We start from the raw sequence: 55,506 nt of genomic DNA on the forward strand, positions 1-55,506 counted from the left end.
TGACGCGAGTTACGCTCAGTGCGAACGGAAGTTGGCTCAATTGCACTGCCAATCAGGAACAACGATGAACAACGATTCCAGTACCGATGTCAGCCGCCTCGACTGGGCCAAGGGCGACGGCCTGCTGCCGGCGATCGTGCAGCACTGGCTGAGCGGCGAGGTGCTGATGCTCGGCTACATGAACGCCGAGGCGCTGGCGCAGACCCAGGCCAGCGGTCGCGTGACGTTCTATAGCCGCAGCAAGCAGCGGTTGTGGACCAAGGGCGAGAGCTCCGGCCACGTGCTGGCGCTGAAGTCGGTCCGCATCGACTGCGACGCCGATACCTTGCTGGTCCAGGCCGAGCCGCATGGCCCGACTTGCCACCTCGGCACGTCCAGCTGTTTCGGCGAGACCGTGCGGCCACCGCTGGGTTTCCTCGCCGAGCTCGACGCGCTGGTTGCGCAGCGCCATGCCGAGCGGCCGGCAGGCAGTTACACCACCAGACTGTTCGAAGGCGGCATGCGCCGGATCGCGCAGAAAGTGGGCGAAGAAGGTGTCGAGACGGCGTTGGCCGCGGTAGTGCAGGACGATGCCGAACTGCTCGGCGAGGCGGCGGACCTGGTCTTCCATCTCACCGTGGCGCTGCGCGCGCGTAGGCTCGGCTTGGCCGATGTTGCCCGCGTGCTGGCCGACAGGCATGCGGGGCGTGGCTGAGTCGATTTACTGTGGGGTGGCGACGGAGGCGCTGCCGGCCGGTGTCGCTGGTTTGAATGGCAGCGTCGGCCCTGGGGTGACCCCCCTGCGCCACAAGGCGAGCTGCGCGGCGATGCCGCTGCCGATGTCGATCTGCGGTTCCGATGGCGTCAGCTTGTCCCGTTTCTCCCACTGGCTGATCTCGCCGCTGGCTTGCCTGAAGGCGTCGATGAAATTGTCGGTATGGTTCAGTGCATCGACCAGCCAGGCTTTGCCGAAATAGGTGATGTCCGAATCGCTGCCGCAGCCGAATGAACTGCGGTCGGCGCGGGCGGCGGTGAGCACCAGGGTGCCGGGGCCGCGCAGCGGCGGCACGAAGCCGCCGGAATAGCAGGCGTTGACCACCACCACCTTCCACTTGAACGGGTGCATCGCCAGGATGCCGGCCAGGTCGCTGGCGCCGAGCTGATCCAGCGGCAGCGGGTCCATGTCGACCAGCAGGCTGTGGTCCTCGCTGCCGTGGCTGGTGAGGTACAGCAGCAGGATGTCCTGGTCCGGCTGCATCACCTTGCCCAGGCCTTCGAGCGCGGTTTCCAGGTTGCTCCAGCTGGCCAGCGGCCGGCTGGTCAGGCTGGCCGGGTTGTTCTCCAGCACCAGGCTGTGGGTGGTGGCGCCGAAGCGCTGCGCGAACAGCTGCGCGGCGTATGCGGCTTCATTGCGGAACACGTCCTCGCTGCCGTCACCGGCGAAGACGAGCAGGTACAGGTTGGGTTTGCCGGGTATGCGCGGACTGAGCTCCGCTAGTGCGTCGCGCATCATCCGCGGCTGCGCGTACAACACCTGTTCCGGGGTTGGTGCGTGGCCAGGCCAGCTGTCGACATCGGCATCGCTGTCCAGCGCGGCGTCCGGGTCTACGCTGGCGGATGCCGCAGGCGCGGGATGACCGACGAGCGATGGCATCACCGGCGGGCCAGGCCACCACGTCGCCAGCAGCACCCCGGCGGCGAACGCAAGCAGGACGGTCAGGGCGTTACGCATGGCGGGCTCGCGCGGCGGGTTCAGGGCGTGATCGCGTCGAAGTCGCGATAGACAGGGTGGCGCGGCGATTCGGGCAGGTCCTGCGGCGCACGCACCAGCCAGCCGGTGTGGAAGCCAGCGGCCCGCGCGGCGTCGAGTTCCTCCACGATGTCGGAGAGGAACAGCAGGTGCCGGGGTTCCTCGCCGATCGCTTCGGCGATGCGCCGGTAGGATTCGGTTTCGCGCTTCGGGCCGGTTTCGGTATCGAAGTAGCCGGCAAACAGCGCACTCAGGTCGCCTGCCTCGCTATGGTGGAAGAACAGCTGCTGCGCCGGCACCGAGCCGGAAGAGTAGACGTACAGCCGCAACCCGTCGGCGCGCCAGTCGCGCAGTCGCGCGGCGACTTCCGGATAGATGTGGGCGCGGTAGTCGCCGGCCTCGTAGCCATCCTTCCAGATCATGCCCTGCAGCGCCTTCAGCGCGGTGGACTTGCGATCCTGGTCGATCCACTGCAGCAGCAGTTCGATGATGTCCTGCCGGCGGGCTTCCGCCAGCCCGGCTTCCATGGCTGCCTCGTGCAGCCAGTGCTGCACCTCGGGCTTGGTGCTGTGGGTTTCGACGAAGGCCGGCAGCCGCTTGCGCGCGTACGGAAACAGCACGTCGCGGACGAAGTCGATCGAACTGGTGGTGCCTTCGATGTCGGTGACGATGGCGCGGATTTCGATCATGGCAGCGGCGGCGTAGGTGGGCAGGCCAGCATAAACGAACGGTGCGTCGGCGGCCGTTATCAGCCCGGCTGGTGCGGCTGCATCCGCGGGAACTGCTGCGAGATGTCGTCGCCGGTGAAGTTGGCCACCCAGCCTTCCTTGTTGGTGAACAGCCGGATCGCCACGAAATAGGGTGATTCGCTCATGTCGAACCAGTGGCGGGTACCGTCCGGCACGCCGATCAGGTCGCCCTGTTCGCACAGCACGTCGTAGACCTTGCCGCCGATGTGCAGGGTGAACTGGCCGGCGCCGGCGACGAAGAAACGCACTTCGTCCTCGCTGTGGGTGTGTTCGCTGAGGAATTTCTGGCGCAGCACGGCGCGGTCGGGGTGATCGGGGGCGAGGCTGATCACGTCGACAGCCTGGTAACCCTTTTCGCCCATCAGCCGGTCGATGTCGCCGCGATAGGCCGCGATCACCTCGTCCTGGCTGGCGCCCGGCGCGATCGGCTGGCTGGCATCCCACTGTTCGAAGCGGACGCCGACCTTGCCCAGCTCGGCGGCAATCGTGGCGTGCTCGTCGATCACCGCCAGCGGCGATTGCGGCCGGGTTTCGTCGAAGATGCGCAATCGGCTCATGATGCCCTCAGCTTTTTCAGGTCAAGTTCGCAGTCGAGCAGGAACTCCAGCGCTTCCAGATGGCGCTGGGTTTCGGCCATGTCGCGGCCCCAGGTGTAGATGCCGTGGCCATCGATCAGGTAGGCGTGCAGCGGCTTGCCCGCGTCCAGCCAGGCATCGACCCGGGCCACCAGTTCGGGCATGTGCTGGGTGTTCGGGAACACCGGGATCTCCAGCACGCTCTCGTGGGTGTGGTAGCCGGTGATTGCCTTCTGCAGCTCCCAGCCCTGCAGGCGCACGGCACCATCGGCGGCAAACAGCCGCGACGCCACGCTTTGCGTGCGCGAGTGGGTGTGCAATACCGCATTCATCTCCGGCCAGCGCCGGTAGACCTGGGTGTGCAGTGCCGTCTCGGCGCTGGGGCGGGCATCGGTGCCGACGGCATTCCCGTCCAGGTCGATCAGCATGATGTCGTCACGGCCGAGCCTCCCCTTGTGCCGGCCGGAGATGGTGATTGCCGCGTGGTCGGCATCGACCCGCATCGAGAAGTTGCTGCTGGTCGCCGGTGTCCAGCCGAGCACGGACAGCTCGCGGGCGGCGTCGGCAATGGCGTCGGCGCGCTGCTCGAACAGACTGGCGGGGATCGTGGCTGGAAGGGCCTGGCTCATGCGGTTTGGACGTCCAAATGAGCACAGACTATAACATGCACCCGGCGCTTTCCTGGCTGGAATGAGAGCCATTCTCGCAAGTCAGGAAAAGTTCGGGCGGTGGGCGTAGCATCGGCATGAGTCCGACGCGGGGTGCGCCGGACAGATCCCGACGGAGGCTTGCCCATGTCGAAAGAACAAGATATCGAATCGCGTCGCCGATTCCTCAAAGTGGCTGCCGGCACCACGGCGGCAGCGGTGGTATTCGGTGGCTTGCCGCGCTTTGCGCGTGCGGCGGACCTGCCGCCGGTGAGCGAGTCGGACCCGACCGCGAAGGCATTGGGCTACGTGGAAGATGCCAGCAAGACCACCAACGCCAAGTACAAGGCCGGCGACGACTGCACGAACTGCCAGTTCTATACCGGCGGTGCTACCGGTCGCGGGTCGTGTCAGCTGTTCCCCGGCAAATCGGTGAACGCGAAAGGCTGGTGCGTGTCGCACACGCCGAAGAAGGCCTGATCGCCTCCCGATCACACTGAGAATTCCGCCATGCAAAAGGCCGGCTGATCGCCGGCCTTTTTGTTTTCGCTGACTGGGAGCGGGGCGGAAAGGGCGGTGCGCGGACAAAAGTGCGGCCCGGACACATCAGGTTGAGGAGCTTACCCACCTGACACGCCGAGCCGCGATCCGGGGCCCACTGCCAAGTGATCAACCCGCGGACTGAGGATGATACTCCCGAGTTCGGCGAAAGGGCGACCGGCCCCTCGATTTCTCTTGAAAAGTTCTCGTTAAATAGTGTAAAAACAATAACTTGTCGTCAAATTTGTAAGATTTACCGCGAATTTTACCATTTTACGACGATAGGCGTAGTTCGCCGACAAAAAGCGAAAATGGCTGGTTTTTACCGACATTCACCGAAATTGATGGATCAGGGTTTCGGGGTGTCGGCCATGGTGCGGCGCAGGTGGCTATGGCGGTTGCCGTAACCGAAATAGATCACCAGCCCGAGGATGGTCCAGGCGACCATCAGCGACCAGTTGTACCAGGCCATCGTGGACAGCAGGGCAAGACAGCTGAGGATGCCGAGCGTGCAGATCACCGGTGCGAACGGCACGCGGAAGGTGCGTGGCAGCTCCGGCCGGGTATGCCGAAGGATCCACACGCCGGCGCATACCGCCATGAATGCGATCAGCGTCCCCATCGACACCAGGTCGCCCAGCACGTCCAGCGGGAAGATTGCCGCGAGCAGCGCGATGCCGGCGCCGGTGATCAACGTGTTCAGGTGCGGTGTGCGGTAGCGCGGGTGGATTCGCGTGAATACCTTCGGCAGCATGCCGTCGCGGCCCATGATCATGAAGATGCGCGGCTGCGCGATGATCATCACCAGCACCACCGACGACAGCCCCAGCAGTGCGCCGACCTCCACCAGCCAGCGCAGCCATTCCAGTTGCGGGTGCCCGTGCAAGGCAGTCACCACCGGCTCGTTGGTACCGAGCAGGGTGTACGAGCTGAGGCCGGTCATCACGGCGGCCATCGCGATGTACAGCACGGTGCAGATCGCCAGCGAGGCGAGGATGCCGATCGGCAGGTCGCGTTGCGGGTTGCGTGATTCCTGCGCCGCCACCGAAGTGGCCTCGAAGCCGATGTAGGCGAAGAACACCATCGCCGCCCCGCGCAGCACGCCGCCCCAACCGTATTTGTATTGGCCTTGCGACTCGGGCACGAACGGGGTCCAGTTGGACGGGTCGACGTAACGCCAGCCAACCACGATCACCAGGGTGATCAGGCCGACCTTGAGCGCCACCATTACCGCGTTCGCCAAGCTCGACTCGCGGATGCCCACGTAGCAGATCCAGGTCAGCAACAGGATGAGTACCACCGCCGGCAGGTTGAACAACGCGCCGGTGGCGACCAGTTCGTGGTCGGCGGTGAAAGCCAGCGGCGCATTGGTCAGCGCCGCGGGCAGACTGAGATCCATGTTGAACGTGGTACCGATGTGCTCGAGCAGGCTGAGGAAATAGCCGGTCCAGCTCACCGCCACCGCGGAGGCGGACACGCCGTATTCCAGCACCAGGTTCCAGCCGATGAACCACGCCATCAGCTCGCCGAGCGTCGCGTAGGCATAAGAATAGGCGCTGCCGGACACCGGGATCAGGGTGGCGAACTCGGCATAGCACAGCGCAGTGAACGTGCTGCAGATCGCGGCCAGGATGAACGACAGGATCACCGCCGGGCCGGCATGGTCGGCTGCTGCCTGGCCGGTAATCACGAAGATGCCGCCGCCGATCACTGCGCCGATACCCAACGCGGTCAACCCCCATGGACCGAGCGTGCGACGCAGGGTGGGGCCGTGGGTATCGTCGGGTTCGTTGAAATCGGTCTTGCGGGCGAGCAACTGCTTGAGCATGGGCGGTCGTCTTTGGAAGCGGCGGTGTTCGGTTCTGTTTGGGGGCGTCGCAAACACAGCGGCCGGCGTTGTTGGCGCCGGCCGCCGGGTGTCAATGCATGCCCTGTCGCAACTTGCTGTGGCGGTAGCCGTAGAAGGCGTAGATCAGGAAACCGATGGCGATCCAGCCGACCATCAACGGCCAGCGCACCTGGAAGGCCTGCCAGAACAGGAACAGGCAGGCGAGCGCGCCCAGCGGGCAGACGAGCCACGGCAGCGGAACGCGGAACGCGCGCGGGAGATCCGGGCGGGTGCGGCGCAATACCAGCACGCCGATGCACACGGTGGCGAAGGCCAGCAAGGTGCCCATCGAGACCAGGTCGCCGAGCACATCCACTGGGAACAGACCCGCCAGCACGGCAGCGATTGCGCCGACGATGATGGTGCCGATGTACGGCGTGCGGTGCTTCGAATGCAGCTTGCCCAGTGCCTTGGGCATCAGGCCATCACGCGACATCGAATAGAAGATGCGCGGCTGGCCCATCAGCATCACCAGCACCACCGAGCTCAGGCCTGCCAGTGCGGCGAAGACCACCAGGATCTTCAGCGTGCCCAGGAGGTAGCTGGCGCCGCTGCCCGCGGTAACCGTGCCGAGCACGTAGTTGATCGCGGTGGCCACCGGCTCCGGCGTATTGAGCATGCGGAACGGCGTGGTGCCAGTCATCACGGCTGCCATCGCCACATACAGCACGGTACAGATCAGCAGCGAACCGAGGATGCCGATCGGCATGTCGCGCTGGGGATTCTTCGCTTCGCCAGCGGCGGTGGAAACCGCGTCGAAACCGATATAGGCGAAGAACACCAGGGTGGCGCCGCGGTAGATGCCGCTCCAGCCGAACTTCGAACCGCCCTCGTTCGCCGGGATGAATGGATGCCACAGGTCGGCGTTGATGTAATTGAACATGACGATCAGGAACAACACGATCACGGTGACCTTGATGGCCACGATGATCGCGTTGACGGTTGCCGACTGGGTGATGCCGAGATAGCACAGCCAGCTGATCGCACCGACGATCAGGATCGCCGGCAGGTTGATCAGCGCGCCGGTGAACACCAGTGCGTGGCCGCCTTCGGCAAACGTGAGTGGGGCCGAGGAGAGCGCCGCCGGCAGGTTGAAATTCAATCCCGACATGGAACTGAGCATGCGCAGCATTTCGCCGAAGTACCCCGACCACGCCACCGCGACGGTCGATGCCGCGAACAGGTATTCGAGCACCAGGGCCCAGCCGACGAACCAGGCAACCACTTCGCCGAGGGTTGCGTAGGAATACGAATAAGCGCTGCCGGACACCGGCAGCATCGCGGCGAACTCGGCGTAGCACATGCCAGCCAGTCCGCAGGCGACGGCAGCAATCAGGAAGCTGATGATCAGCGCGGGGCCGGCAAACTGGGCGGCGGCGGTGCCGGTGATGGCGAAAATGCCCGCGCCGATCACGGCACCGATACCGAGCATGACCAGATGCCGCGCGGTCAGCACGCGCTTGAGGGTTACCTCGCCCTCCGGGCCACCCTCGACTGGTTCGCCCGCGTCCACACGAGGCATTGCCTCAATGCTGTGAGTGGCAAATAGACCCTTTATCATCTAGCTCCCCTTCGGTGATGTCGCCCGTCGTCCGCTCTGTGGCGGTTGACGCAGGTACGGGCAAGGCAATGGCGGGCCAACATAGCCCAGCATCCGAGGTAGTACAAGTTTCGTTCCAGTCGCGCAAAAAGCTGCCGCGATGAGCTTTCAACCACTCCAGCGGATGTCCATGCAACAACCCACCATCTTCATGATCCGTGCGCTCCAGCGCTACTGTGACCAATGGCAGGGGGAGTCGGCGGTGGTCGCGCAGTTCGACGCATTCCTGCATACGCAGGCGGATGTTTTCTCGCGCAGCAACCGCAGTGGACACTTCACCGGTTCGTCGTGGCTGGTCAGTGCGGACGGTACGCGCGTGCTCTTGATGCACCATCGCAAACTGGGCCGCTGGCTGCAGCCAGGGGGGCACGCCGACGGTGATCCGGAGCTGGCGCGGGTCGCATTGCGCGAAGCGCAGGAGGAAACCGGCGTGGCCGGGCTGCATGTCGAAGGCGACATTTTCGATATCGATCGACATCGCATTCCTGCACGAGGGGATGAGCCGGAGCATTGGCACTACGACGTGCGTTACGTGGTGCGTGCGGGTGCCGACGAACGCTTTGCGGTGAACCAGGAGTCGCGCGCACTGGCGTGGCGATCGGTGGCTGACGTGGCTGCTGACGACAGCCTGGATGCCTCGTTGCGACGCATGGCGCGCAAGTGGCTGGCGAACGCGTAAGGCGCGCATTGCCCGCGGACGTTCGATGCGTTGGCGCAGAAGCGGCGGGCAGTGTGCGTCCTATGCGTATTTCGCCGGGGCCGGGTTGAGGTGGCCGCAGGCGTCGCAGGTGCGCGCTTCGCGCGAGCCGTAGAAGCGCTCGAACACCGGCGGAAAATCGCGCTCGATGCTGTCGAGCACGAAGTACTCCTGGTACAGCTTGTGGTTGCACCGTTCGCAGAACCACATCAGGCCGTCTTTTTCGCCGGCGACGCGGCGGCGCTCGATCACCAGCCCGATGGAGCCGGCGGCACGGTTCGGCGAATGCGGCACGCGTGGTGGCAGGTAGAAGATTTCGCCGGCGCGCAACGGGATGTCCTGAGCCATGCCGTCGACCTGCACTTTCAACGTGATCTCGCCCTCGAGTTGATAGAAAAACTCGGGGCCTTCGTCATAGTGATAGTCGGTGCGTGCGTTCGGGCCGCCCACGATCATGATGATGAAGTCGCCGTCGACGATGCACTTGTTGCCCACCGGCGGCTTCAGCAGGTGACGGTGCTCGTCGATCCAGCGCTCGAGATTGATGGGCGGCAGCAAGGCCATGGCGGTGGTTCCTGGAGAAGTAACGAACACCTTAGCGCCGCCGTGGCGGCAAAAAAAGTCGCGACGGCTCAGACCTCCAGCGTCGCCAGGTCGCCCTTTTCCTCCAGCCAGGCCTTGCGGTCGCCGGCGCGTTTCTTGGCCAGCAGCATGTCCATCAGCCTGGCGGTGCCATCGTCGTCGCCGACGGTCAGCTGTACGAGTCGGCGCGTGTCCGGGTGGATCGTCGATTCGCGCAATTGCGGCGGGTTCATCTCGCCCAGGCCCTTGAAGCGGGTGGTGCTGACCGCGCCTTTCATCTTCTCGCGCTCGACCCGCTGCAGCATCGCTTCCTTCTCGCTTTCGTCGAGGCAGTAGAACACCTGCTTGCCGACGTCGACGCGAAACAGCGGCGGCATTGCGACGAACACGTGGCCCTCGCTGACCAGCCGCGGGAAATGGCGCAGGAACAGTGCGGCCAGCAAGGTGGCGATGTGCAGGCCGTCGGAGTCGGCGTCGGCGAGGATGATCACCTTGCCGTAGCGCAGGCTGGACAGGTCGTCCTTGCCCGGGTCGCAGCCGATCGCCACGGCCAGGTTGTGCACTTCTTCCGAGGCCAGCACCGAGGTCGATTCGACTTCCCAGGTGTTGAGGATCTTGCCGCGCAGCGGCAGGATCGCCTGGAACTCCTTGTCGCGCGCCTGCTTGGCGCTGCCGCCGGCGGAGTCGCCCTCGACCAGGAACAGTTCGGTGCGGCTGAGGTCGGTGGCGGTGCAGTCGGCCAGCTTGCCTGGCAGTTGCGGGCCCTGGGTGATCTTCTTGCGGACGATCTGCTTGGCGGCTTTCAGCCGCGCACTGGCGCGCTCGATCGCCAGCTGGGCAATGCGCTCGCCCATCTCCACATTCTGGTTCAGCCACAGGCTGAAAGCGTCGTGGATGACGTTCTCGACCATCCCGGCGGTCTGCCGGGAGGACAGCCGCTCCTTGGTCTGGCCGGCGAACTGCGGATCCTGCAGCCGCGTCGACAGCACGAACGACAGCCGCTCCCATACGTCTTCCGGCGCCAGCTTCACGCCGCGCGGCAGCAGGTTGCGGATGTCGCAGAACTCGCGGATCGCGGTGGTCAGGCCGGTGCGCAGGCCGTTGACGTGGGTGCCGCCCTGCGCGGTGGGGATCAGGTTGACGTAGCTCTCCTGCACCAGCTCGCCTTCCGGCAGCCAGGCCAGCGCCACTTCCAGGCCTTCGACGTCGCGCGCCATGTGGTGCACGAACAGCTCGTTCGGCAACGCTTCGGTGCCGTCGAGTTCGCCGCGCAGGTAGTCGTGCAGGCCGTCCACGTAATGCCACTCGATGACTTCGCCACTGGCTTCGTCGGTGAGCTTCACGTTGAGACCGGCGCACAGCACGGCCTTGGCACGCAGCAGATGCTTGAGCTTGCCCAGCGAGATCTTCGGCGAGTCGAAATACTTCGCTTCCGGCCAGAACTTCAGCGTGGTACCGCTGCGCCGTTTCGGCACCGTACCGATGACTTCCAGCTCGCTGACCTTGTCGCCGTGCTCGAACACCATCCGGTATTCGGAACCGTCGCGGCGGATCGTCACCTCCACCCGGTCGGAGAGCGCATTGACCACCGATACGCCGACGCCGTGCAGGCCACCGGAGAAGTTGTAGTTCTTGCCGTTGAACTTACCGCCGGCGTGCAGCCGGGTCATGATCAGTTCGACGCCGGAAACGCCTTCCTCGGGGTGGATGTCCACCGGCATGCCGCGGCCGTCGTCGCTCACTTCCACCGAGCCGTCGTCGTGCAGCACCACCTCGATCGTCTTCGCGTGACCGGCCAGCGCCTCGTCCACCGAGTTGTCCACCACCTCCTGCACCAGATGGTTCGGGCGGGTGGTGTCGGTATACATGCCGGGGCGGCGTTTGACCGGATCCAGGCCGGAGAGGACTTCGATGTCGGCGGCGTTGTAGCGACTGCTCATGCGTGTGTTTCGATCCGGTAAAGACGACAAAGCATGGGGCGCGCAGGCGGGCAGGGTCAAGCCGGCCAGGGTCGATCAGCGATAACCTTGCGCCTGCAGCGAGAACAAGTGGGCGTAGTGGCCGGCCAGCGCCATCAGCTGTTCGTGGCTGCCGTGTTCCACGATGCGGCCGTCCTGGATCACGATGATCTGGTCGGCCATGCGCACGGTGGAGAAGCGGTGCGAGATCAGGATCGCGATGCGGTTGCCGGCCAGTTCGCGGAAGTGTTCGAAGATGGTCGCCTCGGCGGCGGCGTCCATCGCCGCGGTAGGCTCGTCCAGCACCAGGATGTCGGCGCGCGAACGCATGAACGCACGCGCCAGCGCGATCTTCTGCCACTGCCCGCCGGACAGCTCGCGGCCATCGCGGAACCATTTGCCGAGCTGGGTCTCGAAGCCGGCCGGCAGGCTGTCGATGAAGTCGCTGGCCATGCCCTTGTCGCTGGCCTCGCGCCAGCGGGCTTCGTCCTCGAAGTGGCTGACGTCGCCGGCGCCGACGTTTTCGCCCACGCGCATCTGGTAGCGCGCGAAGTCCTGGAAGATCACGCCGATGCGTTGCAGCAGGGTGCTTTCGTCCCAGTCGCGCAAGTCGGTGCCGTCGAGCAGGATGCGGCCGCTGTCCGGCGCATACAGTCGCGTCAGCAGCTTGATCAGGGTGGTCTTGCCGGAGCCGTTCTGGCCGACCAGGGCCAGCGATTCGCCGGGGCGGATGTGCAGGTTGATGTCGTGCAGCGTGGGCTCGCTCGCGCCGGGGTAGGTGAAACCGACATGCTCGAAGCGGATGCCGTCATCGGGCCTTGCGCCGCGTTGCGCGACACCCAGCGAAGGCGGCACCGGGGTTTCCAGGTATTCGTAGAGGGTGGACAGGTACAGGTTGTCCTCGTACATGCCGCCGATCGCCGACAACATCGCCGACACCGCCGCCTGGCCCTGGCGGAACAGCATCAGGTACATCGTCATCTGGCCCAGCGTGATGCGCGCGACCACCGTGCTGGCGGCGATCCACGCGTACGCGCCGTACAGCGTGAGCGTGCCGAGCAGGCCCAGCCCGAAGCCCCAGCTCTCGCGGCGCACGGTGAGGTCGCGGTCGTCGCTGTAGAGCTTGTCGAAGATGTCGCGGTAGCGGCCCAGCAGCAGCGGGCCGAGGCCGAACAGCTTCACTTCCTTGGCATGGTCCTCGCGCGCCAGCACGGTTTCCAGGTACAGCTGCATGCGCGTTTCCGGCGAGCGCCAGCGGAACAGCCGGAACGCGTCGCCGGAGAACTTCGTCTCGGCAAAGAACGATGGCAGGCCGGCCAGCAGCAGAACGGCCACCGCCCAGGGCGAGAACTGGAACAGCAGGCTGCCGTAGCTGACCAGCGAGATCGCGTTCTGGCCCAGCCCGAACGTGCGCGTCACCAGCGACAGCGGCCGGCTCGATGCCTCGCGGCGGGCGCGGGTGAGCTTGTCGTAGAACTCCGAATCCTCGAAGTGCGCCAGCTGCAGGGTGAGCGCCTTCTCCAGGATCATCACGTTGACGCGCTGCCCCAGTTGCGCACGCAGCAGCGACTGGCACATCGACAGTCCGCGCTGCGCGCCGGCCAATGCCGCCACCAGCACGCCTTCCAGTGCCACCCATTCGAATACCGGCCGCAAGAAGGCATGGCCACTGGCGGTCCATGACCGGCTGGCGTTGACCACCGCGTCGACGATGTGCGCACCGACGTACGCCACGCCGGCCGGCAGCAGGCCGGCGACCAGGGTCAGCAGCGCCAGCGCGATGGTCAGCGGCCGGCTGGTACTCCACACCAGTTCCAGCGCCCGCCCGCTGTAGCGGAACACGCCCAGGAAGCTGCGCGTGAGCCCGGTCGATTCGGCAGGTTCGGGGGAATGGTGGGGCGGCACGGGGGAAGTCGTCAGGTCGTCGGCGCCGTTCGCGCGGAACTCCCGAGATGGGGGCCGCGCCGCTTCACGCAAGACGGGAGGCGCGCCGCCTCGCGCCAGTCAGTGCAGCTGAACTTCCACGACCTGCCGGTCCGGCTGGTACAGCGCCGGGAACAGCCGCTTCAGCTGCGCCACCTTCGGCGCGTCGTTGATGACGATGTACGGGTTGCCGGGATGTTCGCTGAAGTAATGCTGGTGGTACGCCTCGGCGGGATAGAACGCCTGCAGCGGCACCACCTGGGTCACGATCGGCGCCGGGAAGGATTTGGCCGCGGTCAGTTGCGCGATGTAGCTGCTGGCGATCCGCTGCTGCTCGGCGTTGCCGTAGAAGATCACCGAGCGGTACTGCGTGCCGCTGTCCGGGCCTTGCCGGTTGAGTTCCGTCGGGTCGAGCGCAACCGAGAAGAACACCTGCAGCAGCGTGCCGTAGCTGACCTCGGCTGGGTCGTAGTGCACCTGCACCGATTCGGCGTGGCCGGTATCGCCCTCGCTGACCTCGTCGTAGTGCGCCGTGTCGGCGTTGCCGCCGGAGTAGCCGGCGATCACCTGGTGCACGCCCTTGACGTGTTCGAACACCGCCTCGATGCCCCAGAAGCAGCCGCCCGCCAGCACCGCGACCTGCTCGCCGTGGGCGGTGGTTTTCGTCGCATCGACGGTCGGTGCCGGGAGCGCGTCGCTGCGGGCGGACACCGGCTGGCACGCGCTCATGCCCAGCATCAGCAGGGCGACCAGCGGGATGACATGGAGTGGGCTGCGATGGATCATGTTGCGCCTCGCCGGAATGGCCATAAGGTGGCCCGTACCTGTTCTTCGTCGGGCCTGGGCCATGGGTTACCTTTACCGCGTCGGCCGGCCGGGTACCATCACCGGCGGTCGGTCTTCATGGAGTACGGGATGCACGGTTCCATCGATCTGGACGCCTATCTGCGGCGCGTCGGCTGGCATGGCGGTGTTGCTGCCGACAAACCCACCTTGCGTGGTCTGGCGGTGGCGCATGTGGCCGCGATCCCGTTCGAGAACCTCAACCCGCTGCTCGGCCTGCCGGTCGAACTGGATACGCCGGCGCTGGAACGCAAACTGGTGCACGACGGCCGCGGCGGCTACTGCTTCGAGCAGAACCTGCTGTTCGCCGCGGTGTTGCGGACGATCGGTTTCGAGGTGTCAGGGTTGATCGCGCGCGTGCTGTGGCAGCACCCGGAAGATGCCGTCACCGCGCAGACCCACATGTTGCTGCGCGTCGATCTGGATGGCGGAAGCTGGCTGGCAGACGTCGGCTTCGGCAACCAGGTGCTGACCGGCGCGTTGCGGCTGCAGGCCGACGTCGAACAGGCGACCGGCCACGAACCGTTCCGGCTGATCGTGCATGACGGCGACTGGCGCATGCAGTCGCTCGTGCACGGGCAATGGTTGTCGCTGTACCGCTTCGACCTGCGGCCCAGTCAGATGGTCGACTACGTGGTGGCCAACCATTACGTATCCACGCATCCGGCGTCGCGCTTCCCGAGCAACCTGATCGCGGCGCGCACCACCGCCGATCGACGCATGAGTCTGCTCAACCATGAGTACACCGTGCGCCGGCTCGGTCGCGAACCCGAGCGGCACAGCTTGCGCGACAGCGCCGCGATACGGCGCGTGCTGGAAGAAGAATTCCTGTTGCGCCTGCCCGTGCACGTCGACCTCGATCGGCGGCTGGACAGCCTGCCGGGTTAGGCCTGCGGATCGGCCAACACGTGGATTTCCACGTCGTCGATGCCGACCACCTGGCCTGCGTGGATCTTGCAGGTCTTGCGCAGCTCCATGGCGCCGTCGACGCGCACCGCGCCGCTGGCCACGATCGCCTTGCCGGCGCCGCCGCTGTCGCACAGGCCGACCAGCTTCAACAGCATGTTGAGCTCGACGTAGTCGCCTTCCAGTTCAAAGTCGATGGTTTGCATGGTTTTCCAGGGTGAGGGGAACGGCCCGCTTTCAGGCGGACGGATGATGGTCGTCGAACGCGCTGTTGGGCAGCGCCAGGAACGCGAACCACGGCATGTCGTGATCGCTGCCGAAGGTGGCTGCATCATCGAGGATGCCGAGCAGGATGTCGTAGTCCGCTGCGGCGGACTGGCGCAGTTCGTCGGTGTGCTCGAACAGCAGCACGTAGCCCCAGGCGGGCATCCAGCCGAGATCGCGCAGGCAGTCGGCCAGGGCGTCCCAGTTGTGGCCGAACGTGGTCGGCAGCTGCAGCGACGCGGCGAGCCGGCGCAGCAGTTCGCCCTTGTCGCGGCAGCCGGCGAGGTCGGTGCGGCAGACGCACAGCTCGTCGCGGGCGGCGGCGCGCGCGAGCCGGTCGAGATCGTTGACGCCGACGAAGTACACCCCGCTCTGGGTGGGCTTGGTCAGGTCCAGGTCGAAACCGTGCGGACTCATCGGTCCACCTCGAAACGACGGAAGCTGCGGTAATGATCATCGGTGTAATACCAGATCACCGGCGGCGTGCCGCCGGTGATGATGCGCCGCGCGCCGCGGTTGCGCGCGCCGGGCGTCTCCACCGTGTACTCATGGTAATAGCCGCGCGGCTGCTGCGGCAGCAGGCCCTCGTAGTTGCCGAACACGCCGCCGTCCTGGCTGTGCTCGAACGGACCGCCGCGGGCGATCCGATCCAGCGTGGCATGTGCCTCTGCCGGCAGGAATCCCGGCAGGGTGCTGGCCGGTGCGGCGACGGTTGTGGCGGTGCGCTCCGGTGCCAGGGGGGAGGATGACGGCGGTGCGCGGTGGTTCCAGAACAAGGCTGCGCCGACCAGCAGCACGAGCCATGGCAGTGGTTTGAATCGACCCATGGAGTGAACCGTACCTGCTGCCCCGACGGGCGGATGGCGAAAGTGTAAAGCCTATCCGGGTGACTCCGTGCCGGATGCGCGGTGAGGCGATCTGTTGCCCGCTGCCGATGTCGCCTAACATGCTTCGCGGCAAACGATGTTCCCACTTTCGAATCCAGGAATTCCTCATGATTGGCTATGTCACCCTCGGTACCAACGATCTGCCGCGCACGGCGCTGTTCTACGACGCCTTGCTGGGCGAGCTCGGCGCGAAGCGGCTGATGGAAACGGACCGCTACATTTTCTGGGGCGTGTCGTTGCAGCAGCCGAGCGTTGCACTGATCAAGCCGTTCGATGGTCAGCCGGCCAGCGTCGGCAATGGCGGCATGGTGGCATTGGCGATGAACAGCCGCGACAAGGTCGATCGCCTGTATGCGAAGGCACTGGCACTGGGCGCCAGCGACGAGGGCGCACCGGGCGACCGCGGCGGCGGTTTTTACGCGGGCTATTTCCGCGACCCGGAAGGCCACAAGCTCAATGCGTTCTGCATCGGCTGACCCGGCACCGGCGGGGCCACCGTTGCGGCCTTCGCACAGGGAGGGGTTTCGCATTCGCAGGAAATTACGCACACTCGGGGATTGAGTGCCGGCATCGCAGCCTGCTGCATGCCGGTTCCGTGATCTTCAGGAGTGTGGATGAGTACCGCCACCGACACCGCGCCCCGCGGCGGGCGCCTGCCGCGGCAGATTGCCTACATCATCGGCAACGAGGGCTGCGAGCGTTTCTCGTTCTACGGGATGCGCAACATCCTCACCCCGTTCCTGATCACCACGCTGCTGCTGTACCTGCCCGAGGGGCAGCGCACGCTGGCGGCGAAGGACGTGTTCCACACCTTCGTGATCGGCGTGTACTTCTTCCCGTTGCTGGGCGGCTGGCTGGCCGACCGTTTCTTCGGCAAGTACAACACCGTGCTGTGGATGAGCCTGGTGTATTGCCTCGGGCATGCCTGCCTGGCGATCTTCGAGCACAACCGCCTCGGCTTCTTCACCGGCCTGGGCCTGATCGCGCTGGGTGCGGGCGGCATCAAGCCGCTGGTGGCGTCGTTCATGGGCGACCAGTTCGACCGGTCGAACAAGCACCTGGCGAAAATGGTGTTCGACGCGTTCTACTGGATCATCAACTTCGGCTCGTTCTTCGCCTCGCTGCTGATGCCGCTGTTCCTGCACCACTTCGGCGCGGCGGTGGCGTTCGGCATTCCCGGCGGCCTGATGTTCATCGCCACCGTGGTGTTCTGGCTGGGCCGCCGGCAGTACGTGATGCTGCCGCCGACGCCGCCGGACCCCAACGCATTCTCGCGGGTGCTGCGCACGGCGCTGCTGACCCATCGGCCCGGGCAGGCGCGGCCCGGTTTGTGGATCGCGGTCGCCGGTGTACTGGTGGCGCTGGGTGGCTTCAGCCTGATCGGCTCGCTTGGCTTCGTGATCATCGCCTGCCTCGCGCTGGTGGCGCTGATCGGTGGCGTCGGCGGCGGTGCCTGGCTGCAGATGGAGCGTGCCCGCGGCCTGCATCCGGACGCGGCGGTGGACGGCGCGCGCAACGTGCTGCGCGTGCTGGTGATCTTCGCGCTGACCACGCCGTTCTTCTCGCTGTTCGACCAGAAGGCCTCGACCTGGGTGGTGCAGGGGCACGAGATGACCATGCCGTCGTGGTTCCATTCCGCGCAGATGCAGGCGCTGAACCCGATGCTGGTGATGCTGCTGATCCCGTTCAACAACCTGGTGCTGTATCCGCTGCTGCGCCGCCTCGGCTATGAGCCCACCGCGCTGCGCCGAATGACCGCCGGCATCGCGTTCAGCGGCCTGGCCTGGATCGTGGTGGGCGGCCTGCAGGTGGTGATCGACGGCGGCGATCCGCTGTCGATCGTGTGGCAGGTGCTGCCATACGCGTTGCTGACGTTCGGCGAGGTGCTGGTCTCGGCGACCGGGCTGGAGTTTGCCTACAGCCAGGCGCCGGCGTCGATGAAGGGCGTGGTGATGAGTTTCTGGAACCTCACCACGACCATCGGCAACCTGTGGGTGCTGCTGGCCAACGCGGCGGTGCGCAATGAAACCGTCACGGGTTCCATTGCCAGCACGGGGCTCAGCGTCACCGCGTTCCAGATGTTCTTCTTCGCCGCGTTCGCGCTGCTCGCCGCACTGGCGTTCGGCCTGTATGCGCGGCGCTATCGCGAAGTGGACAACTATCGCTCCGGCTGATCAGGCCAGCGCATCCACGCGCGACTGCAGCGCCATCGCCGCGGCCGGGTTGCGGTGCTTGGCGGCGCTGATGAAGAACACGAACACGTCGCGCGACGGCCCTGGGGGTTGCAACGCGGCGGCGTGCGGCAGGTCGGCGATGTCGTTGCCTGCGGCCCAGGTGTGCGCGTGGCTGGCCCAGCGGTTTAGTTCGGCGGGCGTGTAGCCGGCGGGGTTGCCGTCCTCGCTGCGCATCAATCGTGCGTAGCTGAAGTCGCCGGTGAGGTCGGCCAGCGAGGGGTAGTCGGGCGAGTCGGTGAATACGGTGGGCACACGCTGCGTGCGCGCCAGTTCCACGTAGCGTTCGTCGAGGAAGCTGGAGTGGCGTACCTCCAGCACATGACGCAGCGGCTGGCCATTCAATTCACGCGGCAGCGCGTCGAGAAAGGCGGCGAGGTCGTCGGCATCGAACGGCCGCGACGGCGGCAACTGCCACAGGATCGGTCCCAGCCGGTCGCCCATCTCGGCCAGCCCGCCGTGCACGAAACCGCTGACGCCTTTGCTAGTGTCGGCCAGCCGCTTGCCCTCGGTGATGTAGCGTGGCGCCTTCAATGAAAAGATGAAGCCGGCCGGCGTCTCCGCCGCCCACTTCGCGTAGGTCGCCGGCTTCTGCGCACCGTAGAACGTGCCGTTGATCTCGATCGCGCGCAGCTGGCGGCTGGCGTATTCCAGCTCGCGCCGCTGCACCAGCTTGGCCGGGTAGAAGTTGTCGCGCCACGGCGCGTAGTTCCAGCCGCCGATGCCGACGCGGATGCGTGGACCGATCGGACTGGCGGGGGCAAAAAGGTCGTTCATGGTGTGGCGTCTCGTGCCGGGGTGCGCAGATGTTCGGCCATGCCGATGCACAGCACCAGCCATGCCGCGCCCGCGGCATAGCCGGCCATCACGTCGCTGAAATAATGCACCTGAAGCAGGATGCGGCTGATCCCGACCACGCCGACCAGCAGCACCGCGGCGGCGATCACCGCGCGATGAAATCGTTGCGGCAGCAGGCGCAGCAGCACGTAGGCGAGCATGCCGTAGAACACGATGGAGCCGAACGCGTGACCGCTGGGAAAACTCCAGCCGGGTTCGACGATGAAGCCGTGGTCGTGCAGCGGCCGCACCCGCTGGAACAGCGCCTTGAGGCCGCCGTTGATCGGCAGGATGCCGAGCAGGGCCACCACCCAGATGCCCGCCAGCTGCCAGTGCCGACGCAGCAGCAGGAGCAGCGCGATCACAGCCGCCGCGGGCGCCACCCACAGCAGGTCGCCGAGATGGGTGACTACCGCGATGCCGCGCAGTACCGGCAGCGGCACCTGCGCACGCAGGTTCTCGGCCAGGCCGGCGTCGAAGCGCACCAGTTCACCGGCTTGCTGTCCGGCAATCGCGGAGGCGATGGCGAGGAACAACAAGGCCAGCGCCAGCAGCAGGGTCAGCCCGACCTGCCAGCGCAGCGCGGTCGATGCACGGCCGCGCGCGAGCGCATGGCGCTGCCAGCGCGCGTTGTGCCGCCAGGCGAGGTCACCGGCCAGCAGGGCCAGCAACAGCAGCAGCGCCCACAGCCGCAGGGCATGGGCGGCGATCCATTCCACCATGGGGTCCATCACGTTCCTCGGTTCGACGTGGCCGCGCCGCGCGGCACGATGGCACCATGATCGGCGTTGCCGGTCATGACTTCCAGCGCTGGCCTTGCATCCGGTTTGCCGCGATAGTGGCGCGACTGTCACCCGCGGAGCCTTCGATGTCCCAGCGTCCCTTCTCCCTGCGCCTGGCGCTCTGCTGCGCGCTGCTCGTTCCCGCCACCGCCACGTGGGCGCAAGCCCCGGCTGCGAAGTCGCCGCCGCCAGTCTCCACCGGCGACTTCGCGCGGCCGCTGCTGCCGGCGCAGCTTGAGGATTTCGGTGTCTACGTGGACAGCGCGCGCAAGGCGTTCGACGTGCCGGGCGTCGCGGTGGCGATCGTCAAGGACGGCCACGTGGTGCTGGAGCAGGGCTTCGGCCTGCGCGAGATCGGCAAGCCGGACCCGGTGGACGCGCGCACCCTGTTCGCGATTGCCTCCAACACCAAGGCGTTCACCGCCGCCGCGCTGCAGCAGCTGGCCGGGCAAGGCAAGCTGAAGATGGACGACCGCGTGATCGACCACCTGCCGTGGTTCCGCATGTCCGACCCGTACGTGACGCACGAGATGCGCATCCGCGATTTGCTGGCGCATCGCAGCGGGCTGAGCCTTGGCGCCGGCGACCTGCTGTACTGGCCGCCGACGTCGTACAGCACGAAGGAAGTGGTCGAGCGGCTGGCCCACGTGCCGATCAAGAACGGCTTCCGCAGCGGTTACGCCTACGACAACATCCTGTTCGCGGTGGCCACCCTGGTGATCGAGCAGGCCTCCGGCCAGAGCTACGCCGACTATCTGCGCGAGCACCTGTTCAAGCCGGTGGGCATGGACGAGTCGCTGGTCGACATGACCGGGCTCAAGCCCGGCATGGACGTGGCCACCGGCCATGCCAAGGCCGACTTCAAGGACCTCAAGCCGGTGCCGCCGATGGCCTGGCTCAACGACCCCGGCGCCGGCGGCATCTATTCTAGCGTGCACGATCTGGCGAAGTGGATGAACGTGCAACTGGCCGGCGGCGTACTGCCCACGATGGGCACCGACGGCAAGCCAGCGCGGCTGTTCTCCGAGGACAGCCAGCGCGAGATGTGGAGCGTGCTGACCCCGATCAAGGTCGGCAAGCCGCCGATTCCCGAACTGGCGCCGCTGGTGCCGAACTTCTCCGGCTACGGCGAAAGCTGGTTCCTGTCCGACTACCTCGGCAGGAAGCTGGTCTGGCACACCGGCGGCTGGCCCGGCATGGTTTCGCGGGTGACTCTGGTGCCGGAGCTGAAGCTCGGTGTGGTGGTGCTGACCAATGCCGAATCCGGCGCCGCGTTCAACGCGGTGACCTATCGCGTGCTCGACGCGTACCTGAATCCGGAGCACAAGACCGACTGGGTCGCCGCGTACGACAAGGCGGTGAAGAAATCCGAGGCCAAGGCCGACGACAGCCTGGCCAAGCATGAGGCGGCGCGCGACAAGCGCAGCAAGCCCTCGCTGGCGCTGGCGAAGTACGCCGGCACCTACCGCGACCCCTGGTATGGCGACGTCATCGTCAGCCATGAGGGCGGCAAGTTGCGCCTGAGTTTCTCGAAGACCGCGCAGCTGGTCGGCACGATGACGCCGTGGCAGCACGACACCTTCACCGTGCGCTGGGACGACCGCACGCTCAACGCCGACGCTTTCGTCACCTTCAGCCTGGACGTGGACGGCCATGTCAGCGAAGTGCGCATGCAGCCGATCTCGCCGCTGACTGACTTCAGCTTCGATTTCCAGGACCTGCGCATGGTGCCGGTCGCAGACAAGCCGGATACCGACAAGCATTGAACGGGGCGGGGTCGATTACGGCCCCGGCCTTTCCATCGCCGTGATACTGGGGAATCGACATGCGTGACATGCATCGTGCAGTAGCGATCATGCTGGCCTGCGGCCTGTTCGCTGGCTTGTTCGCCGGCGTGGCCTTGGCGCGCACCGACGCGCCGGCGGCGCACAGCCAGTTCCATGTTCAACTGGGCAGCGCGCTGACCCAGCCGACCTCGGGTCGGCTGCTGCTGTTCGCCACCGACGCCAAGGCGGCCATCGCCGCGGCCAAGGACGGCAAGGTCGACGAGGTGGATGCGGATCCGTTCGGCGCCACCCAGGCCTCGGTGGCCGCGCGCGAAGTGAGCCGGCTGGTGCCGGGGCAGGGCGTGGACATCGACACCGATGCGCTGGCGTACCCGGCCGGCTGGTCGCAACTGCCGCCTGGCGACTACTTCGTGCAGGTCGTGCTCGACATCAACCACGACTACAACTACGGCGGGCGTGGTGCCGGCGACCTGGTCAGCGAAGTGGTGCGGATGCATCTTCCGGCCAGCACGACGCCGACCCTGCCATTGACCCGCACGTTGCCGACGCATGAGCCGTGGACGCTGTCGCCGTCGGCACCGGAGGCGATGCGCGCGGCGTTGCCGGAGGCGCGCCGCCATACCGAGTCGATCGACTTCATCAGCCCTGCGCTGAGCGCGTTCTGGGGTCGGCCGACCCCCATGCGCGGCTGGGTGCTGCTGCCGCCTGGCTATGACGCGAAGAAGCCGGAACGCTACCCGGTGGTGTACAGCACGCACGGTTTCGGCGGCAACGTCGACCGCTTCACCGGCAGCATCGCCGGTACCTGGGCGAACATGGCCAACGGGCAGATGCCGCCGATGATCTGGGTGTTCCTGGACGAGTCCAGCCCTACCGGCACGCACGAATTCGCCGACTCGGTGAACAACGGCCCGTGGGGCCACGCGCTGACCACCGAGCTGATCCCGCAACTGGAATCGCGTTACCGCATGGACGGCCGGCCGAACGGCCGCTTCCTCACTGGCCATTCCTCCGGCGGCTGGGCCACGCTGTGGCTGCAGACGCGCTATCCGAAAATCTTCGGCGGCACCTGGTCGACCTCGCCCGACTCCAGCGACTTCCACGATTTCACCGGCGTGGACCTGTACGCGCCGAACGCGAACGTGTATCGCCGGGCGGATGGTTCCGCCTACCCGCTGGTGCGCGACAAGGGCAAGGTGCTGGCCAGCTTCGAGGCGTTCGCGAAGCTCGAGCGTGTGCTGGGCGAGTACGGCGGCCAGATGGCCTCGTTCGACTGGGTGTTCTCGCCGCGCGGTGCGGATGGCCGGCCGATGCCGATGTTCGATCGCGACACCGGTGCGGTCGATCCGGCCGTGGTTGCCTACTGGCGCGAGCACTACGACATCGCCCATCTCGTGCAGACGAACTGGCCGCGGCTGAAGGCCGACCTGGACGGCAAGATCCACGTGGTCGTGGGCACCGCCGACACGTTCTATCTCGACGGCGCCTCGCACAAACTCAAGGCGGTGCTGGATGGTCTGGGCGCGAAGTCGGACTTCCGCTTCCTGCCGGGCAAGACCCACTTCGACCTGTACGCGCAGGGCGACGACCGTCAGGGGCTGCTCAAGCAGATGGCGTGGGAGATGTATGCGGTGGCGCGGCCGGACTCGGAACGGAAGCGGGCCGCGGCGGCGCCGTAATCCGACAACTGCGCAAGATCCGGACCGCCGGGCGCGGAGCGTTCACGCAGACTGCTTCCCGCCCCCACGGAGACTTGCCATGAAAAGCCGCACCCGCAACGACTACCTGCGCCGCATCGATCGTGTTGTCGCCCTGCTGCAGCAGGCGGTAGCGAACGATGCCGAACTGCCGGGCCTGGCCGAACTGGGCCAGGCCGCGCAGCTATCCCCGTTCCATTTCCATCGCGTGTACCGCGCGCTGACCGGCGAGACGATCGGCCGCACGGTGGCGCGGCTGCGCCTGCTGCGCGCCCTGCAGTTGCTGTCCGATCCGGCACGGGCGGTGACCGACGCCGCGCTGGCGGTCGGTTACGAAACGCCGCAGGCCTTCGCGCGGGCGTTTCGCCAGGCCCTCGACGCCAGTCCGAGCGAATTGCGCGCGCAGCCGGCACGCCTGGCCGGCGAACTCGCGCGGCTCAGCCGGGCACCCGTGGACGAGGCCGTGCCGACCTCACCACTGCAGGTCGAAGTGCTCTCGCTGGAGCCGTTCTCGCTGGTGGCCACGCGCAATACGGGCGATTTCGCCGACCTCGCGGTGGCCTACGAGGCGCTGTTCGGCTGGGCTGCGGAGCATGGTCTGATCGAGCACATCGCTGGCATCTACGGCGTGCCGCAGCAGGATCCTCGCGACACGCCTCCGGCCGAATGCGAGTTCGATTGCGCGCTGGCGTTCAGCGCTGAAGCCGTTGCCGGCGACGGTACCGTGCCGCTCACCCTGGGTGGCGGCCTGTGGGCCCGCCTGCGCCACGTGGGGCCCTATGCCGGACTGGAGCCGGCGACCGACGCACTGCTGACCGAGTGGCTGCCGCACAGCGGCTACGCACTGCGCGACGAGCCGCTGTTCCACCATTACCTCGACGATCCGGAACAGACCCCGGAAGCGGTGTTGCGCACGGATGTCTATCTGCCGGTGACGGCGTTGCCGTAGCCCGCCGGCGTCATTCGGGCTGCCACGGGTCGTAGCTGCCGAAGTACCACAGGTGGCCTTCCGGGTCGTGGCAGCTGTAGCCGGCGCCGCCGTAGTCCTTCTCGGCGTAGTCGTCGACGATCACCGCGCCGGCGGCTTTCGCCTGCTGGTAGTGCGACTTGCAGTTGCTGACGGTCACGCAGGCGCATTGCGTTTCGCGGCCGCCGATCTCGTCGGGCTGGGCGATGTGCCGGCCGAACTCGTTGTCGCGCACTTCGCCGAGCATGACCATGCCGCTGCCGAAGGTGAGCTGGGCGTGTTCCACGCCACCGTCCTCGTTCTCGTAGACGGCGTGCTTTTGGAAGCCGAACGCCTTGCACAGCCACTCGATCGCAGCGTGGGCGTCGCGGTAGCGCAGGCAGGGGATGATGGTGCTGCCATGGGGGTTGGGTGCAGGCATGACGGGACTCCATTGGCGGGGACCACGCACAGGCTAGCGCGCCCATCGCATCCTGTCTTGGTCGGGAGCGATCGGGATCGCGGGATGATCGCCGCGACGGGGCGTCGACTCAGCCGGTGCTGTCGTCGCCTTCGGCTGGCGGCGGCAAGGTGCGCACCAGCATGCTCTGCGGACTGGTCATCGGCAGCCGTTCGCTGCGCAGGCGTTCGAGCATCTCGAACAGCAGGTCGCTCTTCACGCCGCTGACCTCACGCGGGCTGCCGACGTAGGCGACGCAGTTGAAGGTCATCACGCCGGTGGCGACGCTTTCCAATTGCACGTACGGCGCCGGCGTGGACAGCGTGTCGTGGTGCGCGCGCAGGACACCCAGCACCAGCTCGCGCACCTTGCCGGCGTTGGTATCCAGCGGCATCGGCAGCTTGATCTGCACGCGGCCCTGCGCGTTGGCCAGGGTCACGTTGCGCACGTTCTGGGTGATCAGCTGCGAGTTCGGCACGATCACGGTGGAGCGGTCGCCCATCTGGATCTCGGTGGCGCGCACGTTGATGCGGCGGATGTCGCCTTCGACGTCGCTGCTCAGGCTGACCCAGTCGCCCACCTTCACCGGCCGCTCGACCAGCAGGATCAGGCCGGAGATGAAGTTCTGCACGATCGCCTGCAGGCCGAAGCCGATGCCCACTGACAGCGCGCTGACGATCCAGGCGATGCTCTTCAGGTCCACCTGCAGCGCGGCCAGCGTCAGCACGAACACCAGCATGCCGCCGAGGTAGCCGAGCAGGGTGGCGATGGAGTCCTGCATGCCCGGTTCCATCGTGGACTTCGGCAGCAGTTGCTCGCGCAGCCAGCGCTTGAGCGTGCGCAGCACGAACAGCCCCGCCACCAGCACCAGCGTGGCGCTGAAGATGCTGCCCGGGTTGATCGCCAGGTCACCGAGCTTGAAGCTGCCGAGGGTTTGTTCGGCGCTGGCCAGCAGGTCCTTCGGGCCGGCGCCGAACGGGGTCAGCACGGTCGCCAGCGCCAACAGTACCAACCCCACGCGACAGATGCCGACCAGCAGTGTGGCGGTCTGTTCCAGCGTGTGCGGCGCCAGCTGGAAGGTGGTCTGCAGCCGCTGGCCACTGCGCCCACGCGGCGACAGCAAGGTATCGATCAGGTCGGTGAGCAGGTGGATCAGCAGGTACACCGTAGCCACGATCACGCCGACCCACAGCATCTGCACGGCGACGAAGAACGCCATCGCGATGAAGCCAGTGGCCACGCCCAGCCAGCTGATCGCCACGCCGAGCGTGGCGGCTGCGCTGAGCAGGCCGATCCATACCGGCCGGTGCTCCGGCTCGGCACCGCTGGCGGCCTGTTCCCGGCGGGCGCGGCGCAGACGCAGCAACGCCAGGCCGATCAGGCCGCTGATGACCAGCGCGAACAGGCCACGCGTGGCCACCGTCGCCGGCAGGCTGGTACCGATCGCGCGGCTGGTGCGGTCGAGCAGGCCGAACAGCAGCGCCGCCGCGGCCAGCAGCCACGGGAACAGGCGCAGCCGTTGCGCCGCCAGGTCCGACAGCGCCGGCAGGCGCCACGATGGCCGCGGTACCGACAGCAGCGCCCGGCCCAGTCCGGTCACGTACGCGGCGAAGCACACCAGCCCGACCACGCTGGTGGCCAGCGCGGCGAGGTCGTCGTCGAGAATGTCGTTCCAGTTCAGTCCCAGGTAGACCAGTTGCGCCGCCAGCCCGGTGGTGAGGACCGCGGCCAGCGCCACCGCGGCGGCCATCGCGCTGCGTCGCAAATGGCCGTCCGGTACATGGCGTGCGGCCAGCAGCAGCAACAGCCGTTCCAGTACCCAGCGGCCGCCGCCCAGCAGCAGTGCGGCGGCGATCAGGCACCACACCAGCGGCTGCCGGTTCGGTGGCTGCCACGCCTGCTCTACCGTGCTGGCGAAGCGCGAGCCGAGGCGCTTGAGGCGCACCATGTCATCCGGAAACGTGCGCACCGGATCGGCCCAGAACGTACGGCTGAACGGGGTGGCCGTGCGCGAGGCCAGCCGTGCCTGGAACTCGTCGTTGCGGAGACTGGAAATCTGCGCCGCCAGTTGCGTTGCGTTCTGGCTGAGCAACTGCGCCTGCTTGATCTGCGCGTCCAGATCGGCCTGCGTCTTGTCCAGCTTGCGGCGCTGCGCAGCGACTTCCGGCGCTTCCGGTGGTGTTCCCTTCGCCGGCGCTGGCCCCAGCACGGCAAGCTGCGCCTGCAGGGCGGTCATCTGTGGCGCGAGGTTGGCGGCCAGCTGGCGCGCCTGGTCCTGCACGCCGAGCGCGGTGGTGCGCAGGTCGGCTAGCGGCACTTCGGATTTCTTGTCCTTCAGCGCAGCCTTGACGGTGCCGAGCTGGCTGCCCAGCTGGTCCAGCGTCTGCGCGGGTGTCGCCGCGGGCACCGCAGTCGACGGCTGGTCGCTGCTCTGGGCAAACGACGCGGTGCTGCCGAGGGTCAGCAGAAAGAGCAGGAGGCAGCGGAGCAGGGTAGGCATCCGCCCATGATCGGAGCGCCGCTGCAGGCGGTCAATCGCACCGGCCGGATGGGCGGCCGCCTTCACGGCTGGCGTTCAGATTACGAACGCCTCGCCGCCCGCAGTGCTGCGCGCCGTTCCAGGCTGGCCGGCGACCAGACCCGGTCGATGTCGTAGAACTCCTGCACGGCGGGAACGTCCGCTGGCAGTGCCACCCAGGGCTGCCTGGTCGAGGTGTAGATGTGGATGTCCGGCGGCCATCGCCACGGTTCCTTCAGCGTGCCCACGCGCACGAACGCGACCGCCTTGCCGCCGCCGGGGTAGTGGCTCCATAGCGCCACGTGGCATTGCGCGCAGCGTGCGATCTGCTGGCCCTTGCCGCTCTCCGACGGCGTGTTCACCATGATCGGCTCGCCTTGCAGCAGTTGCAGCCGGTCGGTCTCGATCATCGCGTTCACGGCGAACGCGCTGCCGGTCTCGCGCTGGCACCAGCTGCAGTGGCAGCAGTGCACGATCAGCGGCGCGCTGGTGAGCCGGTAACGGATGGCGCCGCAGGTGCAGGTGCCTTCGAAGGTTTCGGTGGTCATGCTGTTGATCCCGTGTGTCACGACGGAGAGGCCGCATCGTCACACCGCATCGTGCGGGCTTCAAGCACAATGACGGTCCCGCAGGCCCGGAATACCCATGATCTTCCGCTGGTTCGAATCCCTCATCGATGCGTTCAAGGAACCGGCCGACGGCATGCCGCCGACGTCGGTGTGGCGCTTCTACGCGTTCTACCTGCGCCAGGTGTGGCCGGTGTTCGCCGTGGCGATCGCGGTGGGTTTCGTGGTGGCGATCGTCGAGGTGTCGCTGTTCGGCTTCATCGGCAGCATCGTCGACATGACCAAGGGCGTGCCGGCGGCAGGTTTCTTCCGGCAGCACGGCAACGAGTTGTTGTGGATGGGTTTCGTCGCGCTGATCGTGCGGCCGCTGGCGATCGGCGCGCACGACCTGCTGGTGAACCAGGCGATCGTGCCGAGCCTGACCAACCGCATCCGCTGGCAGAACCATCGCTACGTGATCCGCCAGAGCCTGGGCTTTTTCCAGAACGACTACGCCGGGCGCATCGCCAACCGCATCATGCAGACCGGCGGCGCGCTGCGCGAATCGGCGGTGCAGATCGTCGATGCGATCTGGTACGTCACCATCTATACCGGCAGCGCGGTCGTGCTGTTTGCGCAGGCGGATGTCTGGCTGGCCGCGCCGCTGGTCGCCTGGGTGTTCGCCTATGTCGGGTTGCTGGCGTTCTTCATTCCGCGCATCAAGCAGCGCTCGTGGCTGGCCTCGGAGGCGCGCTCGAAGCTGATGGGGCGCATCGTCGACGGCTACAGCAACGTGCTGACGCTGAAGCTGTTCGCGCATACGCGGCGCGAGGAAGCCTACGTGGCCGATGCGATGGCCGAGCAGACCGACAAGCTGCGCCGGATGACCCGCGTCACCACCGCGCTGGACGCCAGCATCACCACGCTCAACGGCTTCCTGATCGTCGGCACCTCGGCGCTGGCGCTATGGCTGTGGAGCGAGGGCCGGGTGACGGTGGGCGCGATCGCGCTGTCGACCGGGCTGGTGATCCGCATCAACAACATGTCCGGCTGGATCATGTGGGTGGTCAACGGCATCTTCGAGAACGTCGGCACCGTGCAGGACGGCATCACCACGATCTCGCGGCCGCGCGCGGTGCAGGACCGCGAGGGCGCGATGCCGCTGGAGGTGACCAACGGCGGCGTGCATTTCGAGCACATCCACTTCCACTACGGCAAGCAGGGCGGGGTGATCGCCGGGCTCGACCTCACCGTGCGTGCGGGCGAGAAGATCGGCTTGGTCGGCCCGTCCGGCGCCGGCAAGTCCACCCTGGTCAACGTGCTGCTGCGGCTGTACGACCTCGAGGCCGGACGCATCCTGATCGACGGCCAGGACATCGCCCGCGTCACCCAGGAAAGTCTGCGCTCGCAGATCGGCGTGGTGACTCAGGACACCTCGCTGCTGCACCGCTCGATCCGCGACAACCTGCTGTACGGCCGCCCCGACGCCAGCGAAGCGCAGGTGACCGAGGCCGTGCGCAAGGCGCGCGCCGAGGAGTTCATCCCGAACCTCAGCGACGGCGAGGGCCGCCGCGGCTACGACGCGCTGGTCGGCGAGCGCGGCGTGAAGCTCTCGGGCGGCCAGCGCCAGCGCATCGCGATTGCCCGCGTGCTGCTGAAGGACGCGCCGATCCTGGTGCTGGACGAAGCGACCTCGGCGCTCGACTCCGAAGCGGAAGCGGCGATCCAGGACAGCCTGGACATCCTGATGCAGGGCAAGACGGTGATCGCGATCGCGCATCGCCTGTCCACCATCGCGCGGATGGACCGGCTGGTGGTGCTGGACAAGGGGCAGATCGTCGAGACCGGCACGCATGCGCAGCTGATCGCGCACGAGGGTTTGTACGCGCGGCTGTGGAAGCGGCAGACCGGCGGCTTCGTCGCGGCGGAGGATGCGCCGGTTTAGCCGGCGGTTGCGGCAGGCGGGAGTCGCAGGCTCAACACGTTCCGCTGCTGCAGCAGGTGGGTTTGCTCGCCGTCGCGGCACTTTCCAGCACCTCGGCCGCGGCCGCCAACGCCCGCGCCGCGGCAGCGCCCTTGCGCTCGCTGTAGCGGTCGACCAGGTAGTCGCTGCGCCCGCCTACCAGCAAGGTGAACTTGAACAGCTCTTCCATCACGTCCACCACGCGGTCGTAGAACGGCGACGGCTTCATCCGGCCGTTGTCGTCGAACTCCTGCCAAGCCTTGGCCACCGACGACTGGTTCGGGATGGTCACCATGCGCATCCAGCGGCCAAGCACGCGCAACGCGTTCACCACGTTGAACGACTGCGAGCCGCCGCTGACCTGCATCACGGCGAGCGTACGTCCCTGCGTGGGCCGCACGCTGCCGTCTTCCAGCGGCAGCCAGTCGATCTGGTTCTTGAACACGCCGGTCACCGCACCGTGCCGCTCGGGGCTGACCCAGACCTGGCCCTCGGACCACAGCGACAGCGCGCGCAACTCCTGCACCTTGGGATGGCTGGCCGGCACGCTGTCCAGCAGGGGCAGTTCGTGCGGGTCGAACACCCGCGTCTCGGCGCCGAACTGGCGCAAGATGCGTTCGGCTTCCAGCCCCAGCTTGCGGCTGAACGATTGCGGGCGCAGCGAGCCGTACAAGATCAGGATCCGTGGTGGGTGGTCGGCGTCGGCCGGCAAGGCCAGCTTGGCCAGACTGGGGGTGTCCAATATATCGGCGGCAATGTGCGGCAGGTCCTGGATCGGCACGGGCACGTTTCCTGTTGCTTTGGTTTAATGATTCTATCATTATGGAAATATAGAAACCAAGTCGGAATCGCCGTCATGCATCCGTGTCGCGTCCTGTTCATCTGCACCGGCAACTCGGCCCGCAGCATCCTGTCCGAGGCCACCCTCAACCACCTGGGCAAGGGACGCTTCGAGGCGTTCAGTGCCGGCAGCCAGCCGACCGGGCGCGTCAATCCCTACGCGATCGAGGAGCTCAAGGCCCTGGGCATCGCCACCGAAGGACTCAGCAGCAAGTCGTGGGACCGCTTCACCGAAGCGGGTGCGCCGCCGCTGGATATCGTGATCACGGTTTGCGACAACGCCGCGAACGAGACTTGCCCGGTGCTGTTCGGCGACTTCGTGAAAAGTCACTGGGGCCAGCCGGATCCGGCCGCCGCCCAAGGGACGGATGCCGCGATCGCGGCGTTCCGGCGTGCCCACACGCTGATCCTTTATCGAATCGCGGCGCTGCTGAAACTGCCGGTGGAAACGATGGGCCGCGACGAGCTGAAACAGGCGCTCGATCACATCGGCAGCATCACCGACGAAGAAGCAGACGCATGAACCAGGCGTCAGCGGAATTGATCGCCTGTCCGGTCCCCGCGGAGGGCGCCCGCATCGGCTTCTTCGAGCGCTGGCTCAGCCTCTGGGTACTGCTGTGCATCGTCGCCGGCACGCTGCTGGGCCACCTGTTTCCGGGCAGTTTCGAGGCGCTGGGCGGCATGCAGGTGGCCCAGGTGAACCTGCCGGTCGCGGTGCTGATCTGGCTGATGATCATCCCGATGCTGCTGAAGATCGACTTCGGCGCGCTCGGCGGCGTGCGCCGCCAGTGGAAGGGCATCGGCGTCACGCTGTTCATCAACTGGGCAGTGAAGCCCTTCTCGATGGCGCTGCTGGGATGGATCTTCATTCGCCACGTCTTCGCCGGCCAGCTGCCGGCCGCACAGCTCGATTCCTACATCGCCGGCCTGATCCTGCTGGCCGCCGCGCCGTGCACGGCGATGGTGTTCGTGTGGAGCAACCTGTGCAACGGCGAGCCGGCATTCACGCTGAGCCAGGTCGCCCTGAACGACGCCATCATGGTGGTGGCGTTCGCGCCGATCGTGGCGCTGCTGCTGGGCATCTCCTCGATCACGGTGCCGTGGAACACGCTGCTGCTGTCGGTGCTGCTGTACATCGTGGTGCCGGTGGTGCTCAGCGTGCTGCTGCGGCGCCGGGTGCTTGCCCGCGGTGGTGAGGCGCGGTTGCAGAAACTGCTGCAGCGCCTGGGGCCGGCGTCCCTGTTCGCGCTGCTGGCCACCCTCGTGCTGCTGTTCGGTTTCCAGGGGCGGCAGATCATCGCGCAGCCGGCGATCATCGCGCTGCTGGCGGTGCCGATCCTGATCCAGGTGTATTTCAACGCCGGCCTGGCGTACTGGCTCAATCGCCGTTTCGGCGTGCCGCACTGCGTGGCCGGTCCCTCGGCGCTGATCGGCGCCAGCAATTTCTTCGAGTTGGCCGTGGCCACCGCGGTGGGCCTGTTCGGCGTGCATTCCGGTGCGGCGCTGGCGACCGTGGTGGGCGTGCTGATCGAGGTGCCGGTGATGCTGTCGGTGGTGCGCATCGTCAACCGCAGCAAACGCTGGTATGAATCACCGTAAGCAACAGGAGTCTCGTCACCTCATGCAGAACAAGCAAGCCATCACGATTCTCGCCGCGCTCGCCCAGGAATCGCGGCTGGCGGTCTACCGGCTGCTGATCGAGCATGCGCCGGAAGGACTGGCGGCCAGCGCGATCGCGGAGAAGCTGGGCCTGCCCAACGCCACGCTGTCCTTCCACCTGAAGGAGTTGTCGCATGCGGGCCTGGTGAGCAGCCGGCAGAGCGGGCGCTTCATCTACTACGCGCCGGTGATCGAGGCGATGAACGAGCTGATCGGCTACCTGACCGATCACTGCTGCAGCCAGTCCGGCAGCTCGTGCTCGACGGCCGCCACCAAGTGTGTGCCGACCAAGCGGGCGGTCGCGGCCAACAAGCGTCGGCCAGCCTCTGCCTGAGCCGTGTGACGTTCACCAGCGCGGCATATGGCCTCGACAGGGGCGGCGGCAGCTGGCCGGCGTGCGGGCCAGTTGCTGCCGCCTCGTGGATCTCGCAACGCGGCTGTTCAGAGCCCGTTGTTGCCTGCGGCGTCGGCAAACTGTTTCAGGTAATCCTCGAACGCGCGTTGGTAGGCCAGCTGCCAGTTGGCTTCACGGGCGACCTGGATGGCGTTGTGGCCGTATCCCTTCACGGTGACCTGGCGATGCCCCTGCGGGCTGTCGATCTTGAGGGTGTCGAGTTTCGCTTTCCGGAACCCGGGTACAGGCCTACAACTGCGACTCCATCGGCATTGCCAGCAGCTCGCCGAGCTTCTGCCGCCATGGTCGTCGCTGCCACATGCTCAGGGTGTAAGGCATGGCGTGCTGAAGATCGGCGTCCATCACAGCGGTCATTTGCTGGCCGAATTCGCGGGAGTAGATGTTGAGGCTGGCCTCGTCGTTGAGATCGAACGAGCGCATGTCGAAATTGGTGGAGCCGACCGAAGTCAGTTCGCCGTCGAGGATCAGCATCTTGTTGTGCATCATCGTGGGCGTGTACTCGTGGATCTCGACGCCGGCGGCGAGCAGGCGGCCCCAGCGGCGGCGGCTCGCCATGCGCACCAGGGCGGAGTCGATGTGGCGGCCAGGCACCAGCAGGCGGACACGGACGCCGCGTTCGCGCGCGGCGACCAGGGCGTCGACGATCAGGCGGTCGGGGATGAAGTAGGCGGCCTGCAGATCGATCGAGCGCACGGTGGCGGCCACGGCTAGCAGGTACATCAGACGCATGCTGGCGTTGCCGCCGGCGGGGGAGCTTACGAACAGGTGCATGCCCTTGTCGCCGGCCGGCTGCAGGACGGGGTAGTACAGGGCGCTGTGCAATACGCGGCCGGTGGTCTTGATCCAGTTGTCCATGAAGCCGGACTGCAGCTGCGCGACGACCGGGCCCTGCACGCGGAAGTGGATATCGCGCCAGTGCTCCGGATCCTGGGCGTGGCCTTGCCACTGGTCGGCGATGCCCACGCCGCCGGTGAAGCCGATGCGCCCGTCCACGATCAGCAGCTTGCGATGGGTTCGGTTGTTGAGCCGCCCGATGCTGAACCAGCGCAGCGGGTGATAGCGCTCCACCTCGACGCCGGCGTCGGTGAGTTCGTCGATCAGGCGCGCATCCATCTTCGCGCTGCCGGCCCAGTCGAGCATGACGTGTATCGCCACGCCCGCCTGGCGACGTTCCTTCAGCGCATCGGCAAAGGTCTTGCCGATATCGCCGGACCAGTAGATGTAGGTCTCGAACGTGATGCTGCGGCTGGCGCCACGGATGGCCTCCAGCATCGCCGGGAAGATCTGTTCGCCGTTCTGCAGTGCGGTGATCTCGTTGCCGGCGAGCACCCCCGGCCCGAGAATCGCATCCATCTCCCGCCGGAACTGCGGGTCATCGATCGCATGACAGTGGCTTACGTGATGGCGCACGGATTTTTCCGGGCGATGGAAGTTCATCGAGACGACCACCAGAAGCGCGGTGATGGCGAAGGTGGCGAGTATCGCGATCCACATGCGAGCGGGCTCCTCCGGTGGGCGGCGGGTACGTGTTCCGTGAATGATCGTGATCCGGCGGTCGCGGCGGGGTGAACTGCGGGCACACGGAAGACTGCTTGACTCTGGACTTGGATCCATGGTCTAGACTATGCGGCATGAGCACACAAATTTCCTCCCTGACCATCGGTGCCGTCGCCAAGCGCGTCGGCGTGGCGATCGACACGATCCGTTATTACGAGCGTGAGGGCCTGCTGCCCGAGCCGCAGCGGCGCGCCTCGGGCTATCGCAGTTACGGCGAGGGTACGGTCGCGCAGTTGCGCTTCATCCGTCGCGCGAAGGATCTGGGCTTCACGCTGGAGGAGATCCGCGAACTGCTGGCGTTGTCGGCGGATCGCCAGCGCGGGGTGAAGGCGGTGAAGCGGCGGGCGCAGCAGCGGCTGGCGGCGATCGAGCAGCGCATCGCCGAACTGCAGCGCGTGCGCGACGGATTGGCGCAGTTGGTGGCGTCGTGCCCGGGGCACGGCAAGCCGGAGGAGTGTCCGATCCTGCGCGCGCTCAGCGACGAACAGGTGTCGGCATGAACGCTCATGCGTGCTGTCACGGTGACGACAAGGCGTCTGCGATGGCGACCGATCCGGTCTGTGGCATGTCGGTGGACCCGGCTACGTCGAAACATCAGTCCACGCATGATGGGCGGACGTTCCATTTCTGCTGCGGCGGCTGCATGACGAAGTTCGACGCATCGCCGGCGACGTATCTGGCTGCCGGCGAAACAAAGGGTGATTCGGCAGGCTGCTGCGCAGCGAAGCCGGTGCCGATGGCGAGGCACGATCATGCGCATGTCCATCACGACCACGCGCACACCGTGAAGGATCCGGTATGCGGCATGACGGTGGATCCGCAGACGGCGAAGCAGCACGCCGGGAATGACGGCCACACGTATTACTTCTGCTCCGCACGTTGCCGGGAGAAGTTCGTCGCCGATCCGTCGGCGTATCTCGAAAAGCATGCGGCACCGCTGGCGCCACCCGGCACGATCTACACCTGTCCGATGCATCCCGAGATCCGGCAGGTGGGTCCCGGTCATTGCCCGATCTGCGGCATGGCGCTGGAGCCGATGATGCCGACGCTGGATGAGGACGACGGCGGCGAGCTGTCGGCGATGACCCGGCGCTTCGGGTGGCTGGTGGTGCTGACGCTGCCGGTGTTCGCGCTGGCGATGGAGCCGCACCTGTTCGACTGGCATCTGCCCGCGCAGTGGGATGGCTGGGCTGGTTGGGTCGAGGCGGTGCTGGCCAGCATCGTGGTGCTGTGGGGTGGCGCGCCGTTCTTCGCGCGCGGCTGGCGTTCATTGAAACCCTGGTCGCCGAACATGTACACGCTGATCGCGCTGGGCACCGGCGTGGCGTGGCTGTACAGCGCGGTGGCGTTCGTGCTGCCGGGGGTCTTTCCGGACGGCTTCCGCGACGCGCACGGCCGGGTCGCGGTGTACTTCGAGGCGGCGGCGGTGATCGTCACCCTGGTCACCCTGGGCGATTTCCTGGAACTGCGCGCGCGCCGACGCACCGGCGCGGCGCTGAAGGCACTGCTCGGGTTGGCGCCGAAGACCGCGCGGCGGATCGCCGCCGACGGCAGTGAGAGCGACGTGCCGCTGGATGACGTGCACGCCGGCGACGTGCTGCGCGTGCGTCCCGGCGAGAAGGTGCCGGTCGATGGCGTGGTGCTGGAGGGCGAAAGCCACGTCGACGAGTCGATGCTTACCGGCGAGCCGATGCCGGTGGCCAAGGCATCGGGCGACCTGGTGACCGGTGCCACGGTGAACCAGGACGGTGCGCTGACCATGCGCGCGCAGAAGGTCGGTGGCGAGACGATGCTGGCGCAGATCGTGGCACTGGTGGCGCAGGCGCAGCGCAGCCGGGCACCGCTGCAGCGCGTGGCCGACAAGGTGGCAGGGTGGTTCGTGCCCGCGGTGGTGGTGGTCGCGCTGCTGGCGTTCGTGGTGTGGGCGATCGTCGGGCCGGAGCCGCGGCTGACGCATGCGTTGATCGCCGCGGTGTCGGTGCTGATCATCGCCTGTCCGTGCGCGCTGGGCCTGGCCACGCCGATCTCGATCATGGTGGCCAGCGGCCGTGGTGCACAGCACGGCGTGCTGTTCAAGGATGCCAGCGCGATCGAGGGCATGCGCGACATCGACACCCTGGTGGTCGACAAGACCGGCACACTGACCATGGGCAAGCCGGCGCTGACCGAGCTGGTGATCCTGGACGGCCAGCCGCGTGAACGCCTGCTGGCGCTGGCTGCCGCACTGGAGCGGCCGAGCGAGCATCCACTGGCGCGGGCGATCGTGACGGCGGCGGATGCCGAAGATGTGCCGACGCTGGCGGCGACCGATTTTCGTTCGCTGACCGGTCGCGGCGTCAGCGCGACAGTGGACGGCAGCACCGCGGCACTGGGCAACGCGAAGCTGATGGCCGAGTCGCGCATCGCGATCGGCGACGACGCCAACGCCCGCGCCGAGCAGTTGCGCGGGCAGGGCGCCACGGTGATGTTCCTGGCTGTCGACGGCGCGCTGGCCGCCTTGCTGGCGGTGGCCGACCGGATCAAGCCAGACACCCCGGCGGCGATCGCGGCGCTGCACGCAGCCGGCCTGCGCATCGTGATGCTCACCGGCGACAACGCCACCACCGCGCAGACGGTGGCGCGCACGCTCGGCATCGACGAAGTGCATGCCGACGTGTCGCCGGCCGACAAGGCGGCGGTGGTGAACCGACTCAAGGCCGAAGGCCGCCGTGTGGCGATGGCCGGCGACGGCATCAACGATGCGCCCGCGCTGGCGGCGGCCGACATCGGCATCGCGATGGGCAGCGGCACCGACGTGGCGATGGAGAGCGCGCAGGTGACCCTGGTGAAGGGCGAACTGGGCGCGATCGTGCGTGCACGCAAGCTGTCGCAGGCAACGGTGCGCAACATCCACCAGAACCTGTTCTTCGCCTTCATCTACAACGCGGTCGGCGTGCCGCTGGCGGCGGGCGTGCTGTACCCGTGGTGGGGCATCACGCTGTCGCCGATGATCGCCGCGCTGGCGATGAGCCTCAGTTCGGTATCGGTGGTGAGCAACGCGCTGCGGCTGCGCAAGGCGGCGTTGTGACGCTATGTTCGCGATGAAGATGACGTGCGCTGCAGCGGCATTCATTCGTCCGTTTGAGACGATGCTTTAAGCTTGGTGTTTCCCAATTTGCACGAAGTCACTGCATGAGCCGCACTCTCGCCGAATGGCTGACATACCAGGAACGTGTCAACGTCCACAGCATCGAGCTGGGGCTCGATCGGGTACGTGAGGTATGGCAGCGCATGGGCGCACCGGCGCCGGCAAAGCAGGTGATCACGGTCGGTGGCACCAACGGCAAGGGCTCCACCGTTGCCTTGCTGGAGGCGATGCTCACCGCCGCTGGCCTGCGTGTGGGCGCGTTCACTTCGCCGCACCTGCTGGAATACAACGAACGCGTGCGCATCGACGGCGCCAATGCCAATGATGCGGCACTGGTCGCCTCGTTCGAGCGGATCGAGGCGGCGCGCAGCGCGGGCCCGGGCGATGCCGTTCCGCTGACTTATTTCGAATTCGGCGCGCTGGCGGCAATCGACCTGTTCGCCCGCGCCGGCGTCGACGTGGCGCTGCTGGAAGTGGGGCTGGGCGGCCGGCTGGACGCGGTCAACATCATCGACGCCGATGTCGCGATCATCGTCACGGTGGACCTGGACCACGTGGACTGGCTGGGCCCGGACCGCGACAGCATCGGCCGCGAGAAGGCCGGCATCGCGCGGGCCGGGCGGCCGGTGATCGTGGGCGAACTGGACCCGCCGGCTGGCTTGCTCGAGGCGTTGGCCGCCTGCGGCGCGCGGATCGAGCGGGCCGGGATCGATTTCGGCGTCGAGCGACACGAGGATGGCTGGCGCTGGCGTCACCGCGACGGCAGCGCCATGGAGCTGCCGGATCCCGCGCTGGCGGCGCCGGTGCAGTACGCGAACGCGGCGGCGGCGATTGCCGCGCTGCATGCGCTCGACCTGGGCACGCTCGCGCCCAGCGCCTTCTTCGCGGCGGTCAGCGCCGGCCTGCATGAGGTGCGCGTATCGGCGCGGTTGCAGTCGATCGGCGGCGAACCACCGGTCATCGTGGACGTGGGCCACAACCCGCAGGCCGCCCGCGCGCTGGCCGAGTGGCTGGATGCGCAGCCGCCGGCACGGGTACATGCGGTGTACGGCGCGCTGGCGGACAAGGACGTGGCCGGGGTGATCGGCGCACTCGGTACACGCATCGACCACTGGCACCTGGCCGGGCTTGATCGGGCCACCCCGCGCGGCATGGCGGTGGCGGCGCTGGCCGCGATCCTGCAGCGGACCCTGCCGCAGGCCACGTACGATGAGCACGTCGATGTGGCCGCCGCGCTGGCGGCGGCGCGCGCGGCAGCGCAGCCGGGCGAACGCATCCTCGCATTCGGCTCGTTTTTCGTGGCCAGCGCGGTGCTCGCTGAACGCCTCGGCTGAGGGCGATTCATGGCGCCCGGCGCGGGCAGGTATAATCGCGCCGTTGTGCACCGCGTTTGCCGCCCTGGAGCGAAAACTTGAAAACACGCCTGCTGGGAGCCGCCGTCCTGATTGCCTTGGCGGTTCTATTCGTGCCGATGTTCTTTTCCAGTACGCCACCGGCTCCAGGTGGCGACCAGGCGGTCAGCCTGGCGATCCCGCCGGCGCCGGATCGCGACCTGCAAACCCGCACCATGAGCCTGACCCCGGATGCCGCCGCCAACGGATCGAGCGCCGCCAGCATGCCAGCGCAGACGGTGACGCCGGCATCGAGCGACCGGCTGGCCACGGTGGACATCGGCTCCAGCCGCCCGCGTGACGTCGAAACCGATCCCGAAGCCGGCAAGCCGCCGCAACCGACCACGGTGACCACCGGCTCGGGCACGTCGCCGAGCCAGCCGGTGATCCCGCAGCAGACCACGGCAAACGCCAGCGCACCGCCGGCGACCAAGCCGCCACCGGCAGTCGCCACGCCGCCCCGGCCGACCCCGGTCGCGCCGCCTGCCCCCGCAGCGGTGGCACCCGTCGCGGGGCGCGGCAGCTACACGCTCAACCTCAGCGCCTACGCCAGTGAGGCCGGCGCCGCGAACCTGGAACGCCGGGTGCGTGAGCTGGGTTATCCGGTCAGCGGTCATGCCATCACCCAGGCCGGCAAGTCGCGCACCCTGGTCATTGCCGGGCCGTTCGAAACGCGCACCGCGGCCGAGGCCGCGCGGCTGAAGATCACCCAGTCGATTCCCGGCGTGCCGGCCCGGCTCGAACAGGACGCCAGCCGCGAAAGCAGCGCAGCAGCGACACCGACGCCCGTGGCCACGACCGCCAAGGCGGGTGGCTGGGCCGTGCAGCTGGCGGCGATGAGCAACCAGGCCGATGCGAATGCGTTGCGCGACAAGCTGCGTGCGAACGGTTTCGACGGCTTCGTCGATTCGGTGCAGTCCGGCGGCAAGCGGTTGTGGCGCGTGCGCGCCGGCCCGCAGACCCAGCGCAGCGACGCGCAGCGCGTGCACGACCAGATCAAGGCGAAGCTGGGCATCGACGGCAACGTCGTGTCGATGCCCTGATGCCGGTACCGGCACGCGGACCAGGCGGATGAACGAATGAACTGGACCGACTACATCATCATCGGCGTGCTGGCCCTGTCGGTATTCGTGGGGTTGTGGCGCGGCCTGATCTCCGAGGTGATGGCGCTGGCGATCTGGATCGCCGCGTTCTGGGTGGCATGGACGTTCGGTCCGATGGTGGCGGAACGTTTCAGGCATGTGATCGAGCTGCCGTCGGCGCGGATCATCGTGGGCTACGGGCTCTGCTTCGTCGCCGTGCTGATCCTCGGCGCGCTGCTGCGTTTCGTGATCGGCAAGCTGATCGAGAGCACCGGGCTGTCCGGCACCGACCGGCTGCTGGGCATGCTGTTCGGCTTCGTGCGCGGCGTGCTGCTGGTGACCCTGCTGGTGTTCCTGATCGGTTTCACCGCGTTCACGCGCGATCCGTGGTGGCAGCAGTCGGTGCTGTTGCCGCGCTTCCAGCACGTGGCGGCCTGGCTGGGCCAGCAGGTGCCGCCCAGCGTCCGCGAGTACATCCATCCGCCGGCGGTGCTCGATCGCCTGCACGGCTTGCCGGCCATGTTGCCGGCCCCCATATCGGGCATGACGCCCGCGCCGGCGGCGAGCGTGATGCGTCCGGCGCTACCGGCGGCGGCCAGCACGGCCGGTCCATCCCCAACTTTCTGAACATACCCTCTGAAGCAGGCAACAAACCATGTGCGGAATCATCGGCATTGTCGGTACCACCGAGGTGGCATCGGCGCTCTATGACGGCTTGACGGTGCTGCAGCATCGCGGCCAGGACGCCGCCGGCATCGCCACGGTGGACGGCGCGCGGCTGCGCCTGCACAAGGGCAACGGCCTGGTGCGCGACGTGTTCGGGCAGGCCGCGATGAGCGGCCTGCGCGGGCGCATCGGCATCGGCCATTGCCGCTATCCCACCGCCGGCTCGGAAGGCTTGGCTGAGGCGCAGCCGTTCTACGTCAACTCGCCGTACGGCATCGCGTTCGCGCACAACGGCAACTTGGTCAACACCGACGCGCTGCGCCGCGAGATGTTCCAGGACGACCGCCGCCACATCAACACCGAGTCCGATTCCGAGGTGCTGCTGAACGTGCTGGCGCACGAGCTGCAGATCCAGGACCGGATGGAGCTGACCCCGGACCACATCTTCAAGGCGGTGGCCGGCGTGCACGCGCGCGCCCGTGGTGGCTACGCCTGCATCGCCCTGTTGTTGGGCTACGGCCTGATCGCGTTCCGCGATCCGAACGGCATCCGCCCGCTGGTGCTGGGCGAACGGATCACGGCGGAAGGCCACGAGTACGCAGTGGCATCCGAGTCGGTGGCGCTGGATATCCTGGGTTTCAAGCGCATCCGCGACGTGGCGCCGGGCGAGGCGGTGATCATCACCGACGCCGGCCAGCTGTATACCCGCCGCTGCGCCGAGGGCGCGCCGCATACGCCGTGCATCTTCGAATACGTCTATCTGGCCCGGCCGGATTCGATGATCGAGGACGTCTCGGTGTACAAGGCGCGCCTGCGCATGGGCGAGAAACTGGCCGAGAAGATTCTGCGCGAGCGGCCCGATCACGGCATCGACGCGGTGATCCCGATTCCCGACACCGCGCGCACCGCCGCCAGCGCGCTGGCCGGCGCGCTCGGCGTGCCGTTCCGCGAGGGCTTCGTCAAGAACCGCTACATCGGCCGCACCTTCATCATGCCGGGGCAGGGCGAGCGGGTGAAATCGGTGCGCCGCAAACTCAACGCGATCGACCTGGAATTCCGCAAGAAGAACGTGCTGCTGGTCGACGACTCGATCGTGCGCGGCACTACCTCGAAGCAGATCATCCAGATGGCCCGCGACGCCGGCGCCAAGAACGTCTACTTCGCCTCCGCCGCGCCGCCGGTGCGCTACCCGAACGTGTACGGCATCGACATGCCGTCGGCCTCGGAGCTGGTCGCCGCGGGGCGCACCGAGAAGGAGATCGAGAAGACGCTCGGCGCCGACTGGCTGATCTACCAGGACCTGAAGGACCTGATCTGGGCGGTGCAGGACGGCAACGAGGAGCTGAAGCAGTTCGACACCTCGTGCTTCTCCGGCGAATACGTCACCGGCCTCGACCAGAGCTATCTGGAGCAGATCGAGATGCTGCGCTCGGACGACGCCAAGGCCGCGCGGCGAGTGGTTTGAGAGCAGAGGCGAGGGGCGACAGCTCGCCCCAGTCTTGCCGCATGAACGATCTCCACGCCGCCGCCAAACGCTGCCTGGACGCCACCGAGCCGGCGGAGAAGCTGCGCCTCACTCGCGAGGCGTGGCAGGCCTTGCTGGCCGGCGATCTGCACGCCGACCCGGCAGCGGCGTCGCCCGCGCCGATCGGCCCGCCCGGTCGTCCCGCGAAACCACAGCTGGTCAACGCCCGCCAGCTGCCGCAGCGCGGACTGGGCAGCGACGAAGGCCGCGCCGCCCTGGTGCACGCCGTGGCGCATATCGAATTCAACGCGATCAATCTGGCCTGGGACGCGGTCTACCGCTACCGTGGCAAGCCCGCGGCGTACTACCGCGACTGGGCCAGCTGCGCTAACGACGAGGCGCGTCACTTCGCGCTGCTGTCCGATCGGCTGGCCGAGCTGGGCCACGCCTACGGCGATTTCGACGCGCACAACGGCTTGTGGGAAATGGCCGAGAAAACCGCCGATAGCGATACCGCACGAATGGCGCTGGTGCCGCGCGTGCTGGAGGCGCGCGGGCTGGACGTCACCCCCGGCATGATCGAGCGGCTGCGCGGACTCGGCGACGAACGCACGGTGGCGATCCTGGAGGTGATCCTGCGCGAGGAAGTGGCCCACGTCGCCGCCGGCACCCGCTGGTACCGCCACTGCTGCGAGCGCGACGGCATCGACCCGGTCGAGACGTTCTTCACCCTGCTGCGCGACTACATGGGGGTGAGCCTGCGTGGCCCGTTCAACCGCCCGGCACGGCTGCAGGCCGGTTTCGTCGAGGAGGAGCTCGATCGGCTGGCCGCGTTGGCCCTGGCCGGCTGACGAAGCCGCATCATGCACATGAAAAAGCCGGCGCAAGGCCGGCTTCTTCATCGAATTTGGTCGGGGTGACAGGATTCGAACCTGCGACTTCTACGTCCCGAACGTAGCGCTCTACCAGGCTGAGCTACACCCCGTGGGAAGCCGCGTATCTTAATCGTCGACCGGGGGCTTGGCAACAGGTTCGATGCATCCGCTGGACGATCCGCTGGGGAAGGGCGGCGGCGTTCTGTTAATCTTGACGGCTGCCGTCGTGCGGCCTGTCACGCGACGGAACGTCTCCCATCGTCAGTAGAGGATTCCATGGCGCTTACCCCGGCCCGCACCATGCCCGGCGTGCTCGAGCTGCTGCCGCTCGACCAGATCGCGTTCCAGCGCATGCTCGACGTGATCCGCCGCAACTACGAGCGTTTCGGCTTCCTGGCGGTGGAGACGCCGGTGATCGAATACTCCGACGTGCTGCTGACCAAGACCGGCGGCGAGACCGAGCGGCAGGTGTACTTCGTGCAGTCCACCGGCGCGCTGGGCAAGGCCGATGAGGGCACGCCCGAGCTGGCGCTGCGTTTCGACCTCACCGTGCCGCTGGCGCGCTACGTGGCCGAGCATGAGCGCGATCTCAGCTTCCCGTTCCGCCGCTACCAGATGCAGAAGGTGTACCGCGGCGAGCGCGCGCAGCGCGGGCGTTTCCGCGAGTTCTACCAGTGCGACATCGACGTGATCGGCAAGGACACGCTGTCGGTGCGCTACGACGCCGAGATCCCGGCGGTGATCTACAGCGTGTTCCGCGAACTGGCCATCGGCCCGTTCACGATCCAGCTCAACAACCGCAAGCTGATGCGCGGCTACTTCGAGAGCCTGGGCATCGTCGATGGCGAGCAGCAGATGCTGGTGCTGCGCGAGGTGGACAAGCTGGACAAGCGCGGCGCCGACTACGTGCGCGACACGCTGACCGGTGAAGCGTTCGGCTTGAGCGCCGAGGTGGCGCAGAAGATCCTCGCCTTCGTGCAGGTGCGCTCGACTTCGCTGCAGGATGCGTTCGACAAGCTCGATGCGCTGGGCGCCGGTCCGGAAACGATGGAGCAGGGGCGCAGCGAACTGAAGGAAGTGCTGGGCCTGATCCATGCCTTCGGCGTGCCGCAGACGCACTACGCGCTGAACCTGTCGATCGCCCGCGGCCTCGACTATTACACCGGCACGGTCTACGAGACCACGCTGAACGACCACCCGCAGATCGGCTCGATCTGCTCCGGCGGGCGCTACGAGAACCTGGCCGGCCAGTACACCAAGTCGCACCTGCCCGGCGTCGGCATCTCGATCGGCCTGACCCGGCTGTACTGGCAACTGCGCGACGCCGGCCTGATCGATACGGCGAAGAGCACCGTCGACGTGCTGGTGACCCAGATGGACGAGGCACAGCTGCCGGCTTACCTGGCGCTGGCCAGTGAGCTGCGCGGCGCCGGCATCGCCACTGAGGTGGTGCTGGAGGGAGGCAAGCTGGGCAAGCAGTTCAAGTACGCCGACCGCGCCGGCATCCGCTTCGTGGTGGTGCTGGGCGAGGACGAACTCGCCCGCGGCGTGGTGACGGTGAAGGACCTGCGCCGCGAGGACCAGTTCGAAGTGGCGCGCAGCGAACTGGTCAAGACGCTGCGAGTGGAGCTGGAGCAGGCCGCGGCGATGGGGTGAGAATGTAGCGGCGAAAATGCTCTTGAATGCCGTCATTCCCGCGAAAGCGGGAATCCAATTTGACCTTGAGCCTTGTAGCAGAAATGGGTTCCCGCTTTCGCGGGAATGACGGCCAAAAAAGCATACGGAGGCATGGATGACTCCCAAACAACCAGCCATCTACATCATGGCCAGTGGCGAACGCGGCACCTTGTACATAGGCGTGACGGGAAACCTCAAGTTGCGTGTATGGGAACACCGCGACGGCGTGGTCGAGGGTTTTACCAGGCGCTATGGTGTGAATCGACTGGTCTGGTTCGAGTTTCAACCCGATTTCCTCTCGGCTATCGCGCGCGAAAAGCAGCTGAAGAAATGGAATCGCGCATGGAAGTTGGAATTGATCGAGGACAGCAATCCGGATTGGCGGGATCGCTGGGAAGAATTGTTGTAATTGCGGCGAATTTGCGTTGCAGGTGATGCGTAACAGCAAGATGGATTCCCGCGTTCGCGGGAATGACGGCAGTGGTGGTATGGCAACAAGTCTGGAGCAACCAGTGAGTGAAACGATTCTTCTCGACGGCAACAGCCTGACGCGCGCGCAACTGGTGGCGGTGGCACGGCAGGGCGCATCGGTGGCGTTGGACCAGACGCAACTCGAGCGCGTGCAGCGCGCCGCCGATTTCCTCGCCGAGAAAGTCAGCTGCGGCGAACCGACCTACGGCGTCACCACCGGCTTCGGCAGCAACGCCGACAAGCTGCTCGGCGCGCATCGCGTGCGCGACGAGTTGCCGGGCGGGAATCCACACGCGCCCGAAGGCACGCTGCTGGAGGAACTGCAGCACAACCTGATCATCACCCACGCGGTCTGCGTGGGCAAACCGTTCGGTGAGGACGTGGTGCGGGCGATGCTGCTGATCCGCATCAATACGCTGATGCGCGGGCACTCCGGCATTCGCGTGAGCACGCTCGAAGCGCTCACCGCGATGCTCAACGCCGGCGTGGTGCCGGTAGTGCCGGAGAAGGGCTCGGTCGGCGCCAGCGGCGACTTGGCCCCGCTGTCGCACCTGGCCATCGTGTTGCTCGGTGGTGGCGAGGCGTTCTACCAGGGCGAGCGGGTGAGTGGCGCCGAAGCGCTGAAGCGCGCCGGGCTCACGCCGATCCGGCTGTCGTTCAAGGAAGGCCTGGCGCTCAACAACGGCACCGCGCAAATGCTGGCGACCGCCGCGCTGGCGCTGGACAAGCTGGAGCAACTGCTGGATACCGCCGACCTCGCCGCGGCGATGACGCTGGACGCGTTCGCCGGACGCAGCGGCGCCCTGCGCGCGGACGTCCACGCACTGCGCCCTCATCCGGGTCAGGTGGCCACCGCCGCGCATGTGCGCGAATTGCTGGCCGACTCCACCCTGCTCGACATTCCGTACCACCTGGTGCCGCGCTTCAAGCCGTGGCGGGCCGAGGCGTGGAACGAAGCGGACGACCAGGCGCTCAGCTTCGACATCGGCTGGGACTGGGTGCCGGCGAACCAGCGCCACGGCCGCGAGACCTTTTACAGTCGTTTCCTGCCGTTCAAGGGCGGCAAGAAACACCAGCCGCAGGATGCCTACAGCCTGCGCTGCATGCCGCAGGTGCATGGCGCGGTGCGCGATGCCTGGGCGCAGGCGTGCCGGGTGATCGATATCGAGCTGAATTCGGTCACCGACAATCCGCTGATCTTCCCGGACAACGAGGACGCGCAGTTCATCGAAGAGCAAGTGATCTCGGCCGGCCACTTTCACGGCATGCCGCTGGCGCTGGCGATGAGCTATGTGAAGGCGGCGATTCCGGTGCTCGCCTCGATCTCCGAGCGCCGGCTCAACAAGCTGGTCGACCCGGCCACGAATGACGGCCTGCCGGCCTTCCTCACCGGCAACGAGGACGGCACCGATTCCGGTTTCATGATCGTGCAATACACCGCCGCGGCGCTGGTCAACGACCTGGCCACGCGTGCGCATCCGGCCAGCGTGTACTCGGTGCCGACCAGCGCGAACGCCGAGGATCACGTCTCGATGGGCGCCAACGAGGCGCGCCACGTGCTGGAGATGATGGAAGACCTCGGCCACGTGCTGGCGCTGGAGCTGTACACCGCCGCACAGGCGCTGGACTACCGCCAGGAAATGCTGAACGCGGCGCGCCGGCTGGCCAGCCGCGGTGGCTGGCAGGCACTGGCGGCGAAGATCGCCAATGCGCCGCGCGAAGGCCAGCCGCACTACGCGCAGTTTGTCGCTGAAGTGCAGCAGCTCGCTGCGGCGCTGGCCGGTGCCGGCGATTTCCATGCCGGCGCCGCCGTGCGCGCCGCGCATGCGATCCTGCGTCGGCACATCGGTTTCATGCATCGCGACCGCGCGATGGACGGTGACGTGCGCACGGTCTGCGCGCTGGTGCAGCAGGGCGCATTTCGCCCGGCGGCGTGACTCATCCTTTTTGACGGAAGCCAAGACCATGAGCCTGATCCAGACCCCGGTGTCCTACGGCGAATTGATCGACAAGATCACCATCCTGGAAATCAAGTCGCGACGGATCGCCGACGCGGCCAAGCTGGCCAACGTGCGCAACGAGCTGGACCTGCTCAACGCGACCTGGGCCGGCGACGCAGCCTCGCAGACCGACATCAGCGATGCGCGTGCCCGCCTGCTGGCGGTGAACGAATTGCTGTGGGACATCGAGGACCGGATCCGCCTGAAGGAGAGGGCGCAGGCGTTCGATGCCGAGTTCATCGAGCTCGCCCGCTCGGTGTATTTCCGCAACGACGAGCGCGCCGCGTTCAAGCGCGAGATCAACCTCAAACTCGGCTCGCAGTTGGTCGAGGAAAAGTCGTACCAGGATTACCGCGCGGTCTGACCGGCGCAGAGCGGGCTCCTACGGCAGTTGCAGGTCGCGCGCGGCGGCTTCGTAGCGTTCGATCACTTCGTCCACGCCGATCAGGTCCATCACGCCGGGCTTCTCGATCTTGCTGCCCCACGGGATCTCGCTGGCCGGCCTGCCCAGGTATTTGCGCGCGGCTTCGTCGTACTTGTTCACGCACCAGCGGCGATCGGAATACGGGCCGGAACGATCCGGGTTGCTTGCCGCATGCAGGCCGAGCACGCGGGTGCCCACCGCGTTGGCCATGTGCATCGGGCCGGAGTCCGGGGTCAGCAGCAGCTGGGCGCGCGCGAGCAGGGCCAGCAATTTCTTCAGCGTGTCCTTGCCGGTGAGGTCGAACGGTGGCGCCTGGCACGCCGCCAGCACGGCGTCGGCCATCTCGCGCTCAAAGGCGGACGGGCCGCCGACCAGCGCCACGCGCCAGCCGCGGGCGACGGCATGGTCGATCACCGCGGCATAGCGCTCTGGCCGCCAGTTGCGCAGTGCATGGCTGGAAGTGGGGCTGACCAGCAGGGTCGGTGTATCGCCGGGCAACTGCTCGGTAGCCCAGGCGTGTGCCTCGTCGGGAATCGGGATGTCCCAACGCACCTGGGTCTGCTGCAGCCCCAGCGGTTCGCAGAAGCTGCCGATCGCGTCCAGCACATGCTCGCCGGTTCGCGCCGGGATGCGTTCGTTGACCACCACGCCGTGCAGGTCCTTCGCGCGGGCGCGGTCGTAGCCGATGCGGCGGTCGGCTTTGATGCCCAGGCTGAGCAGGTTCGAGCGCAGCGCCACCTGCATCTGCAGCAACGCGTCGAAACGCTGCCCGCGTAGCGCTGCGTGTACTGCGCGCATGCCGGCCCAGCCGGCGGTCTTGTCGAAGGTGACGAATTCCACGCCGGGCAGGTCGCCGACCAGCTTGCGTTCCAGCTTGCCGACGATCCAGGTCAGCGAGGTTTGCGGCCATGCCTGCTGCAGGGTGCGCACCAGCGGTACCACGTGGGTGACGTCGCCAATGGCGGAGGTGCGCAGCAGGCAGATCGAGGCAGGGGTTGTCATAAGGCCTGGGTTAGAATCGTGGGCAGTCACTGGGCATGATGATGCAGGAACGAACCCACAAGGATGCCGAAGGCGCGATTCTGTTCGACGCCGAGGTATCGCCACAAGTCGGGCACGACTGGTTCGCGCCGGACTACTGGCGCGAACGCGGCGCATTGCGCACGCAGGTCGGTGGTCGCGGCGGCGTGGCGATCATCGCCGCACCGGTGGGTGAATGCGTGCTGCGGCACTATCGTCGCGGTGGCCTGGTCGCCGCGACGATGGGTGATCGGTATCTGTGGACCGGCGCCGATCGCACGCGTCCGTTCGCGGAATTTCGCCTGCTCGCCGAGATCGCCCGGCTGGAGTTGCCCGGTCCGGCCGTGGTGGCCGCGCGGTATTGCCGGCATGGCCTGTTCTACGCTGCCGACCTGATCACCCGCCGCATCGCCGGCGCGCAGACGCTGGCCGAATGCCTGGCGGCGGGGCGGCTGGATGGCGAGCTGGCGGAGGAGGTTGGGGCGCTGGTGGCGCGCTTTCATCGCGCCGGTGTCTGGCATGCCGACCTGAACGCACACAACGTGCTGGTGACGCCAGGCGCGCTGTATCTGATCGACTTCGACCGTGGCCGCATGCGCATCCCGGCCGTTGCCTGGCAGCGGGCGAACCTGCAGCGTCTGCGCCGGTCGCTGCTCAAGCTCGGCGCGACCGCCGATGGCGAGGCGGCGTTCGAGAAGAACATCTGGCAACCACTGCTGTATCGCTACGGGCGTACGCTGACCCCATGAACTGGCATCTGCATTTTCTTGGCGTGGGCGCCGCGCATGCGGTGGAGCTGGGTTCGTCGGCCGTGGTGCTGGAACGTGCCGGCGTACCGCTGCTGCTGGTCGATTGCGGGCCGGACACACTCGACCGCTACCTGGATGCCTATGACGCGCTGCCGCCGGCTGTATTCGTCACGCATACCCACATGGATCATGTGGCCGGACTGGAGCGGTTGTTCTTCAAGTTGTGGTTCGACGAGCACCTGCGCGGCACCACCCGGGTCTTCATCCATGCCGGGCTGCTCCCGTGGCTGCAGGCGCGGGTCGCCGATTACCCCGGCGCCCTCGCCGAAGGCGGCGTCAATTTCTGGGAAGCGTTCCGGCTGGTGCCGTGCACGCGTGGTTTCTGGCTGGACGGGTTGTGGTTCGACGTGTTCGCCACCCGCCATCATGTGCCGGGTACTTCGTACGGCCTGGCATTGGACGGCAGCTTCGTCTACACCGGCGACACCCGGCCGATCCCCGAAGTGCTGGCCAGCCGTGCGGGCGGCAACGAAGTCATCGCCCACGACTGCGGCCTGGTCGGCAACCCTTCGCACACCGGCGTCGACGACGTCGAACGCGAGTATCCGGAGGCGTTGCGCGCCCGGTTGCTGCTTTACCACTACGGCAGCGAAGCCGACGGCACCGCGCTGGTGTCACTCGGCTACCGCATCGCCATTCCCGGCGGGCGTGTCGCCTTGCCCACTCCGCTGGAACCCAGGGCCGACGCTGGCTGAATCGGCGCGTGTTCGCTTGCCTGTGTGGGGACCTCCCGCTATTCTTACCGACTCTTTGAAGGGCTGGATTGCCGGCGAAGAGAGTTTCGTGCGGAGAGATGTCCGAGTGGTTGAAGGAGCACGCCTGGAAAGTGTGTATACGGCTTAACCCCGTATCGAGGGTTCGAATCCCTCTCTCTCCGCCAATTTGTAGTTGAAGGTAGTTCCAGGGCTGAACAGCCCACGTCCATGGTGGCCCCGTCGGTCCCCCCGCGACGATAGTTCGCAAACTCCGCCAGGTCCGGAAGGAAGCAACGGTAGCGAATGATTCGGGTGCCGGGGTGTGGCTGGCGGGGCCGCCGCCATTTTTGGACGGCGCTTTTACTGACTTACCCCCTCTGACTTGGCACAATCAGTCTTCGCCCCAAGGTAGTCAGGCATGTCTTATCAGGTACTCGCCCGCAAGTGGCGTCCGCGCAAGTTCGCCGAACTGGTCGGGCAGGAACACGTGGTGCGCGCGCTCACCAATGCGCTGGACACCGGGCGCATGCACCACGCCTACCTGTTTACCGGCACCCGCGGCGTCGGCAAGACCACCATCGCGCGCATCTTCGCCAAGTCGCTGAACTGCGAGCGCGGCCAGTCGGCTGACCCCTGCGGCGAGTGTTCGGTGTGCACGGCGGTGGACGAAGGGCGTTTCGTCGACCTGCTGGAGATCGACGCGGCCAGCAATACCGGCGTGGACGACGTGCGCGAGGTGATCGAGAACGCGCAATACGCGCCGTCGCGCGGCCGCTTCAAGGTGTACCTGGTCGACGAGGTGCACATGCTGTCGAAGAACGCATTCAACGCCTTGCTGAAGACGCTGGAAGAGCCGCCACCGCACGTGAAGTTCCTGCTCGCCACCACCGATCCGCAGAAGCTGCCGGTGACGGTGCTGTCGCGCTGCCTGAAGTTCAACCTGAAACGGCTGCTGCCCGAGCAGATCTCCGGCCAGATGCGGCACATCCTCGCCGCGGAAAACATCGCCTACGAGGACAGCGCGATCGGCGAGCTGGCCCGCGCCGCGGACGGTTCGCTGCGCGACGGCCTGTCGCTGCTGGACCAGGCGATCGCCTACGGTGGCGGTGCGCTGCATGCCGACGACGTGCGCACCATGCTCGGCAGCGTGGCGCGCGGACAGGTGCTCGGCGTACTCGACGCACTGGCCGCCGGCGACGGCCAGCGGCTGCTGGTCGAGTGCACGCAGATCGCCTCGTACTCGCCGGACTTCGGTGGCGTGCTGGACGACATTGCCAGCGTGCTGCACCGATTGCAGCTGATCCAGCTGATTCCGGGTTACCGGCCGGACGAGGACGGCGACGACGACGGTGCGCTGGCGGCGCTGGCCGAGCGGATCACCCCGGAAGACGTGCAGCTGTACTACCAGATTGCCACTTCGGGCCGGCGCGACTTGTCGCTGGCGCCGGATGCGCGCACCGGTTTCGAGATGGCGCTGCTGCGCATGCTGGCGTTCCGCCCGGGCGACGGCGCACCCGCCGCGCGCACAGAACGACCGGCGCCCGCGCCGTCCCGCCCTGCCACTCCGACACCGGCACCGGCACCGACACCGACACCGACACCGACACCGACACCGACACCGACACCGGCACCGGCACCGGCACCGGCACCGGCACGGACTGCCGCCGTACCGGAACGTCAGCACGAACCCCCATCGCCATCGCGTGCAGCGCCGGCATCGACGCCGATCGTCGCCGCTGCCCCGATCACGCGAGACGAAAACGGCTTGCCGGACTGGGAGACGCTGATCGAGCGCGCGGGCCTGCGCGGGCCGTTCGGCCTGTTGGCGCAGAACGCGGTATTGCGCGAGCGCGACGGGCAGATCCTGGTGCTGGCGCTGCAACCGGCGCACATGAGCCTGGCGGTGGAGCCGATGGTGAGTCAGATGGAGGAGCGCATCAGTCAGGCGCTGGGCGAACGCATCCGTTTGCGTTTCGTCAACAGCAGCCAGGCTGGCGCCGCGCAGACTCCGGCGGCGCGTGCTGCACAGGCGCGCGATGCGGCCCAGGCTGCTGCCGAGCAGGCGATCGAAGGCGATCCGCTGGTGCAGTCGCTGAAGCGCGAATTCGGCGCGCGCGTGGTGCCGCAGTCCATCAAACCCTTTGACAACGAATCCGGAGCAGTGTGATGAGAGGACAGATCGGCCAGCTGATGCAGCAGGCCCAGCGCATGCAGGAAGACATGAAGCGCGCGCAGGAGGAAATCGCCAAGCTTGAGGTCACCGGCAGCGCCGGTGGCGGTCTGGTCAGCGTGGTGATGACCGGCGCGCACGAAGTACGCCGCGTGCAGATCGACAGGCAGACTTTCGCCGACGATCCGGAGATGGCCGAGGATCTCGTTGCTGCCGCGGTCAACGACGCGGTGAACAAGGTGGCCCAGGTCAGCAAGGACAGGCTCGGCGGTCTCACCGCCGGGATGAACTTGCCGGCCGGTTTCAAAATGCCGTTCTGATTTGTCGTGAGCAACGGATCGAAACTGCTGGACGACCTGATCGAAGCGCTGCGCTGCCTGCCCGGCGTGGGCGGCAAGAGTGCCCAGCGAATGGCCTTCCATCTGCTCGAGCGCGAGCGCGAGCGCGGGTTGAAGCTGGCGGCGGTGATGGAGCAGGCGATGCGGCGCATCGGCCATTGCGAGCGCTGCCGCAATTTCAGCGAAGAGCCGCTGTGCGCGCTGTGTGCCAGCAGCAGCCGCGACCGCCAGGTGCTGTGCGTGGTGGAGTCGCCCACCGACCTGGCGGCGATCGAACAGGCCACCGGCTACCGCGGGCAGTACTTCGTGCTGATGGGCCGGTTGTCGCCGCTGGACGGGCTGGGCCCGGAGGAACTGGGGCTGGCGCAGCTGACCCAGCGTCTGGGCGAGGGCGAGATCGAGGAGCTGATCATCGCCACCAACCCCACCGTGGAAGGCGAGGCCACCGCGCACTATCTGGCCCAGCTGGCCCGTGCCGGCGGCGTGCGGCCGACCCGGCTGGCGCACGGCGTGCCGCTGGGCGGCGAACTGGAATACGTCGACCGCAGCACGCTGGCACATGCGTTCGGCGGCCGGCAGCTGCTCGACTGAGCCATCATCTTCAGGAAACCGATCATGAGCGACACGATTTTCAGCAAGATTGTCCGCCGCGAGATTCCGGCCGACATCGTCTACGAGGACGACGAGGTGCTGGCGTTCCGCGACCTGAATCCGCAGGCGCCGGTGCACGTGCTGTTCATCCCGAAGCAGCCGCTGGCCACGCTCAACGACGCGACGGCGGGTGACGCCGAGCTGCTCGGTAAGTTGCTGCTGGCCACGGCGGCGTACGCGAAGCAGGAGGGTCTTGCCGAGCAGGGCTACCGCACGGTGATCAACACCAATGAGGATGGCGGGCAGACCGTGTACCACCTGCACGTCCACCTGCTGGCGGGGCGGCGCATGCACTGGCCGCCGGGCTGAGCACGCAGGGCCCGCATCCTACACATGAAAACGCCGGCTTCGAGCCGGCGTTTTCATGTGCGCTTACTTCTTCGGCGGGGGCGGCGGAGGCGGCCGCACCACGATCACCCGGCGGGGATAGTAGCCGCCGTAGTAGGGGTAGCCGCCCCAGTACGGGCCGAAGCCCGGACCCCAGAACGGGTCATAGAAACCCGGCGGGTAGTTCACCATGATCGGGCGTTTCGGCCACAGGTAGACCACGTCGGCCTCGACGCGCGGGTAGGCGTAATCGAACTCGCCCACCTTCTGCGACACCGTGCCGTGCAGCGTGCCGGTGACGGTCAGCTCGCGGCCGCGCACGAACACTTCCGGATCGTAGAAGCCGTCACGGCAGGCGACGAAGCGGCCCAGGTTCTCGCCGGTGTTGCCGGCTTTCGGGCGCGCCTGGCTGTTCAGCGGACGCGATAGCAGATAGAAGCAGGTCTGCTGCGGACCCGGTTCGGTCTTGATGATCTCGCCGCCCCAGCGCACGCGGGTACCACCCGCACCGCCTTGCTGGGCGCTGGTGGTGGAGACGTCGGTATAGGTGCCTTCCAGCGGTTTCGGAATCGTCGCGCACCCGGCCAGCAGGGCGAGCGCGGCAGCGAGGATCAGTGGGCGGTACAGGGACATGGGGATCTCTCCATACATGGGCGACGGCCTGCGCCGTCGTGTCGGCTCTTATTTGACCACGTTGACGATACGGAAATCCCGCACGGCGTGCTGGAACGCGCGCAATGGTTCAGTCGGCGGTTCGTCATGGGCATAACGCAGTTCCAGGTAACTCCTCATCAACCTTGCCAGTTCATCGCGTTGACCCGGCAGCGCGCGGGCGGCGCGGCTCAGGTAGTGCTGCGGGCCTTCGGCGGGGCGGCGCGCAATGCCCTTGCGTGCCAGCTTCCGTTCCAGCTCGCGCAGCGCGCCGCGCAACGGATCGCGCGGTTGCCGCCGCAGCAATGCCCACGCCAGCCCGATCGCGATGAACAGCACGCTGCTGATCGCCAGCAGCACGCCGAGCGTCGCCGTGTCGGCGTCGCGGATGCCGAACGGTGTCAGCAGGCCGCGCTGGCGTAGCGCATCAAAACCGATAACGCCCTGATCCCACCAGCGGTTGACGATGTCCCAGCGATTGCGCAGGCCCTGCAACCAGTCGTTGCGGTACCACGACAACTGGTCGCCGGCGGCCGCGGCTGCGCCCAGCGAAACGCGCTCCGGGCGCACCGCACCGGTGGGGTCGACGCGCACCCAGCCGCGTCCGGCCAGCCACACCTCGCTCCACGCATGCGCGTCGGAATAGCGCACCAGCAGGTAGTTGCCGTACTTGTTCCAGTAGCCGCCCTGGTAGCCGGTGACCACCCGCGCCGGGATGCCGGCGGCGCGCATCAGCACGGTGAACGCCGACGAATAGTGCTCGCAGAAACCTTCGCGGGTGTCGAACAGGAAGTCGTCCACCGAGTCGCGTCCCAGCGGCGCCGGCGCCAGCGTGTAGCGGAAGCCGCCGTCGTGGAACAGGCCCAGCGCGGCCCGCACGATCGCGGCATCATCGCTGCCGTAACGTTGCCGCCATTGCGCAGCCAGTGCGTGCGTGCGCGGGTTGAACTCGGCCGGCAGGCGCAGGCCGAGGCGGCGCGAACGCTCGTCCAGACTGGGCTGCAGCCGATACTGCAGCGCCGAGTGTGCGGCGTAGTCGAGCTGGTCGTTGACCGGCTTGTCGGCCATCACCTCGTGGTCGGCTTGCAAAGTGGCCTGCGCCGGCGCCTGCAGCGGCACATCCAGCATCGGCAGCACGCGTCGCCGGGTGGGTTGCAGGTTGATCTGGTAGCGGATCGAGCTGGCGACCTCGAGCGGTGCCGGTTGCCGTGGCGGGGCATATCGCGGATCGAGATGGCGCCAGCTGCGACCGTCGAAATTCCACATCACGTAGGCGCGGAAATAGCGCCGGTCCGGTGGCGGCGGTGCGCCGTCGAAACTGACCCGCATCGCCGGATGGTCGTCAGTGAGCAGATCGGTGAAATTGCCCGGCGTCATGCTGTCACTGAGACCGGTGCGCGCCTGGTCCTGCGACGGCGCACCCCACAACGGCGAACTCAGTCGCGGCACCAGCAGGAAGGCCAGCAGGGCCAGCGGCAAGGCCGCCGCCGACAGCGCCAGGCCAGGCAGCAAGGCGCGCGGCAGGCTGGTCGGCAACTGACCCGGTTCCAGCGCGCGCAAGGTGGCCAGCGCCGGCAGCAGGCCCAGCGCGACCACCACGGTGGCGATCAGTCCCTGATCGAACAGCAGCGCGGTCATCAGC

54 protein-coding genes, 2 tRNA genes and 1 other RNA gene (1 of these 57 only partly in view) are annotated in these 55,506 nt (G+C 67.1%); 32 read left to right on the forward strand and 25 right to left on the reverse strand.

Annotated elements, in window-relative coordinates:
* Positions 1–64: 64 nt before the first annotated feature.
* A complete protein-coding gene (hisIE, locus tag ABD024_RS06555; protein ID WP_343850857.1) occupies positions 65–694 on the forward strand; it encodes a bifunctional phosphoribosyl-AMP cyclohydrolase/phosphoribosyl-ATP diphosphatase HisIE in 630 nt (209 codons plus the stop codon).
* A 6-nt stretch (positions 695–700) separates the two neighbouring features.
* Here the strand turns inward: hisIE and ABD024_RS06560 are convergent, their stop codons facing one another.
* From ABD024_RS06560 to ABD024_RS06575, 4 genes are read right to left on the reverse strand one after another with little or no spacing between them, the layout of a single operon-like run.
* A complete protein-coding gene (locus tag ABD024_RS06560) occupies positions 701–1,711 on the reverse strand; it encodes a C13 family peptidase (RefSeq protein WP_343850859.1) in 1,011 nt (336 codons plus the stop codon).
* 20 nt (positions 1,712–1,731) lie between these two features.
* Positions 1,732–2,418: an acireductone synthase gene (gene mtnC, locus ABD024_RS06565; RefSeq protein WP_343850861.1), complete on the reverse strand. Its 687-nt coding sequence runs from the start codon at positions 2,416–2,418 to the stop codon at positions 1,732–1,734.
* 59 nt (positions 2,419–2,477) lie between these two features.
* Positions 2,478–3,035 carry a 1,2-dihydroxy-3-keto-5-methylthiopentene dioxygenase gene (locus ABD024_RS06570; protein ID WP_343850863.1) on the reverse strand — a complete coding sequence of 186 codons (558 nt, stop codon included), beginning with the start codon at positions 3,033–3,035 and terminating at the stop codon, positions 2,478–2,480.
* Positions 3,032–3,682 carry a methylthioribulose 1-phosphate dehydratase gene (locus ABD024_RS06575; protein ID WP_343850865.1) on the reverse strand — a complete coding sequence of 217 codons (651 nt, stop codon included), beginning with the start codon at positions 3,680–3,682 and terminating at the stop codon, positions 3,032–3,034. Before ABD024_RS06575 ends, ABD024_RS06570 begins: the two co-directional genes overlap by 4 nt.
* A gap of 165 nt (positions 3,683–3,847) precedes the next feature.
* Between ABD024_RS06575 and ABD024_RS06580 the strand changes: the two genes are divergently transcribed.
* Entirely contained in the window at positions 3,848–4,180 is a 333-nt protein-coding gene (locus tag ABD024_RS06580; protein WP_343850867.1) for a high-potential iron-sulfur protein, read from the forward strand.
* 409 nt (positions 4,181–4,589) lie between these two features.
* Here ABD024_RS06580 and ABD024_RS06585 read toward each other — a convergent pair whose 3' ends face one another.
* Both ABD024_RS06585 and ABD024_RS06590 read right to left on the reverse strand, forming a co-directional pair.
* A complete protein-coding gene (locus tag ABD024_RS06585) occupies positions 4,590–6,068 on the reverse strand; it encodes an amino acid permease (protein ID WP_343850869.1) in 1,479 nt (492 codons plus the stop codon).
* Positions 6,069–6,159: 91 nt separating this feature from the next.
* The gene (locus ABD024_RS06590; protein WP_343850871.1) at positions 6,160–7,689 is read right to left on the reverse strand and encodes an amino acid permease; all 1,530 of its coding nucleotides are present in this window, start codon (positions 7,687–7,689) and stop codon (positions 6,160–6,162) included.
* A gap of 169 nt (positions 7,690–7,858) precedes the next feature.
* Between ABD024_RS06590 and ABD024_RS06595 the strand changes: the two genes are divergently transcribed.
* Positions 7,859–8,407, forward strand: a complete 549-nt coding sequence (locus ABD024_RS06595; RefSeq protein WP_343850873.1) for an NUDIX hydrolase — start codon at positions 7,859–7,861, stop codon at positions 8,405–8,407.
* A 60-nt stretch (positions 8,408–8,467) separates the two neighbouring features.
* Here the strand turns inward: ABD024_RS06595 and ABD024_RS06600 are convergent, their stop codons facing one another.
* The 4 genes from ABD024_RS06600 to msrA all read right to left on the reverse strand — a co-directional run bounded on the left by ABD024_RS06600 (position 8,468) and on the right by msrA (position 13,674).
* The gene (locus ABD024_RS06600) at positions 8,468–8,989 is read right to left on the reverse strand and encodes a 3-hydroxyanthranilate 3,4-dioxygenase (RefSeq protein WP_343850875.1); all 522 of its coding nucleotides are present in this window, start codon (positions 8,987–8,989) and stop codon (positions 8,468–8,470) included.
* Between the two features lie 68 nt (positions 8,990–9,057).
* Positions 9,058–10,947, reverse strand: coding sequence for a DNA topoisomerase IV subunit B (gene parE / locus ABD024_RS06605; protein ID WP_343850877.1), 1,890 nt, complete (start codon positions 10,945–10,947; stop codon positions 9,058–9,060).
* Between the two features lie 75 nt (positions 10,948–11,022).
* Positions 11,023–12,870, reverse strand: a complete 1,848-nt coding sequence (locus ABD024_RS06610) for an ABC transporter ATP-binding protein (RefSeq protein ID WP_343850879.1) — start codon at positions 12,868–12,870, stop codon at positions 11,023–11,025.
* A 99-nt stretch (positions 12,871–12,969) separates the two neighbouring features.
* The gene (gene msrA, locus ABD024_RS06615) at positions 12,970–13,674 is read right to left on the reverse strand and encodes a peptide-methionine (S)-S-oxide reductase MsrA (RefSeq protein WP_343850881.1); all 705 of its coding nucleotides are present in this window, start codon (positions 13,672–13,674) and stop codon (positions 12,970–12,972) included.
* A gap of 129 nt (positions 13,675–13,803) precedes the next feature.
* On the opposite strand from msrA, the gene ABD024_RS06620 reads away from it, so the two are divergent.
* Positions 13,804–14,619, forward strand: a complete 816-nt coding sequence (locus tag ABD024_RS06620; protein ID WP_343850883.1) for an arylamine N-acetyltransferase family protein — start codon at positions 13,804–13,806, stop codon at positions 14,617–14,619.
* Here ABD024_RS06620 and ABD024_RS06625 read toward each other — a convergent pair.
* The 3 genes from ABD024_RS06625 to ABD024_RS06635 are packed head-to-tail and all read right to left on the reverse strand — an operon-like array spanning position 14,616 to position 15,728.
* On the reverse strand, positions 14,616–14,843 hold the full coding sequence (locus tag ABD024_RS06625) for an RNA-binding S4 domain-containing protein (RefSeq protein ID WP_343850885.1): 228 nt from the start codon (positions 14,841–14,843) through the stop codon (positions 14,616–14,618). The two genes, ABD024_RS06620 and ABD024_RS06625, sit on opposite strands and share 4 nt — an antisense overlap.
* Positions 14,844–14,874: 31 nt before the next feature.
* Positions 14,875–15,318 carry a barstar family protein gene (locus tag ABD024_RS06630; RefSeq protein ID WP_343850887.1) on the reverse strand — a complete coding sequence of 148 codons (444 nt, stop codon included), beginning with the start codon at positions 15,316–15,318 and terminating at the stop codon, positions 14,875–14,877.
* Positions 15,315–15,728: a guanyl-specific ribonuclease gene (locus ABD024_RS06635; protein WP_343850889.1), complete on the reverse strand. Its 414-nt coding sequence runs from the start codon at positions 15,726–15,728 to the stop codon at positions 15,315–15,317. Before ABD024_RS06635 ends, ABD024_RS06630 begins: the two co-directional genes overlap by 4 nt.
* Positions 15,729–15,895: 167 nt before the next feature.
* On the opposite strand from ABD024_RS06635, the gene ABD024_RS06640 reads away from it, so the two are divergent.
* Complete coding sequence (locus ABD024_RS06640; protein ID WP_343850891.1) at positions 15,896–16,264, forward strand: VOC family protein; 369 nt, start codon at positions 15,896–15,898, stop codon at positions 16,262–16,264.
* A gap of 138 nt (positions 16,265–16,402) precedes the next feature.
* On the forward strand, positions 16,403–17,962 hold the full coding sequence (locus ABD024_RS06645) for a POT-type proton-dependent oligopeptide transporter (protein WP_343850893.1): 1,560 nt from the start codon (positions 16,403–16,405) through the stop codon (positions 17,960–17,962).
* Here ABD024_RS06645 and ABD024_RS06650 read toward each other — a convergent pair whose 3' ends face one another.
* On the reverse strand, positions 17,963–18,796 hold the full coding sequence (locus tag ABD024_RS06650; protein ID WP_343850895.1) for a DUF72 domain-containing protein: 834 nt from the start codon (positions 18,794–18,796) through the stop codon (positions 17,963–17,965).
* Positions 18,793–19,587 carry a phosphatase PAP2 family protein gene (locus ABD024_RS06655; protein WP_343850897.1) on the reverse strand — a complete coding sequence of 265 codons (795 nt, stop codon included), beginning with the start codon at positions 19,585–19,587 and terminating at the stop codon, positions 18,793–18,795. Before ABD024_RS06655 ends, ABD024_RS06650 begins: the two co-directional genes overlap by 4 nt.
* 137 nt (positions 19,588–19,724) lie before the next feature.
* Here ABD024_RS06655 and ABD024_RS06660 point away from each other — a divergent pair, with 137 nt between their 5' ends.
* From ABD024_RS06660 to ABD024_RS06670, 3 genes are all read left to right on the forward strand, one after another.
* Positions 19,725–21,404, forward strand: coding sequence for a serine hydrolase (locus ABD024_RS06660; RefSeq protein WP_343850899.1), 1,680 nt, complete (start codon positions 19,725–19,727; stop codon positions 21,402–21,404).
* 59 nt (positions 21,405–21,463) lie between these two features.
* Positions 21,464–23,104, forward strand: a complete 1,641-nt coding sequence (locus ABD024_RS06665; protein ID WP_343850901.1) for an alpha/beta hydrolase — start codon at positions 21,464–21,466, stop codon at positions 23,102–23,104.
* 79 nt (positions 23,105–23,183) lie between these two features.
* Entirely contained in the window at positions 23,184–24,071 is an 888-nt protein-coding gene (locus tag ABD024_RS06670) for an AraC family transcriptional regulator (protein ID WP_343850903.1), read from the forward strand.
* A 10-nt stretch (positions 24,072–24,081) separates the two neighbouring features.
* Here the strand turns inward: ABD024_RS06670 and ABD024_RS06675 are convergent, their stop codons facing one another.
* The 3 genes from ABD024_RS06675 to ABD024_RS06685 all read right to left on the reverse strand — a co-directional run bounded on the left by ABD024_RS06675 (position 24,082) and on the right by ABD024_RS06685 (position 27,594).
* Positions 24,082–24,510 (reverse strand): VOC family protein, encoded by a 429-nt coding sequence (locus ABD024_RS06675; RefSeq protein ID WP_343850905.1) that lies wholly within the window; start codon positions 24,508–24,510, stop codon positions 24,082–24,084.
* A 109-nt stretch (positions 24,511–24,619) separates the two neighbouring features.
* The gene (locus ABD024_RS06680; protein ID WP_343850907.1) at positions 24,620–27,028 is read right to left on the reverse strand and encodes a DUF3772 domain-containing protein; all 2,409 of its coding nucleotides are present in this window, start codon (positions 27,026–27,028) and stop codon (positions 24,620–24,622) included.
* Between the two features lie 80 nt (positions 27,029–27,108).
* Positions 27,109–27,594, reverse strand: coding sequence for a GFA family protein (locus ABD024_RS06685; protein ID WP_343850909.1), 486 nt, complete (start codon positions 27,592–27,594; stop codon positions 27,109–27,111).
* 100 nt (positions 27,595–27,694) lie between these two features.
* Here ABD024_RS06685 and ABD024_RS06690 point away from each other — a divergent pair, with 100 nt between their 5' ends.
* Positions 27,695–29,536, forward strand: coding sequence for an ABC transporter ATP-binding protein (locus ABD024_RS06690; protein ID WP_343854531.1), 1,842 nt, complete (start codon positions 27,695–27,697; stop codon positions 29,534–29,536).
* Positions 29,537–29,567: 31 nt separating this feature from the next.
* On the opposite strand, the gene arsH is transcribed toward ABD024_RS06690, so the two are convergent.
* On the reverse strand, positions 29,568–30,335 hold the full coding sequence (gene arsH / locus ABD024_RS06695; protein ID WP_343850911.1) for an arsenical resistance protein ArsH: 768 nt from the start codon (positions 30,333–30,335) through the stop codon (positions 29,568–29,570).
* Between the two features lie 75 nt (positions 30,336–30,410).
* Here arsH and ABD024_RS06700 point away from each other — a divergent pair, with 75 nt between their 5' ends.
* The 3 genes from ABD024_RS06700 to ABD024_RS06710 are packed head-to-tail and all read left to right on the forward strand — an operon-like array spanning position 30,411 to position 32,387.
* Positions 30,411–30,917 (forward strand): arsenate reductase ArsC, encoded by a 507-nt coding sequence (locus tag ABD024_RS06700; RefSeq protein ID WP_343850913.1) that lies wholly within the window; start codon positions 30,411–30,413, stop codon positions 30,915–30,917.
* Positions 30,914–31,993, forward strand: coding sequence for an ACR3 family arsenite efflux transporter (arsB, locus tag ABD024_RS06705; protein ID WP_343850915.1), 1,080 nt, complete (start codon positions 30,914–30,916; stop codon positions 31,991–31,993). Before ABD024_RS06700 ends, arsB begins: the two co-directional genes overlap by 4 nt.
* A gap of 22 nt (positions 31,994–32,015) precedes the next feature.
* A complete protein-coding gene (locus ABD024_RS06710; protein WP_343850917.1) occupies positions 32,016–32,387 on the forward strand; it encodes an ArsR/SmtB family transcription factor in 372 nt (123 codons plus the stop codon).
* 107 nt (positions 32,388–32,494) lie between these two features.
* Here ABD024_RS06710 and ABD024_RS06715 read toward each other — a convergent pair whose 3' ends face one another.
* Together ABD024_RS06715 and ABD024_RS06720 are read right to left on the reverse strand one after the other, a co-directional pair.
* Positions 32,495–32,620 carry a hypothetical protein gene (locus ABD024_RS06715; protein ID WP_343850919.1) on the reverse strand — a complete coding sequence of 42 codons (126 nt, stop codon included), beginning with the start codon at positions 32,618–32,620 and terminating at the stop codon, positions 32,495–32,497.
* Positions 32,621–32,696: 76 nt separating this feature from the next.
* Positions 32,697–33,962, reverse strand: coding sequence for a phospholipase D-like domain-containing protein (locus ABD024_RS06720; protein ID WP_343850921.1), 1,266 nt, complete (start codon positions 33,960–33,962; stop codon positions 32,697–32,699).
* Positions 33,963–34,099: 137 nt separating this feature from the next.
* Here ABD024_RS06720 and ABD024_RS06725 point away from each other — a divergent pair, with 137 nt between their 5' ends.
* From ABD024_RS06725 to ABD024_RS06755, 7 genes are all read left to right on the forward strand, one after another.
* On the forward strand, positions 34,100–34,525 hold the full coding sequence (locus tag ABD024_RS06725; RefSeq protein WP_343850923.1) for a heavy metal-responsive transcriptional regulator: 426 nt from the start codon (positions 34,100–34,102) through the stop codon (positions 34,523–34,525).
* Positions 34,522–37,092 (forward strand): heavy metal translocating P-type ATPase, encoded by a 2,571-nt coding sequence (locus ABD024_RS06730; protein WP_343850925.1) that lies wholly within the window; start codon positions 34,522–34,524, stop codon positions 37,090–37,092. The genes ABD024_RS06725 and ABD024_RS06730 overlap by 4 nt, the downstream gene beginning before the upstream one ends.
* A gap of 104 nt (positions 37,093–37,196) precedes the next feature.
* Positions 37,197–38,486 carry a bifunctional tetrahydrofolate synthase/dihydrofolate synthase gene (gene folC / locus ABD024_RS06735; protein ID WP_343850927.1) on the forward strand — a complete coding sequence of 430 codons (1,290 nt, stop codon included), beginning with the start codon at positions 37,197–37,199 and terminating at the stop codon, positions 38,484–38,486.
* A 77-nt stretch (positions 38,487–38,563) separates the two neighbouring features.
* Positions 38,564–39,586 (forward strand): SPOR domain-containing protein, encoded by a 1,023-nt coding sequence (locus ABD024_RS06740; RefSeq protein ID WP_343850929.1) that lies wholly within the window; start codon positions 38,564–38,566, stop codon positions 39,584–39,586.
* Between the two features lie 36 nt (positions 39,587–39,622).
* Positions 39,623–40,252: a CvpA family protein gene (locus ABD024_RS06745; protein ID WP_343850931.1), complete on the forward strand. Its 630-nt coding sequence runs from the start codon at positions 39,623–39,625 to the stop codon at positions 40,250–40,252.
* A gap of 28 nt (positions 40,253–40,280) precedes the next feature.
* Positions 40,281–41,756, forward strand: a complete 1,476-nt coding sequence (gene purF / locus ABD024_RS06750; protein WP_343850933.1) for an amidophosphoribosyltransferase — start codon at positions 40,281–40,283, stop codon at positions 41,754–41,756.
* Between the two features lie 41 nt (positions 41,757–41,797).
* A complete protein-coding gene (locus tag ABD024_RS06755) occupies positions 41,798–42,607 on the forward strand; it encodes a ferritin-like domain-containing protein (protein ID WP_343850935.1) in 810 nt (269 codons plus the stop codon).
* Between the two features lie 57 nt (positions 42,608–42,664).
* On the opposite strand, the gene ABD024_RS06760 is transcribed toward ABD024_RS06755, so the two are convergent.
* Positions 42,665–42,741 (reverse strand) — tRNA-Pro (locus ABD024_RS06760).
* Between the two features lie 166 nt (positions 42,742–42,907).
* Here ABD024_RS06760 and hisS point away from each other — a divergent pair.
* The 4 genes from hisS to ABD024_RS06780 all read left to right on the forward strand — a co-directional run bounded on the left by hisS (position 42,908) and on the right by ABD024_RS06780 (position 47,143).
* Positions 42,908–44,287, forward strand: coding sequence for a histidine--tRNA ligase (gene hisS, locus ABD024_RS06765; protein WP_343850937.1), 1,380 nt, complete (start codon positions 42,908–42,910; stop codon positions 44,285–44,287).
* A 136-nt stretch (positions 44,288–44,423) separates the two neighbouring features.
* Complete coding sequence (locus ABD024_RS06770; RefSeq protein ID WP_343850938.1) at positions 44,424–44,717, forward strand: GIY-YIG nuclease family protein; 294 nt, start codon at positions 44,424–44,426, stop codon at positions 44,715–44,717.
* A 79-nt stretch (positions 44,718–44,796) separates the two neighbouring features.
* Entirely contained in the window at positions 44,797–46,716 is a 1,920-nt protein-coding gene (locus ABD024_RS06775) for an HAL/PAL/TAL family ammonia-lyase (RefSeq protein ID WP_425543130.1), read from the forward strand.
* 28 nt (positions 46,717–46,744) lie between these two features.
* Positions 46,745–47,143 (forward strand): DUF6165 family protein, encoded by a 399-nt coding sequence (locus ABD024_RS06780; RefSeq protein ID WP_343850941.1) that lies wholly within the window; start codon positions 46,745–46,747, stop codon positions 47,141–47,143.
* A gap of 18 nt (positions 47,144–47,161) precedes the next feature.
* Here ABD024_RS06780 and ABD024_RS06785 read toward each other — a convergent pair whose 3' ends face one another.
* Positions 47,162–48,205: a glycosyltransferase family 9 protein gene (locus ABD024_RS06785; protein WP_343850943.1), complete on the reverse strand. Its 1,044-nt coding sequence runs from the start codon at positions 48,203–48,205 to the stop codon at positions 47,162–47,164.
* Positions 48,206–48,240: 35 nt separating this feature from the next.
* Here ABD024_RS06785 and ABD024_RS06790 point away from each other — a divergent pair, with 35 nt between their 5' ends.
* The 8 genes from ABD024_RS06790 (at position 48,241) to ABD024_RS06825 (ending at position 53,195) form a co-directional block, all read left to right on the forward strand.
* The gene (locus ABD024_RS06790; RefSeq protein ID WP_343850945.1) at positions 48,241–48,972 is read left to right on the forward strand and encodes a 3-deoxy-D-manno-octulosonic acid kinase; all 732 of its coding nucleotides are present in this window, start codon (positions 48,241–48,243) and stop codon (positions 48,970–48,972) included.
* The gene (locus ABD024_RS06795; RefSeq protein ID WP_343850947.1) at positions 48,969–49,727 is read left to right on the forward strand and encodes an MBL fold metallo-hydrolase; all 759 of its coding nucleotides are present in this window, start codon (positions 48,969–48,971) and stop codon (positions 49,725–49,727) included. The genes ABD024_RS06790 and ABD024_RS06795 overlap by 4 nt, the downstream gene beginning before the upstream one ends.
* Positions 49,728–49,819: 92 nt before the next feature.
* Positions 49,820–49,912 (forward strand) — tRNA-Ser (locus tag ABD024_RS06800).
* A gap of 53 nt (positions 49,913–49,965) precedes the next feature.
* An RNA gene (gene ffs / locus ABD024_RS06805) (signal recognition particle sRNA small type) lies at positions 49,966–50,062 on the forward strand.
* Between the two features lie 83 nt (positions 50,063–50,145).
* The gene (gene dnaX, locus ABD024_RS06810) at positions 50,146–51,894 is read left to right on the forward strand and encodes a DNA polymerase III subunit gamma/tau (protein ID WP_343850949.1); all 1,749 of its coding nucleotides are present in this window, start codon (positions 50,146–50,148) and stop codon (positions 51,892–51,894) included.
* Positions 51,894–52,217: a YbaB/EbfC family nucleoid-associated protein gene (locus ABD024_RS06815; RefSeq protein WP_343850951.1), complete on the forward strand. Its 324-nt coding sequence runs from the start codon at positions 51,894–51,896 to the stop codon at positions 52,215–52,217. Before dnaX ends, ABD024_RS06815 begins: the two co-directional genes overlap by 1 nt.
* Before the next feature lie 6 nt (positions 52,218–52,223).
* Positions 52,224–52,826, forward strand: a complete 603-nt coding sequence (gene recR / locus ABD024_RS06820) for a recombination mediator RecR (protein ID WP_343850953.1) — start codon at positions 52,224–52,226, stop codon at positions 52,824–52,826.
* 24 nt (positions 52,827–52,850) lie between these two features.
* Positions 52,851–53,195, forward strand: a complete 345-nt coding sequence (locus ABD024_RS06825; protein WP_343850955.1) for a histidine triad nucleotide-binding protein — start codon at positions 52,851–52,853, stop codon at positions 53,193–53,195.
* A gap of 63 nt (positions 53,196–53,258) precedes the next feature.
* Here the strand turns inward: ABD024_RS06825 and ABD024_RS06830 are convergent, their stop codons facing one another.
* Both ABD024_RS06830 and ABD024_RS06835 read right to left on the reverse strand, forming a co-directional pair.
* Positions 53,259–53,846, reverse strand: a complete 588-nt coding sequence (locus tag ABD024_RS06830) for a Slp family lipoprotein (RefSeq protein WP_343850957.1) — start codon at positions 53,844–53,846, stop codon at positions 53,259–53,261.
* Positions 53,847–53,894: 48 nt separating this feature from the next.
* A protein-coding gene (locus ABD024_RS06835) for a transglutaminase TgpA family protein (RefSeq protein WP_343850959.1) crosses the window boundary here: on the reverse strand, positions 53,895–55,506 show its 3' portion. The gene runs 368 nt beyond the window's last position; only the last 1,612 of its 1,980 coding nucleotides appear in the window; its start codon lies off the right edge, out of view; it ends in the stop codon at positions 53,895–53,897.

Origin of the sequence: Rhodanobacter soli (assembly GCF_039523495.1) — a bacterium.
Classification (GTDB): Bacteria; Pseudomonadota; Gammaproteobacteria; order Xanthomonadales; family Rhodanobacteraceae; genus Rhodanobacter; species Rhodanobacter soli.

Coding starts and splice junctions, on each gene's coding strand:
- hisIE (WP_343850857.1), top strand. CDS start 65: ATGAACAACGATTCCAGTACCGATGTCAGCCGCCTCGACTGGGCCAAG.
- ABD024_RS06560 (WP_343850859.1), bottom strand. CDS start 1,711: ATGCGTAACGCCCTGACCGTCCTGCTTGCGTTCGCCGCCGGGGTGCTG.
- mtnC (WP_343850861.1), bottom strand. CDS start 2,418: ATGATCGAAATCCGCGCCATCGTCACCGACATCGAAGGCACCACCAGT.
- ABD024_RS06570 (WP_343850863.1), bottom strand. CDS start 3,035: ATGAGCCGATTGCGCATCTTCGACGAAACCCGGCCGCAATCGCCGCTG.
- ABD024_RS06575 (WP_343850865.1), bottom strand. CDS start 3,682: ATGAGCCAGGCCCTTCCAGCCACGATCCCCGCCAGTCTGTTCGAGCAG.
- ABD024_RS06580 (WP_343850867.1), top strand. CDS start 3,848: ATGTCGAAAGAACAAGATATCGAATCGCGTCGCCGATTCCTCAAAGTG.
- ABD024_RS06585 (WP_343850869.1), bottom strand. CDS start 6,068: ATGCTCAAGCAGTTGCTCGCCCGCAAGACCGATTTCAACGAACCCGAC.
- ABD024_RS06590 (WP_343850871.1), bottom strand. CDS start 7,689: ATGATAAAGGGTCTATTTGCCACTCACAGCATTGAGGCAATGCCTCGT.
- ABD024_RS06595 (WP_343850873.1), top strand. CDS start 7,859: ATGCAACAACCCACCATCTTCATGATCCGTGCGCTCCAGCGCTACTGT.
- ABD024_RS06600 (WP_343850875.1), bottom strand. CDS start 8,989: ATGGCCTTGCTGCCGCCCATCAATCTCGAGCGCTGGATCGACGAGCAC.
- parE (WP_343850877.1), bottom strand. CDS start 10,947: ATGAGCAGTCGCTACAACGCCGCCGACATCGAAGTCCTCTCCGGCCTG.
- msrA (WP_343850881.1), bottom strand. CDS start 13,674: ATGATCCATCGCAGCCCACTCCATGTCATCCCGCTGGTCGCCCTGCTG.
- ABD024_RS06620 (WP_343850883.1), top strand. CDS start 13,804: ATGCACGGTTCCATCGATCTGGACGCCTATCTGCGGCGCGTCGGCTGG.
- ABD024_RS06625 (WP_343850885.1), bottom strand. CDS start 14,843: ATGCAAACCATCGACTTTGAACTGGAAGGCGACTACGTCGAGCTCAAC.
- ABD024_RS06630 (WP_343850887.1), bottom strand. CDS start 15,318: ATGAGTCCGCACGGTTTCGACCTGGACCTGACCAAGCCCACCCAGAGC.
- ABD024_RS06635 (WP_343850889.1), bottom strand. CDS start 15,728: ATGGGTCGATTCAAACCACTGCCATGGCTCGTGCTGCTGGTCGGCGCA.
- ABD024_RS06640 (WP_343850891.1), top strand. CDS start 15,896: ATGATTGGCTATGTCACCCTCGGTACCAACGATCTGCCGCGCACGGCG.
- ABD024_RS06645 (WP_343850893.1), top strand. CDS start 16,403: ATGAGTACCGCCACCGACACCGCGCCCCGCGGCGGGCGCCTGCCGCGG.
- ABD024_RS06650 (WP_343850895.1), bottom strand. CDS start 18,796: ATGAACGACCTTTTTGCCCCCGCCAGTCCGATCGGTCCACGCATCCGC.
- ABD024_RS06655 (WP_343850897.1), bottom strand. CDS start 19,587: ATGGACCCCATGGTGGAATGGATCGCCGCCCATGCCCTGCGGCTGTGG.
- ABD024_RS06660 (WP_343850899.1), top strand. CDS start 19,725: ATGTCCCAGCGTCCCTTCTCCCTGCGCCTGGCGCTCTGCTGCGCGCTG.
- ABD024_RS06665 (WP_343850901.1), top strand. CDS start 21,464: ATGCGTGACATGCATCGTGCAGTAGCGATCATGCTGGCCTGCGGCCTG.
- ABD024_RS06670 (WP_343850903.1), top strand. CDS start 23,184: ATGAAAAGCCGCACCCGCAACGACTACCTGCGCCGCATCGATCGTGTT.
- ABD024_RS06675 (WP_343850905.1), bottom strand. CDS start 24,510: ATGCCTGCACCCAACCCCCATGGCAGCACCATCATCCCCTGCCTGCGC.
- ABD024_RS06680 (WP_343850907.1), bottom strand. CDS start 27,028: ATGCCTACCCTGCTCCGCTGCCTCCTGCTCTTTCTGCTGACCCTCGGC.
- ABD024_RS06685 (WP_343850909.1), bottom strand. CDS start 27,594: ATGACCACCGAAACCTTCGAAGGCACCTGCACCTGCGGCGCCATCCGT.
- ABD024_RS06700 (WP_343850913.1), top strand. CDS start 30,411: ATGCATCCGTGTCGCGTCCTGTTCATCTGCACCGGCAACTCGGCCCGC.
- arsB (WP_343850915.1), top strand. CDS start 30,914: ATGAACCAGGCGTCAGCGGAATTGATCGCCTGTCCGGTCCCCGCGGAG.
- ABD024_RS06710 (WP_343850917.1), top strand. CDS start 32,016: ATGCAGAACAAGCAAGCCATCACGATTCTCGCCGCGCTCGCCCAGGAA.
- ABD024_RS06720 (WP_343850921.1), bottom strand. CDS start 33,962: ATGTGGATCGCGATACTCGCCACCTTCGCCATCACCGCGCTTCTGGTG.
- ABD024_RS06725 (WP_343850923.1), top strand. CDS start 34,100: ATGAGCACACAAATTTCCTCCCTGACCATCGGTGCCGTCGCCAAGCGC.
- ABD024_RS06730 (WP_343850925.1), top strand. CDS start 34,522: ATGAACGCTCATGCGTGCTGTCACGGTGACGACAAGGCGTCTGCGATG.
- folC (WP_343850927.1), top strand. CDS start 37,197: ATGAGCCGCACTCTCGCCGAATGGCTGACATACCAGGAACGTGTCAAC.
- ABD024_RS06745 (WP_343850931.1), top strand. CDS start 39,623: ATGAACTGGACCGACTACATCATCATCGGCGTGCTGGCCCTGTCGGTA.
- purF (WP_343850933.1), top strand. CDS start 40,281: ATGTGCGGAATCATCGGCATTGTCGGTACCACCGAGGTGGCATCGGCG.
- ABD024_RS06755 (WP_343850935.1), top strand. CDS start 41,798: ATGAACGATCTCCACGCCGCCGCCAAACGCTGCCTGGACGCCACCGAG.
- hisS (WP_343850937.1), top strand. CDS start 42,908: ATGGCGCTTACCCCGGCCCGCACCATGCCCGGCGTGCTCGAGCTGCTG.
- ABD024_RS06770 (WP_343850938.1), top strand. CDS start 44,424: ATGACTCCCAAACAACCAGCCATCTACATCATGGCCAGTGGCGAACGC.
- ABD024_RS06775 (WP_425543130.1), top strand. CDS start 44,797: ATGGCAACAAGTCTGGAGCAACCAGTGAGTGAAACGATTCTTCTCGAC.
- ABD024_RS06780 (WP_343850941.1), top strand. CDS start 46,745: ATGAGCCTGATCCAGACCCCGGTGTCCTACGGCGAATTGATCGACAAG.
- ABD024_RS06785 (WP_343850943.1), bottom strand. CDS start 48,205: ATGACAACCCCTGCCTCGATCTGCCTGCTGCGCACCTCCGCCATTGGC.
- ABD024_RS06790 (WP_343850945.1), top strand. CDS start 48,241: ATGATGATGCAGGAACGAACCCACAAGGATGCCGAAGGCGCGATTCTG.
- ABD024_RS06795 (WP_343850947.1), top strand. CDS start 48,969: ATGAACTGGCATCTGCATTTTCTTGGCGTGGGCGCCGCGCATGCGGTG.
- dnaX (WP_343850949.1), top strand. CDS start 50,146: ATGTCTTATCAGGTACTCGCCCGCAAGTGGCGTCCGCGCAAGTTCGCC.
- ABD024_RS06815 (WP_343850951.1), top strand. CDS start 51,894: ATGAGAGGACAGATCGGCCAGCTGATGCAGCAGGCCCAGCGCATGCAG.
- ABD024_RS06825 (WP_343850955.1), top strand. CDS start 52,851: ATGAGCGACACGATTTTCAGCAAGATTGTCCGCCGCGAGATTCCGGCC.
- ABD024_RS06830 (WP_343850957.1), bottom strand. CDS start 53,846: ATGTCCCTGTACCGCCCACTGATCCTCGCTGCCGCGCTCGCCCTGCTG.